64 protein-coding genes, 1 tRNA gene and 1 pseudogene (2 of these 66 only partly in view) are annotated in these 57025 nt (G+C 37.8%); 13 read left to right on the top strand and 53 right to left on the bottom strand.

Annotated features, from left to right (window positions below; translation table 11 throughout):
- From J7E63_RS14295 to J7E63_RS14210, 18 genes are all read right to left on the bottom strand, one after another.
- Positions 1-42, bottom strand: the 5' portion of a protein-coding gene (locus J7E63_RS14295) for an MFS transporter (protein ID WP_214999125.1). It extends 1131 nt beyond the left edge of the window; only the first 42 of its 1173 coding nucleotides appear in the window; it begins with the start codon at positions 40-42; the stop codon falls past the left edge of the window.
- 310 nt (positions 43-352) lie between these two features.
- A complete protein-coding gene (locus tag J7E63_RS14290) occupies positions 353-1357 on the bottom strand; it encodes an aldo/keto reductase (protein ID WP_214999123.1) in 1005 nt (334 codons plus the stop codon).
- A gap of 289 nt (positions 1358-1646) precedes the next feature.
- A complete protein-coding gene (locus J7E63_RS14285) occupies positions 1647-2627 on the bottom strand; it encodes an aldo/keto reductase (RefSeq protein WP_215013349.1) in 981 nt (326 codons plus the stop codon).
- Positions 2628-2846: 219 nt separating this feature from the next.
- Entirely contained in the window at positions 2847-3077 is a 231-nt protein-coding gene (locus tag J7E63_RS14280; RefSeq protein WP_215013347.1) for a hypothetical protein, read from the bottom strand.
- Positions 3078-3221: 144 nt separating this feature from the next.
- A complete protein-coding gene (locus J7E63_RS14275; protein WP_215013345.1) occupies positions 3222-3380 on the bottom strand; it encodes a glycogen/starch/alpha-glucan phosphorylase in 159 nt (52 codons plus the stop codon).
- Complete coding sequence (locus J7E63_RS14270) at positions 3373-3651, bottom strand: hypothetical protein (RefSeq protein ID WP_215013344.1); 279 nt, start codon at positions 3649-3651, stop codon at positions 3373-3375. The genes J7E63_RS14275 and J7E63_RS14270 overlap by 8 nt, the downstream gene beginning before the upstream one ends.
- 27 nt (positions 3652-3678) lie before the next feature.
- Entirely contained in the window at positions 3679-4068 is a 390-nt protein-coding gene (locus J7E63_RS14265; RefSeq protein ID WP_215013342.1) for a hypothetical protein, read from the bottom strand.
- The gene (locus tag J7E63_RS14260) at positions 4065-4280 is read right to left on the bottom strand and encodes a hypothetical protein (protein ID WP_215013340.1); all 216 of its coding nucleotides are present in this window, start codon (positions 4278-4280) and stop codon (positions 4065-4067) included. The genes J7E63_RS14265 and J7E63_RS14260 overlap by 4 nt, the downstream gene beginning before the upstream one ends.
- On the bottom strand, positions 4277-4510 hold the full coding sequence (locus J7E63_RS14255; protein ID WP_215013338.1) for a hypothetical protein: 234 nt from the start codon (positions 4508-4510) through the stop codon (positions 4277-4279). Before J7E63_RS14255 ends, J7E63_RS14260 begins: the two co-directional genes overlap by 4 nt.
- On the bottom strand, positions 4507-4923 hold the full coding sequence (locus J7E63_RS14250) for a hypothetical protein (protein ID WP_215013336.1): 417 nt from the start codon (positions 4921-4923) through the stop codon (positions 4507-4509). The genes J7E63_RS14255 and J7E63_RS14250 overlap by 4 nt, the downstream gene beginning before the upstream one ends.
- Positions 4920-5072: a hypothetical protein gene (locus J7E63_RS14245; RefSeq protein ID WP_215013335.1), complete on the bottom strand. Its 153-nt coding sequence runs from the start codon at positions 5070-5072 to the stop codon at positions 4920-4922. Before J7E63_RS14245 ends, J7E63_RS14250 begins: the two co-directional genes overlap by 4 nt.
- Before the next feature lie 41 nt (positions 5073-5113).
- On the bottom strand, positions 5114-5371 hold the full coding sequence (locus J7E63_RS14240) for a hypothetical protein (RefSeq protein WP_214999105.1): 258 nt from the start codon (positions 5369-5371) through the stop codon (positions 5114-5116).
- Between the two features lie 132 nt (positions 5372-5503).
- Positions 5504-5881: a hypothetical protein gene (locus J7E63_RS14235; RefSeq protein ID WP_215013333.1), complete on the bottom strand. Its 378-nt coding sequence runs from the start codon at positions 5879-5881 to the stop codon at positions 5504-5506.
- A gap of 183 nt (positions 5882-6064) precedes the next feature.
- On the bottom strand, positions 6065-6619 hold the full coding sequence (locus tag J7E63_RS14230) for a hypothetical protein (protein WP_215013331.1): 555 nt from the start codon (positions 6617-6619) through the stop codon (positions 6065-6067).
- Between the two features lie 317 nt (positions 6620-6936).
- Positions 6937-7125 (bottom strand): hypothetical protein, encoded by a 189-nt coding sequence (locus J7E63_RS14225; protein WP_215013329.1) that lies wholly within the window; start codon positions 7123-7125, stop codon positions 6937-6939.
- A 380-nt stretch (positions 7126-7505) separates the two neighbouring features.
- Positions 7506-7679 (bottom strand): hypothetical protein, encoded by a 174-nt coding sequence (locus J7E63_RS14220; protein WP_215013327.1) that lies wholly within the window; start codon positions 7677-7679, stop codon positions 7506-7508.
- Between the two features lie 72 nt (positions 7680-7751).
- Positions 7752-8093: a YolD-like family protein gene (locus tag J7E63_RS14215; RefSeq protein ID WP_215013325.1), complete on the bottom strand. Its 342-nt coding sequence runs from the start codon at positions 8091-8093 to the stop codon at positions 7752-7754.
- 22 nt (positions 8094-8115) lie between these two features.
- Positions 8116-8430 (bottom strand): hypothetical protein, encoded by a 315-nt coding sequence (locus tag J7E63_RS14210; protein ID WP_215013323.1) that lies wholly within the window; start codon positions 8428-8430, stop codon positions 8116-8118.
- A 250-nt stretch (positions 8431-8680) separates the two neighbouring features.
- Between J7E63_RS14210 and J7E63_RS14205 the strand changes: the two genes are divergently transcribed.
- On the top strand, positions 8681-8890 hold the full coding sequence (locus J7E63_RS14205) for a ribbon-helix-helix domain-containing protein (RefSeq protein WP_215013321.1): 210 nt from the start codon (positions 8681-8683) through the stop codon (positions 8888-8890).
- Between the two features lie 1231 nt (positions 8891-10121).
- Here the strand turns inward: J7E63_RS14205 and J7E63_RS29630 are convergent.
- Together J7E63_RS29630 and J7E63_RS14200 are read right to left on the bottom strand one after the other, a co-directional pair.
- A pseudogene (locus tag J7E63_RS29630) lies at positions 10122-10507 on the bottom strand (translocation protein TolB); the annotation flags it as partial.
- A 102-nt stretch (positions 10508-10609) separates the two neighbouring features.
- Positions 10610-11887, bottom strand: coding sequence for a hypothetical protein (locus J7E63_RS14200; RefSeq protein WP_251033535.1), 1278 nt, complete (start codon positions 11885-11887; stop codon positions 10610-10612).
- A 471-nt stretch (positions 11888-12358) separates the two neighbouring features.
- Between J7E63_RS14200 and J7E63_RS14195 the strand changes: the two genes are divergently transcribed.
- Positions 12359-12655 carry a hypothetical protein gene (locus J7E63_RS14195; RefSeq protein WP_215013319.1) on the top strand — a complete coding sequence of 99 codons (297 nt, stop codon included), beginning with the start codon at positions 12359-12361 and terminating at the stop codon, positions 12653-12655.
- Between the two features lie 200 nt (positions 12656-12855).
- Here J7E63_RS14195 and J7E63_RS14190 read toward each other — a convergent pair whose 3' ends face one another.
- Together J7E63_RS14190 and J7E63_RS14185 are read right to left on the bottom strand one after the other, a co-directional pair.
- Positions 12856-13677 (bottom strand): DUF4405 domain-containing protein, encoded by an 822-nt coding sequence (locus J7E63_RS14190; protein WP_215013316.1) that lies wholly within the window; start codon positions 13675-13677, stop codon positions 12856-12858.
- Between the two features lie 186 nt (positions 13678-13863).
- The gene (locus tag J7E63_RS14185) at positions 13864-15297 is read right to left on the bottom strand and encodes an MDR family MFS transporter (protein WP_215013315.1); all 1434 of its coding nucleotides are present in this window, start codon (positions 15295-15297) and stop codon (positions 13864-13866) included.
- Positions 15298-15568: 271 nt separating this feature from the next.
- On the opposite strand from J7E63_RS14185, the gene J7E63_RS14180 reads away from it, so the two are divergent.
- Positions 15569-15820, top strand: coding sequence for a DUF2533 family protein (locus J7E63_RS14180; protein ID WP_215013314.1), 252 nt, complete (start codon positions 15569-15571; stop codon positions 15818-15820).
- A gap of 59 nt (positions 15821-15879) precedes the next feature.
- On the opposite strand, the gene J7E63_RS14175 is transcribed toward J7E63_RS14180, so the two are convergent.
- The 3 genes from J7E63_RS14175 to J7E63_RS14165 all read right to left on the bottom strand — a co-directional run bounded on the left by J7E63_RS14175 (position 15880) and on the right by J7E63_RS14165 (position 17759).
- A complete protein-coding gene (locus J7E63_RS14175; RefSeq protein ID WP_215013313.1) occupies positions 15880-16380 on the bottom strand; it encodes an endolytic transglycosylase MltG in 501 nt (166 codons plus the stop codon).
- Positions 16370-16753, bottom strand: coding sequence for a hypothetical protein (locus J7E63_RS14170; RefSeq protein WP_308160574.1), 384 nt, complete (start codon positions 16751-16753; stop codon positions 16370-16372). Before J7E63_RS14170 ends, J7E63_RS14175 begins: the two co-directional genes overlap by 11 nt.
- A 202-nt stretch (positions 16754-16955) precedes the next feature.
- Positions 16956-17759 carry an RDD family protein gene (locus J7E63_RS14165; protein ID WP_215013312.1) on the bottom strand — a complete coding sequence of 268 codons (804 nt, stop codon included), beginning with the start codon at positions 17757-17759 and terminating at the stop codon, positions 16956-16958.
- A gap of 114 nt (positions 17760-17873) precedes the next feature.
- Here J7E63_RS14165 and J7E63_RS14160 point away from each other — a divergent pair, with 114 nt between their 5' ends.
- Positions 17874-18845 (top strand): stage II sporulation protein M, encoded by a 972-nt coding sequence (locus J7E63_RS14160; RefSeq protein ID WP_215013311.1) that lies wholly within the window; start codon positions 17874-17876, stop codon positions 18843-18845.
- Here J7E63_RS14160 and J7E63_RS14155 read toward each other — a convergent pair.
- The 5 genes from J7E63_RS14155 to J7E63_RS14135 are packed head-to-tail and all read right to left on the bottom strand — an operon-like array spanning position 18826 to position 23764.
- Positions 18826-20184, bottom strand: a complete 1359-nt coding sequence (locus J7E63_RS14155) for a DUF58 domain-containing protein (protein WP_215013310.1) — start codon at positions 20182-20184, stop codon at positions 18826-18828. The two genes, J7E63_RS14160 and J7E63_RS14155, sit on opposite strands and share 20 nt — an antisense overlap.
- Complete coding sequence (locus J7E63_RS14150) at positions 20135-21064, bottom strand: AAA family ATPase (protein ID WP_215013309.1); 930 nt, start codon at positions 21062-21064, stop codon at positions 20135-20137. Before J7E63_RS14150 ends, J7E63_RS14155 begins: the two co-directional genes overlap by 50 nt.
- Positions 21061-22182, bottom strand: a complete 1122-nt coding sequence (locus J7E63_RS14145; RefSeq protein ID WP_215013308.1) for a DUF4350 domain-containing protein — start codon at positions 22180-22182, stop codon at positions 21061-21063. The genes J7E63_RS14150 and J7E63_RS14145 overlap by 4 nt, the downstream gene beginning before the upstream one ends.
- Positions 22179-22820, bottom strand: a complete 642-nt coding sequence (locus tag J7E63_RS14140) for a DUF4129 domain-containing protein (RefSeq protein ID WP_215013307.1) — start codon at positions 22818-22820, stop codon at positions 22179-22181. Before J7E63_RS14140 ends, J7E63_RS14145 begins: the two co-directional genes overlap by 4 nt.
- Positions 22821-22846: 26 nt before the next feature.
- Complete coding sequence (locus J7E63_RS14135; protein ID WP_215013306.1) at positions 22847-23764, bottom strand: hypothetical protein; 918 nt, start codon at positions 23762-23764, stop codon at positions 22847-22849.
- Positions 23765-23998: 234 nt separating this feature from the next.
- Between J7E63_RS14135 and J7E63_RS14130 the strand changes: the two genes are divergently transcribed.
- Complete coding sequence (locus J7E63_RS14130; protein ID WP_215013305.1) at positions 23999-25543, top strand: glycosyltransferase family 2 protein; 1545 nt, start codon at positions 23999-24001, stop codon at positions 25541-25543.
- Positions 25544-25554: 11 nt separating this feature from the next.
- Here J7E63_RS14130 and J7E63_RS14125 read toward each other — a convergent pair whose 3' ends face one another.
- The 3 genes from J7E63_RS14125 to trhO all read right to left on the bottom strand — a co-directional run bounded on the left by J7E63_RS14125 (position 25555) and on the right by trhO (position 28947).
- A complete protein-coding gene (locus tag J7E63_RS14125) occupies positions 25555-25917 on the bottom strand; it encodes a hypothetical protein (RefSeq protein WP_215013304.1) in 363 nt (120 codons plus the stop codon).
- A gap of 131 nt (positions 25918-26048) precedes the next feature.
- Positions 26049-27836 (bottom strand): oligoendopeptidase F, encoded by a 1788-nt coding sequence (gene pepF / locus J7E63_RS14120; protein ID WP_215013303.1) that lies wholly within the window; start codon positions 27834-27836, stop codon positions 26049-26051.
- A gap of 151 nt (positions 27837-27987) precedes the next feature.
- Positions 27988-28947: an oxygen-dependent tRNA uridine(34) hydroxylase TrhO gene (gene trhO / locus J7E63_RS14115; RefSeq protein WP_215013300.1), complete on the bottom strand. Its 960-nt coding sequence runs from the start codon at positions 28945-28947 to the stop codon at positions 27988-27990.
- A 205-nt stretch (positions 28948-29152) separates the two neighbouring features.
- On the opposite strand from trhO, the gene J7E63_RS14110 reads away from it, so the two are divergent.
- Positions 29153-30325 (top strand): glycosyl hydrolase family 18 protein, encoded by a 1173-nt coding sequence (locus J7E63_RS14110; protein WP_215013298.1) that lies wholly within the window; start codon positions 29153-29155, stop codon positions 30323-30325.
- A 231-nt stretch (positions 30326-30556) separates the two neighbouring features.
- A complete protein-coding gene (locus J7E63_RS14105; RefSeq protein WP_215013296.1) occupies positions 30557-30925 on the top strand; it encodes a hypothetical protein in 369 nt (122 codons plus the stop codon).
- 67 nt (positions 30926-30992) lie between these two features.
- On the opposite strand, the gene J7E63_RS14100 is transcribed toward J7E63_RS14105, so the two are convergent.
- From J7E63_RS14100 to J7E63_RS14075, 6 genes are all read right to left on the bottom strand, one after another.
- Positions 30993-31775 carry a dioxygenase family protein gene (locus J7E63_RS14100; RefSeq protein WP_215013294.1) on the bottom strand — a complete coding sequence of 261 codons (783 nt, stop codon included), beginning with the start codon at positions 31773-31775 and terminating at the stop codon, positions 30993-30995.
- A gap of 15 nt (positions 31776-31790) precedes the next feature.
- Positions 31791-32231: a DoxX family protein gene (locus J7E63_RS14095; RefSeq protein ID WP_215013292.1), complete on the bottom strand. Its 441-nt coding sequence runs from the start codon at positions 32229-32231 to the stop codon at positions 31791-31793.
- A gap of 24 nt (positions 32232-32255) precedes the next feature.
- The gene (locus tag J7E63_RS14090) at positions 32256-32909 is read right to left on the bottom strand and encodes an alpha/beta hydrolase (RefSeq protein ID WP_251033534.1); all 654 of its coding nucleotides are present in this window, start codon (positions 32907-32909) and stop codon (positions 32256-32258) included.
- 181 nt (positions 32910-33090) lie between these two features.
- Positions 33091-33876 (bottom strand): alpha/beta fold hydrolase, encoded by a 786-nt coding sequence (locus tag J7E63_RS14085; protein ID WP_215013288.1) that lies wholly within the window; start codon positions 33874-33876, stop codon positions 33091-33093.
- A 151-nt stretch (positions 33877-34027) separates the two neighbouring features.
- On the bottom strand, positions 34028-34276 hold the full coding sequence (locus J7E63_RS14080) for a hypothetical protein (RefSeq protein WP_215013286.1): 249 nt from the start codon (positions 34274-34276) through the stop codon (positions 34028-34030).
- Positions 34277-34405: 129 nt separating this feature from the next.
- On the bottom strand, positions 34406-34687 hold the full coding sequence (locus J7E63_RS14075) for a DUF1292 domain-containing protein (RefSeq protein WP_215013284.1): 282 nt from the start codon (positions 34685-34687) through the stop codon (positions 34406-34408).
- A 147-nt stretch (positions 34688-34834) separates the two neighbouring features.
- Between J7E63_RS14075 and J7E63_RS14070 the strand changes: the two genes are divergently transcribed.
- A complete protein-coding gene (locus J7E63_RS14070; RefSeq protein ID WP_215013282.1) occupies positions 34835-35134 on the top strand; it encodes a hypothetical protein in 300 nt (99 codons plus the stop codon).
- 212 nt (positions 35135-35346) lie between these two features.
- Here J7E63_RS14070 and J7E63_RS14065 read toward each other — a convergent pair whose 3' ends face one another.
- Positions 35347-36258 (bottom strand): LCP family protein, encoded by a 912-nt coding sequence (locus J7E63_RS14065; RefSeq protein ID WP_215013280.1) that lies wholly within the window; start codon positions 36256-36258, stop codon positions 35347-35349.
- 203 nt (positions 36259-36461) lie between these two features.
- On the opposite strand from J7E63_RS14065, the gene J7E63_RS14060 reads away from it, so the two are divergent.
- The 4 genes from J7E63_RS14060 to J7E63_RS14045 all read left to right on the top strand — a co-directional run bounded on the left by J7E63_RS14060 (position 36462) and on the right by J7E63_RS14045 (position 40281).
- Positions 36462-37958, top strand: a complete 1497-nt coding sequence (locus tag J7E63_RS14060; protein ID WP_215013278.1) for a spore germination protein — start codon at positions 36462-36464, stop codon at positions 37956-37958.
- Positions 37959-37983: 25 nt separating this feature from the next.
- A complete protein-coding gene (locus tag J7E63_RS14055; RefSeq protein WP_308161958.1) occupies positions 37984-39063 on the top strand; it encodes a GerAB/ArcD/ProY family transporter in 1080 nt (359 codons plus the stop codon).
- On the top strand, positions 39056-40141 hold the full coding sequence (locus J7E63_RS14050; protein ID WP_215013274.1) for a Ger(x)C family spore germination protein: 1086 nt from the start codon (positions 39056-39058) through the stop codon (positions 40139-40141). Before J7E63_RS14055 ends, J7E63_RS14050 begins: the two co-directional genes overlap by 8 nt.
- Positions 40142-40195: 54 nt before the next feature.
- A tRNA-OTHER gene (locus J7E63_RS14045) sits at positions 40196-40281 on the top strand.
- 64 nt (positions 40282-40345) lie between these two features.
- Here J7E63_RS14045 and J7E63_RS14040 read toward each other — a convergent pair.
- The 10 genes from J7E63_RS14040 to J7E63_RS13995 all read right to left on the bottom strand — a co-directional run bounded on the left by J7E63_RS14040 (position 40346) and on the right by J7E63_RS13995 (position 52887).
- Positions 40346-41719: a nucleoside recognition domain-containing protein gene (locus J7E63_RS14040; RefSeq protein ID WP_215013272.1), complete on the bottom strand. Its 1374-nt coding sequence runs from the start codon at positions 41717-41719 to the stop codon at positions 40346-40348.
- Complete coding sequence (locus J7E63_RS14035; protein ID WP_215013270.1) at positions 41694-42413, bottom strand: FeoB small GTPase domain-containing protein; 720 nt, start codon at positions 42411-42413, stop codon at positions 41694-41696. Before J7E63_RS14035 ends, J7E63_RS14040 begins: the two co-directional genes overlap by 26 nt.
- Positions 42406-42657 carry a FeoA family protein gene (locus J7E63_RS14030; RefSeq protein ID WP_215013263.1) on the bottom strand — a complete coding sequence of 84 codons (252 nt, stop codon included), beginning with the start codon at positions 42655-42657 and terminating at the stop codon, positions 42406-42408. Before J7E63_RS14030 ends, J7E63_RS14035 begins: the two co-directional genes overlap by 8 nt.
- A 173-nt stretch (positions 42658-42830) precedes the next feature.
- Positions 42831-45137 carry an ATP-dependent DNA helicase gene (locus tag J7E63_RS14025; protein ID WP_215013262.1) on the bottom strand — a complete coding sequence of 769 codons (2307 nt, stop codon included), beginning with the start codon at positions 45135-45137 and terminating at the stop codon, positions 42831-42833.
- 163 nt (positions 45138-45300) lie between these two features.
- Entirely contained in the window at positions 45301-46542 is a 1242-nt protein-coding gene (locus tag J7E63_RS14020; protein WP_215013260.1) for a glutamate-5-semialdehyde dehydrogenase, read from the bottom strand.
- Positions 46543-46548: 6 nt separating this feature from the next.
- The gene (proB, locus tag J7E63_RS14015) at positions 46549-47661 is read right to left on the bottom strand and encodes a glutamate 5-kinase (protein WP_088090457.1); all 1113 of its coding nucleotides are present in this window, start codon (positions 47659-47661) and stop codon (positions 46549-46551) included.
- Between the two features lie 348 nt (positions 47662-48009).
- Complete coding sequence (locus tag J7E63_RS14010; RefSeq protein WP_215013252.1) at positions 48010-48615, bottom strand: alpha/beta hydrolase; 606 nt, start codon at positions 48613-48615, stop codon at positions 48010-48012.
- Positions 48616-48810: 195 nt separating this feature from the next.
- Positions 48811-49659, bottom strand: coding sequence for a DUF3307 domain-containing protein (locus J7E63_RS14005; RefSeq protein ID WP_215013250.1), 849 nt, complete (start codon positions 49657-49659; stop codon positions 48811-48813).
- Between the two features lie 26 nt (positions 49660-49685).
- Positions 49686-50483, bottom strand: a complete 798-nt coding sequence (locus tag J7E63_RS14000; protein WP_215013248.1) for a hypothetical protein — start codon at positions 50481-50483, stop codon at positions 49686-49688.
- A gap of 160 nt (positions 50484-50643) precedes the next feature.
- Positions 50644-52887, bottom strand: a complete 2244-nt coding sequence (locus J7E63_RS13995) for an AAA domain-containing protein (RefSeq protein WP_215013246.1) — start codon at positions 52885-52887, stop codon at positions 50644-50646.
- A 107-nt stretch (positions 52888-52994) separates the two neighbouring features.
- Between J7E63_RS13995 and J7E63_RS13990 the strand changes: the two genes are divergently transcribed.
- Positions 52995-53900, top strand: a complete 906-nt coding sequence (locus J7E63_RS13990) for a hypothetical protein (RefSeq protein ID WP_215013245.1) — start codon at positions 52995-52997, stop codon at positions 53898-53900.
- Between the two features lie 61 nt (positions 53901-53961).
- Here the strand turns inward: J7E63_RS13990 and J7E63_RS13985 are convergent, their stop codons facing one another.
- The 3 genes from J7E63_RS13985 to J7E63_RS13975 form a co-directional block, all read right to left on the bottom strand.
- Positions 53962-55317, bottom strand: a complete 1356-nt coding sequence (locus tag J7E63_RS13985) for an aspartate aminotransferase family protein (RefSeq protein ID WP_215013243.1) — start codon at positions 55315-55317, stop codon at positions 53962-53964.
- Between the two features lie 60 nt (positions 55318-55377).
- Positions 55378-56844 (bottom strand): CoA-acylating methylmalonate-semialdehyde dehydrogenase, encoded by a 1467-nt coding sequence (locus J7E63_RS13980; protein WP_215013241.1) that lies wholly within the window; start codon positions 56842-56844, stop codon positions 55378-55380.
- Between the two features lie 158 nt (positions 56845-57002).
- Positions 57003-57025 carry the final stretch of a PucR family transcriptional regulator gene (locus J7E63_RS13975; protein WP_215013542.1) on the bottom strand. Its footprint extends 1606 nt past the window's final position, so the window shows 23 of its 1629 coding nt (coding positions 1607-1629); the start codon falls outside the window, past its right edge — the gene reads right to left on this strand; the stop codon is at positions 57003-57005.

Genomic DNA, 57025 nt, shown 5'->3' with positions numbered 1-57025 from the left:
TATGACCAATATAAGTATAAGCAAGTTATTTGATTTAGTCATAAAACATCTCCCTAATTTTTTTATACCTCTTACTTTATGGTTTAGCTAAACCTCAAAAATTGACAACGAGGTATTAATAGACATCTGTACATAATATAGAATAAAAAAAAGATAACTACAATTGCCAAATAATCAAGTTTCGTGCATTAATAGACAAATCAAAATAAATTGTTCATAAACTTAAAAGAAATTTTTAAACAAAACAGCCATTCCGATATAAAAATTAACCAATGGCAAAAAAACCCCGACCTCCAGCATTATTTAAGGAAGTCAGGGTTATCGCTATTAAAAAGCTATTGCTGAAACAATATTACTTAGAACCCAGAGCACCAACCACAGGATGTGGAACATAAGGCTCTTCTAAATACGCAACTTCTTCATTGGTTAACTTAACCGATAGAGCCCCCACGGAATCTTCAAGATGAGAAATTTTGGTTGCACCAATAATTGGAGCTGTTACTGGTTCTTTCTGCAATAACCAGGCAAGTGCGATTTGGGATCTTGGCACACCATGTTTTTCCGCCAATTCCGCAACTCGTTCCACGACTAAACGGTCATTATTTTCAGTTGCACCGTATTTAGATCTTTGGGTTGCGTCTGTTTCAGAACGAAGAGTGTCTTCCGACCAATCACGGGTTAATCTACCTGAAGCAAGAGGGCTGTAAGGAATTACGCCGATTTTTTCTTCCTTACATAATGGCAGCATCTCCCGTTCCTCCTCACGGTATATGAGGTTAAGGTGATTTTGCATCGATACAAATCTAGTCCAACCATTTTTCTCAGCCACATGGTTCGCCTTCAAAAACTGCCATGCATACATCGCAGAAGCACCGATGTATCTTACCTTGCCAGCCTTCACTAGGTCATGGAGAGCTTCCATCGTTTCTTCGATTGGTGTGTTGTAATCCCAGCGATGAATCTGATACAGATCCACATAATCAGTCCCAAGACGTTTCAGACTCTTATCAATTTCTCTCATAATATGTTTTCGGGATAATCCTATACTGTTCGGGCCTTTGCTGTTTAAGTCTTTGCCCAATGGAAAATAAACCTTAGTTGCTATGACAATTTCATCTCGATTTGCAAAATCTTTAAGGGCACGTCCGAGAAATTCTTCACTCGTTCCATCCGAGTAAGTGTTAGCAGTATCAAAAAAATTGATACCTAACTCAAGAGCTTTTTTAATAACTGTACGACTGTTCTCTTCATCAATTACCCACGGATGCATCCAACGTTCCTTTTCTCCAAAACCCATACAGCCAAGGCAAAGTCTAGATACATCCAATCCTGTATTTCCAAGTTTCGTATATTCCATGTGATAGTCCTCACTTTCCAAAAGATGTAACATATTTAATCTTTGATTTTAAGTATATAAATAAACATTATTTTTACATATCAAATCGATTGACATTAATGATCAAGTTTACATGTACCAATCCATTTCCCAAAATTTGAGGGTCGTTTTGTGAAAAAAAACAACCTCACTTTGGTTACTAAATTAGCAATTATACCCATATTCTGATGGCTCAATTCAAACTCAAAGACATTTAAGTTTTCCAAGGTGATCGCTTTTAAAAACCTATTTTTCAAACACTAAACCAAAATTAATTATGACCTACTATTGAGTGAGGTACATACGGCTCTTCTAGAAAAGCAACTTCTTCAGGCGTTAACTTGAGTGATAGAGCACCTACCGCATCATCAAGCTGAGAAATTTTCGTAGCACCGATAATAGGAGCTGTTACTGGTTCTTTCTGCAGCAACCATGCAAGTGCGACATGAAGGCGAGGAACACCATGTTTCTCTGCGATTGATGCAACTCGGTCTACGACTAATCGATCTAAATCCGCAGATGGTTCATATTTGGATTTTAGAATCTTGTCTGTTTCTGAACGATGAGTCTTTTCCGACCAATCACGTGTCAATCTTCCTGAAGCGAGTGGGCTATATGGAGTCACTCCAATTTTTTCTTCCTTACAAAGAGGCAACATCTCCCTTTCCTCTTCACGGTATATGAGATTGAGATGATTTTGCATAGATACAAATCGGGTCCACCCATTTTTGTCTGCTACATGTAAAGCCTTTTGGAACTGCCATGCGTACATAGCAGAAGTACCTATGTATCTTGCCTTTCCAGCTTTCACCACATCATGCAATGCTTCCATTGTTTCTTCAATAGGTGTATGGTAATCCCAGCGGTGGATGATATAGAGGTCTACATAGTCTGTTCCCAGTCTCTTAAGGCTCTTATCAATTTCACTCAGAATGGCCTTTCGGGAAAGCCCAGCACCATTGGGACCTTGGTGCATTCTTCCCCAAACTTTTGAAGCGAGCACAATTTCATCCCGATTGGCATAATCGTTTAATGCCCGTCCAACAATCTCTTCACTTGTTCCACCTGCATAAATATTGGCTGTATCAAAAAAATTAATGCCATGCTCAAGGGCTTTTTTAATAATAGGACGGCTGCTCTCCTCATTAAGTACCCATTGATGACCTCCTGGCTGTACCTCACCAAAGCTCATACAGCCAAGGCAGAGTCTTGAAACATCCATTCCCGTATTTCCGAGTTTTGTATATTCCATTTACACTCCTACTTTCCAAATATTTTTAATCTTCAACTATAAGTATAAAAATAAATGTGAGACTTACAATTGTTAAATGGTTCTAATTTGTTAATTAATGAACAGATGGAATAAAATTGTTTAATAACTTTAAAGAATTGATGGCGAGTAAGTAGAGTGGCGGACCACACTTATTTGGAACAATAAAACAGCCAGTGTATATAACCTGGCTGTTATCCTTCAATCTCCTAGTAATAAGTGATCCTCGATAAACTGATTAAGTTCTTTTGATTTTATACATCCTTTTCTCCGTTTTTTCTTTACAGCTATAAAGTGAACCTTCATATTATCCATCTTTATTAATTCTTTTAGCGATAAGTCTCCCACAAGTAGCTTAATTGCCGTTTCCTTTACCTCGTCATCTGTAGTTTCGTTAAATAGAAGAAATGCCCAATCGGTTACTTTGTCCATTTCTAAACATCGTCACCCTCCCAAGTTCCCCATATTTTGATTTCTCTATAATCCACTGGCTTTCGGCCCTTATTTCAATTAAGAGCAGTCTCTGATTTAGCTTATAATCATGGCAAAACTTATATTCATTTGGGTATTCATTATCTACGTAAAAGTAAACATCTTCTCAGGCTTATACCAATTAATGTCGGTATCATTTTTAAGGCGAACTTCATCCCAATTAATGCCTTCAATATCGCCACATATTCTTATCATTTCTTCGATAACCAGTTTTTCGATTCGATTAATAAGGCTGTCACTCATTGCTATTCTCCAATTCTATTAATCGTTTATATGTTTTTTCTTGCGATTCTTTATAGCCTTTAATGAAGTGTTCAATGTATTTTTCACGAGCTTGAGGTATTATGAAATCTTCATTTGCGGCTTCCTCTGCCATTTTACGTATTTCTTCATCACTGTCTAGGTAATATTCGGGAACAATTTGTCCTGTCAGTCGTTTGCCTTCATGTTTCTCATACAACTTTTTGCAATCATCGAGAAACTTAATCCGTTTTTTCTCTTCTTCTAAATCCACTTTACCGTTTAGCTCGTCTAATATATCTTAAGCGTCTTTTCCCGTGAGTTTAATAGGTTTGTAATTGTTCGGATAAAACCGTTCCTTCACTTCCTCCAACGTATAACGCTGCGGATCTTCCTCTATATCGGAAGGGAAATCTCTGCTATAAAAATAAGTTTCGTGTAATAGTTTTAATGTACTAATCCTTTCTCCATTGTCCATTGACTCGATTTGATTAACAATGTCCTTGGCTTTAGTTTTTGGAAAATATTCGAGTTCTTCCATTTCTGCCCCTGCTATAAACGGGGATTTGGAAGCGAACATTTCGTCATTATATGCTTGAACTTCATCTTTATCGTCAAATACTTTCCCTTCCACGAAATGATCACCATAATCCGTTACCCAAACTACGATGACTTTTTTAGGTTCTTTCATTCCTCGTCCTCCTCTAACAGCGGTGGTTTAATGATTCTGATAATTATGAACGGTAAATCACTTTCATTTGTTCTTTCCGTGAAAAACTTAAAGAACTCGGCTTGATTCGCAAATTGAGGCAGTGAGCGTACTTCATCGGCTGTAATATCAGCAGTGAAAATAACCTTATCACCTGTTCTTAATTTAAGTCGATAAGTATAAGGTTCGCTCATTTCTTTACCTTTTGTTCTTTCTTCCATTCTTTATAGAATTTATTGAACTCCTTCACGCTGTTACATACTAACCGTGTTTCACGTTTGAACTTGATTTCTTTCGGCGGCTCCGATGGGAACAGAATCTCCTTTGCCCTTTCGACAGCTTGGTCGAGTGCTCGTTGCCTTGCGACTGGATCCTTTATATAAAACGGATGTTTAGTGATGTCTACTTTCCTTTTATCAGTCATTCGTTATCACCTTTTCTAAATGGCGGTAAACAGGCTCTTATTCTTGCTTGTTCCATCAATTCAGCAGATACTTCCGCATCTTTTACCAGGCGGTAAAATTCATCCAATATTTTTTGAATGGTTTTTATGGCTTTTTCATCAGTCTCGGTTTTTAGTAAACTTTCGATATTACGAATAACACTTAGACGAGCTACTAAATAGGTTGTTGAAGACATTCCATTTAACCCTTCGATAAACTTTTTTAATTCACGCTGGTAACGCTGTTCCTCTGGCGGTAATTGAGTTAATTTTACTTGTTCGTAACCTCTACGATAATCGCTTATTTCACTTTCTGTCCTTATATAGCTCCAACGCCAATGTTTGTGTATTTCCCGCATCACCTTTTCAAATATGGAAAATTCTTCGTCCGTCATTTATGATCACGCCTTTGATTAATAATGCTGGCAAAATGCTTGGCGATTTCAGGTCTATTCTTAACCATTTCTTCATACTCTTTGCGAATCTTTTCGTCATTTAACATTTTTGTCGTTTCTTGCAACCATTTTAGTTCTTTATCGTCCATTCTCGTTCTCCAAGTGTTTTCGCAATTTAATATAAAAACCTTCAATTCTGTCCCTGTTCATTACCGTCCTCCTTTTCAATGTCATCCAGTTCAAGTTTCGCAAATAACTTATCTACGTCTGTAACAAAATTCATTCTCTGTTTAATTAACTGGTTGTAATATGAGGTTCGTTTATTGTCTATTTCTATAACATCGGGAAGCGGTAATTTTGTAACGTAGGCGATTACTTCTAAAGGTGTGAAACAGCCACATAAACGGTATGCTATTCTTCTCCGTTCTTTATGAATTTCAATGCTCATTATCGTCCTCCTTTTTGACACACTTACTTAAATACCACCACCAATGTTCTTTCGGTTGCATAGCGTTATCAAAACCCCATATTCTGCTCATCTATCATTTGAAAATAAGTCCTCTGGTACATTACTGTCCTCCTAACCCATATTTAAGATGACACTACCTTCTTTAAGAGCCACTGCTGCACAAACATCTAAGAATTCAAGAGTTCGCTCTTTTTCGGCTTTTGCGTCAAGCTTTTGGACTCCTCCAGCAATGGTGAGCATACCAACAAACGGATCAAGTTTTTCTATTATTGGCTCGCTATAAAACTCAATGTTTTCTATATACTTATTAGCATCCAATAATTGCTCAGCTGTAAATGATATTTCGCCTTTATCTCCGCTGTATTGGCCGTAAGGATTTTCCAACCCCAGCGACTTGTAGAAATGTTCCACATTCGGATTCCAGACCTGAAAACTCTTACTGCCAATCAATCTACCTTCTTTGGTTCGTGCTTCGGTGTAAAAGCCCATTAATCATCGCCCTCGTTTTCTTTAATTATTTGGCCATCGGGACATTTACGAACAATGTCACCCTCTTTATTCTTGGAAACGATATAGGTGCCATGCTTTCGAGCTTCTTCTAGAGCGTATTCAGCAGTCTTGCGAGCGATTTTTGCTATTTCGTCAACAAAGAACGGTTTCTAATTACACTCATTACCCAACCACTGTACTTATCACTGCACCAGTCAATGGATTATCAATCTTGCAGTTGCGGAACAAATAATTGATTAGCACAGGATCCGTGTAGAACTCCTCGACTAGAACTTTCCCTTCCAAAAACAACATAATAAACTCACATTCTATTCGGATTTCCATTCCATCCTTGTCCAATATCCTTATATCATCGGCCCACTCGTACGAATACCCGTCATCATCGTCTTCAACGTTTATATCGTGGAGTTCTCCATCTTCGGACATGCCTTTTTCGTAATAATCGAAGTTACCGTTTCTGTGCTCACCAAGGATTTCCCGCAAGATCTCATAGAATCCCTTGATATTTTCCTTGAATACATCATTTTTAAGGAAGCCTTTGATTGTACCGTCTTCCTGCAATTCCAATTCGAAAATAGACGTATCAATTCGTTTATCTAATGCTTCCTTCCATTCAGCTTCTGTTAATGCTAGATTTTCACGGCTCCATCTTGTTGGCCCTTTGGTTGCCTGAGCACCGAATTTGTTAATGATGCCTAACGTGTAAAATGTCCCCACGATTTGTTTTCCTCCTCAATCTTGTTTTTAAAGGTGGTCATTTAAACCAATCCTCCCAAACTATCGTTAAAAACATCAGTAGGATTATTACGTTATTAAATATTAAATCTCGAAGTACTATTCGGTATTCAATTCCACTAATTTGAGTACTTCTTATGGTTTTCCGATATTTAACGTACATTCACGAGCGTATCGCCTAAAGTCATAACTAAAAAAAAGACTCTTAACCAATCGATAAGAGTATCCAACCGTTCACCTTCCCTCCCGAACAAAGGATGAAGTCATGGGATAGAATGTAAAAGACTTTCACCCATTGGTTAGCTCTTCTTAGTCTTAATTTTGGGGATTTCTTTGGTTAATTCTTCAATGAATTTAAGCTTTTCTACGCTCGTTATATGCTTATATTGAAGGGTTGCTGAAATAGCCGATAACCTCATAAGTTCGATCATATGTTCATGCCTTTGCATCATCATTTTCAATCTTATTTCATCCCATTCTTTATCCATGACTTACCTCCTGAAATTTTTTATAGTGAGAACTACTGCGATCACAGAAATAAAAAATCCACCTGCAACAAGTACACTAGTGATTGTTAATGTTAATATCTTACTCACCTTCACTATTTCTTTTTTCTAAACCATTTTCAAAAATAAACTGTAAGAATGATTGGCAGCCAAAAAACCCCACACACGATCAGCAGAAATGGAATAATGACTTTATAACCACCAATCTGTTTACAAACCTCTAATAACCTTTCAAATTCATGAATAATTTCTTCGGTCCCTTTTTCTATTTCCTCATCAAGTTCTACGATTAGTTCATAACCAAAAGCAAGTCCAAGGATGATATAAGATGCAAATATAACAATTTGAGATGGTATGAGGACTCACCTCTTCAATTCCTTGGTTAATGCTCTGATTCTTCCCTTATCTAGGAGGTTTTCAAGTTTGTTTTGGTACATTTTTATTTCAAGATACGAGTTTGCTTCATTCAGCTGTTTTATGAGTCCTTTATATAACAGTGCTTCTTGAGGCGTAAAAATGACATTGGACTTTTCCATCCTATAAACCTCCATGGAAGGGCCAAAGTTTAGATGAACGTTTTTTTATATGTTCCTAGCTTTTGTATGCAATTAATAGGAATTCATTTCTGTTACACTAGTAATATTAAAAAATGGAGTTTTAAATTTGGATTGCAGTTCATCTTGAAAAGCAATTGTTTTAGCCACTAAATCAATTTGAACGACCTGACATACCTTTTTATTAAAAAATCCACCTTTCCAAGTAGTAACTTGAAGCAAAGTACCTTGCATAAGGCTTTTTTGCAGCAATCGTTCCATTTCTTCAATCTCCATTTCATCCAGGATAGGACGGGGTTGCTTGTTTGCCTCGTTCAGCATTTTCTTTAATTCACGTATGTGTTCAGGCATCATAAAAGAGGCTGTCCATTTTTTTGTTCCTCGATCTCTTATCATCGTTGTTTTGCTCCTCCTTTAACTAATGAATAAATTGGTTTGCATTATTTCTTACAAAAAATAGTTGTTTGATTCGTTCAAGGTTTTTAAAGTACCAATCTCGAATGGCCAATAATACTTCTTCATGCATCGTTATGAAAATCGTTGCCTGATCAACCCTCTTTCCTCGACTATCCAACCATTCATCGCTTCTTCTCTTTAAACATTCCTTATTTCGAACTTCAAATTCTTCTGTGAATTTAAGAAAAAAGAAGTAAATGTAATCTTCATCTTCTTTTTCTCGGTACAGCCCCCAAATATAAAGGCCTCTACTATTCTGGTTTCGATATGCTTTCATAGATGAAATTTTAAAAAAATGGTTTTCAGTCTCGATTTCTTTTGTCCCCCTTTCTATTAAAGTATGTTGCCTTACTTTCATCTTATAGGAACATACATTCCCCAACAATAGCACTAAATAGTGTTATTTTGCGTTTAATAGATTGGAGCACCTGTAATAGCGAATGGAATTTTATTGATACAGAACATACGTTTGTGTTATGATATTAGTAAGAAATTTCAAATAAATAAAGGCCAGAGGGTGATGAATATTGACGGATAATCGGGAAAGGTTTGGGATTTATCTTCCTCCAAAATTGAAGGATCGACTCAGAGATCTGCACGATGAAACAGGCTATTCAATGAATCAATTAAGCCTAATGGCGATTTGTAAGCTAGTATCTGATTTTGAGGAAAATGGGGTCCCTATTTTTGAGGAGTTGCAGAAAATTAAGATCGAAGTCACTAGTCGTTTAGGGTGAGGTAGGCTTGAACCTGGAAGATTGGGAAGCATTCAAATAGGTGAAGCAATAGCAAGTGTGGATTATCATGATTCTTCACATAAATACTACAAATCTCAATAACAGATAAAAAACTTTTAGCTCTTTGAAAAATATTTTGAATTGTGGACTGACATATGCCAACTGAGTACAGTATGAATCACGCACATATTACATGAGAACATTTGGTGCTTTATTGACTATCAAAAAAAGGTTATTAAAGTGTCCATGCCCAGTATGCTGGAATAGACATAATTGCTTGCAAAATGGAAAAAGAATCGGATTATCTGATAAAAGTAGAAGTAGAAAAGAAGGTAAGTCTGATTTTATCATTTACCATTGGAAAGCTTTCGGAGCAAGTCCAAAAGTTCACAGATACTTGTTTGCAAGTTTCTTGTGAACCCTTATTTATTGCATTTGTTATTAACCAAATGATTCTATTAGAGTTGTTGTAACCCTCTTTTAGTTATTGAGGTTTGTTACACAATAAGCACAACATCGTCCCAAGATTGAAATTATCCTAAAATTTGAAAAAGATAAAAGGACGAGCGTATTTGAAATTGAGTAGAAATCAATAGGTCCCATATATCAAAGCAAAACGCAGCAGGCACGCCAATTTTATTTTTTGGCGTGCCCTATTAGGCCAACTAATCTTCTCTTTCCCCCTTTTTTTATCGAAGAACTTTCTCACTATTAAAAGTAAGAATACGAGTTGGAATAGTTACCTTCACATAACACAAAAACTCCTTTAGATAATGTTCAAGTTTATCACAACCAAAAACAAACATCCCCATCTTGGATTCTCGAACTATTTGTAACTATCAGGGCGTTTGTAATTCTTAAACCTTATTTTCTTATCATAATATTCAGCATATTCTTTATGAATTAAAGTAGCAGCCACGTTGGATGTAATAGATGGACTATTTGTTCAACCAATAACCAAGGCTTCCTTCATACAAATTTGCAGCTGTCCTAGAAGCCTCAATTGTGACTGTTTTGCCACTAAAATGTATTAATAATAGTAATATCTCTTTCGAAACCTTTGTAAAGTACCCTATATTCCTCATACAAAATTTTATTTCCACCTTTCACGGAACTATCATATCGGAACAATAAACCTTAGATAATTTAACCTTTTTCTTTAATTTTGTTTTTGTAGGTAAATTTGTGTCGCTGGACAAGTTTCTATTATTCTAAGGAAATTTTCTTCAATTAACATATTGCTATACATAGCCCAGGAAGCTGTAGGAGTGGCTAAGAAACTAACCCACCTTCCAGCATAACCCCAATTAAAATAATCAGCATCAATCGCAAACAAATCAGGCTCTTTTGTTACTTCATTTTATCAGCAACAAGATTGGCAACCACTTGGATTCTATAAAGTGGAATTGGTCCGCAACCAGTAGGACGCAAGCTGAATTGTGAGGCAACAATAAACTCCTTCCCGTTCGGAAACCTTTCAAAATCACTAACGCCTAATGAAACATTTTCAAATCCTTGAGGGCGACTATTCTTTACTTTCGTAACAGCTAATCTACCTCCCGAATTATAGGCTAATTGATTTTTTATCGGTGACCATTTAAAGTCAGATGTTACGACCTAATGTTTGGTTTTTTGGTCATCTACCCTGAACTTTAGTCGGATTAGAAAAGGCCATGATTCCATCCATCTCCCCCCTTTTTAGATGTCAATCGTTATTTTCTAAAAGTCGTTTAATTCCAAGAGATCACCGTTTATTGCGTTAATACCGCAATCACTATCAATCCTGCCACAAAGAACATAAATTTTTTGCTCAAAATCATACACATAAACAGGTTTTAAATCAATCGTGCTTTTGATTCTCTCAAACGCATTTTCTAAATTAATAGTTATGCTTTCCGTCTCTTGGCATTCATTATAAATTTCTAAAAAATCTTCGTTATCCATATAATTTAAAACCTTAAATGAAATTGGATCAATTAACAACATGAGCTTTCGTTGCATTATACTACTTTCCTGATCAATTAACCTAAGTGTTCCTTGTATATAGCCATTGTCACGATGTAAGGTTTTCAAAAGCCATTTCCCAGAATCCCTAGGATAAGCTTGACTCAAAAAGTCTTTAACACTACTGATACATTTCTCTTTCTCACTATCGGTAATCGGGATTAAATCAGAATGAGGTTCGAAGGCAAAGGCTTGTTCAGCTGTAACATTCTCAATCAAGTTCATTTGTCTTCTTTTAAATGATTTTTTATTAGATGTATGCCAATGAAGCCTTTCATCGATTGTATACACTAAGCCTAGATAAATAAAAGGTAATGTTTTTGAAAGGTCATTTGTTATATAAATTTCTTCTAAACAATAAACTGGAACCAACTTCTTCTGTTTCCTTAATGGAAATTCAATTAATTTCAGTTGATTCTTAGCAATCTGTTCCACGTCTTCAAGTTTAAGACAAAATGTCTCTTCTAATTCCTTATCCACAGAAGGAAATGGACCATATTTAGAAAAATAAGCTAATTTACCTTCTGGATTAAATTTGATTTCAATGGTTCCAGATGGGGAAACAGCAACACCATTAATACTGCTTCGAAATAAATATTTATTTTCTTCTTCACTTTGCAGGTGAAATTGATTCCCATGTATTAACCCTGTTTCGTTTTCAATAAATTTTATGATTTCATCTATCTCAATGCTTCTGATTAATCTCCTATTTGCAAAGGTCTCTCCGTCTACAAAAATAACACTTTCAAATTGACGGTTCTGCACGTTCAAATCAATTACTGCCGTCCCATCTGGATTGCAATCTTCATCCTCTTGTTCAGTTATATGAGAAGGGTACCATTCCATAGTTAATGTATAGATTGTTTCATTTAAAACATTTAATTTGCGATAGAAATTGTAGGTATGTAAATAATAGTTATCTAACCCCCATTTGTCCATCGTAAAATCCACTAATTCTTGCACTCTATTGTCCAAATCAATCCTCTTTTCCATATTCTAAGCTTTTAATATCAACTATATTGATACAAGTGTTTCTCATTAAGTTTTAATTCCTTTATTGTCATTCCCGATGATGTTACTACAATGAGATGATTTCATAATACCAAAAAGGTAACAAAATCCATAAAAACAATCATTAAATATTTTATGTTTCAACATTGAGCTGCACAGCTGAATGTAAAATATGATCAAAGTTCACTGATAGTTGCTTTTTTTATGTTGTAATAGAAGTCTAGAACGACATTAAGCTAAAGTCGATGTCTAGGAGTCAACTTAAATAGATCTGGCAATGAATCACCATCTAATCTAATACATCAAAAATTGATCAATCTTGAATGTTACCTCTCCTTTTCAATTTTCACTAAATAGAAAATTATTATTTATTGAATTTCAAAAAATAACCAATTGAATTTAACCTCTTACACTTTTAAACTAAAGCTAAATAACCTTTATATGGAGGTAAAAATGAATAAAGTATTCGCATTTTTGGCTACGCTTGTAATATTAATGATTCTTAACTTCGGTGCAGCATTTCTTTTTCACGCAAACATCATTGATTTAACCTTCCCTATAGGGATCCTTGGAATCCTAATTACAGCACCGAACAATCGAATGTCTGATTTTTTTAACAGCCAAACCTACATGGAAGTTGAAGAAAAACGAGGCAAAAAATTTGGAAGGATTCCAATCTACGCTACTGTTATTTATACTATATTTGCAGTTATTATTACTTTCTTCTATTATAAAAGTTATTTCATATAAGAAGTGTTGCTTTCTTGGGCAGCAACTTTTTGTTTTATTATGCAATTTAGGCCATAACCGTATATTCAAACTCCAGCTTTTTTATCGGCTAATAAGTAAATTTAATTTTATTATTTAAAAAAGGCGATGCCTTCATAAAGCATCGCCCCTGTTTATATTGAAGGAAATAACTAATTTTCACAAATGTACTTTATTAGCAATCATGATACTTGTGGTTTAATATCTCTTGATTTCCGCTTATTCCTTAAGATTCTCTTTTCCAGATAATAAGTAGGAATTATGATTGCTGCCCAAATCGCAAAATAGTTAAGAACAACGAGAAACGGGTTGCTGCTCCCTCCATGTCCATCCTTACCAAGAAATTTCCCTTCACGAAAATCTCCGTCAGGCGATCCTTGAGGTGTTTTTGTTGTATCACCTATGTTCGCATTAGTTGACTGCCCACTTTGTTGCATTTGTTCCTGCTTAAATTCACCAGAATTTGAAGAAGCTGTTGAGGAAAACCATTGAATTCCACCAGCCAAAATGGCGATTGATAGAATCACTGATACAAGAACACCCTTCCTAAGTTTTCCTTCTGTCGACTTAAAAGCCTTTTTGCAAATACCCAATACCCATTGCCAATGTACCCCAATATGAAGACCAACCAATGCAAGTGTTGCATCAGCAGATAAACCGTGGATACCTCGAATCGAGTGACCCTCTTGAACTGCGAAACTTGGAAGAACTACTCTCGAAATTAATATACCAGTTATAATGACAGTAGCCATTGAAATTAATAGCAGTATATTGATCAGATAACTAAATCGAGTTTTTTTAGGGAGTTTAGGGTCCAATATCTTTTTGGTTGTATTTACGACCCAGCGATAGTTCAATCCAATGTGTATAAGAATAGCTACTCCTATTATTAGACCAGCGATTTCATGAAAAGGTAAACCGTTTAATACTCTTGGATTCATTAGCAGCACAAACGTAATAGCCATCATCAAATCCAGTATAATTTTTGTATAATTCTTTTTCATATAATAAATACCTCCAAATTCAACATTAACCTTAACTGGTTCCCATTTTATTTGGATAACCTTAAGAAAACCTTAAGTTCTTAAGGTAGAAAACAATGAAACAACTACGGACCCTTCTAGTAAAACTGTAATTAGTGAAAGTCCCCGTTAACTGAAAAGGGAGCCCCTAGGCTCCCTTTTCGAACATTAATGGATCGAATTCATCGACGCATGTTTGACGACAACGCGGCGGATGAAGAACGCCATAGCAAGACCGATTAGCGTAACGGTCAAGGTGAACAAGAACACGTTCTGTGAGCCGAACGTCATCGCGTTAGCCATCTCAGACTGTTTCGTTGGCGTTGGGGAGTCGTGCAAATACTTATCCATACCGCTTGTAAGGATGATAATGGCAATCGCTGTTCCAATTGCTCCTGCGACCTGCTGAAGCGTGTTCATGACTGCCGTACCATGTGGGTAAAGCTCCGGTGGCAGCTCGTTCAGCCCGTTAGTCTGCGCCGGCATCCAGACCATTGAGATACCGACCATTAATCCGATATGCAACGAGACAATAAATGCAATCGAAGATGCAGACGATATGTCGGAAAGAAACCATATCGATATAGCGACGACGATGAGACCGGGAATAACTAGCCACTTCGGCCCATATTTATCGAACAACCTCCCCATGCGCGGCGACAGGATGCCGTTCAACGCGCTGCCCGGCAACAGCATAAGTCCAGCGGCAAACGGTGACAGGCTCATACCATTTTGAAGAAACATTGGCAGAATAATCATGCTAGACAAGATGATCATCATCGATGACAGTACCAAAAGCAGCCCCACGTTATACATCGGGTACTTGAAGACGCGCAAGTCCATCATAGGTTCGCGCATAACCGTCTGCCGCCGCGTGAACAACACGAGTGCGACTAGCCCGATGATGATTGAAGTGACCACGACCGGGCTGGTCCAGCCTTCGGTGCCTTCTCCTGCCTTGCTGAAGCCGAAGACAACGCCACCGAAGCCGAGCGTTGATAATACAACTGATAATAGATCAATACGAGGTTTCGTCACCTCTGTGACGTTTTCCAAATACTTCAACCCTACCAAAAGCCCTATCACCAAAAATGGCAGTGATAGCCAAAATATATAATGCCATGTTAAGTATTCAATTAGGAGACCAGCTACAGTCGGGCCGGTCGCCGGCGCGAACATGATGACAAGTCCGACAAACCCCATCGCCGCCCCACGTTTCTCAGGTGGATACACGACGAGGATCGTATTGAACATGAGCGGAATCAACAGGCCCATTCCGACCGCCTGTAAAACACGAGCGACCATAAGAATTTCGAAATTGAAAGCGAGCGCCGCAATTAAAGTGCCGGCAATCAAGCTCGTAAGAGAACCAGTAAACAATTGCCTTGTCGTAAACCATTGTAGCAGTAACCCAGTCATCGGCATCAGAATGCCGAGAGTAAGTAAGAACCCTGTTGTCAACCACTGTGCGGTTGCAGCTGAAATTTGGAACACATCCATTAAATTACTAATCGCAATGTTGAGCGCCGTCTCGCTGAACATGCCAACGAAACCGCAGATAAGCAGCGACGCCATAATAGCTCGCGTATTGTATTGTTTCATTTTCGACTCCTCTTCCCTCTACTAAAAATATACACCTAAATCTTTATAAAGATTATTTTAGATTTTAACATTAACATATCCTTAATAAAACTAATTTAGCTCCCTCCGTCTTCGGGTTTCTTCACTCCCACGTATCGATGCTGACTTTCGATGTGAGTCTAATATTTTACCATACTTCTCTCCTGGAGCTTCAACATAAAATCTTATTGAACTGATAAAAATTATCAATTATGGTATGATTGTATAAGTTAATTATTTAAGGAGTGAAATCATGAGTGTACATAAAGATTTAATTAAACACGCGGCAAATCAACATGAAACCTATCAAAAATTCTTAGCGCTCGATCAACAACGCGAACAATATATCGAAGAAGCGATTGAGTTATGTAAGCAAGGTAAACCTTTTTCCACCGATAAAATCAATGCAGTCACCAATAGTATTAATAAAATCAACCTGCGCTTTATTCCAACGAGGCAAAACGTTACGGGTGAAATGGTCCAGGAATTCGTGAAAAAAAACTAATTATAAATAAAGAACGGACAGCATCGTTAGATCCTGTCCGTTCTTTGTTTTATAGATGGTTACTTTTTAAAAATAGTCGCGATGACTTGATCATAGGTCATTTCTGTATCGACTGTGAATGTACCCGGACGCAAATTTTTCTCGACACCTTTTTTCTCTACATCTCTTGAGAATTTAAAATCATCAGGTACGATTTTTGCTTTTTCAAGCATTCTACCGACATCGATGCTGGTCATCCCTTGTGTTACTGAAATAACTGCTCGATAGACGATTTTTTTAGAATTATTATTGGCTGAAGCTGCTGAAGCTGCTGAAGCCGCTTTTTTGGTTGCTTCTATTGTCTTATCATAGTCTGCCTTCGGTTGAACAATATACCCAGCTGTTAAAAGCTTATCTTTCATCTCTGCTTCAGTTGGCTGAGCGACTGTTATCTGCTCGCTTTTGGTCGGTTTGGGAGCTGCTTTTGTGACTGCAGGATCTTCAGTGAAGTAAACAGCACCACAAATGGTCGAAGCTAGAAGAATTCCGGCCGCAAAGCTGCTCACTACATTAAATTTCATTTGCTATTTTGCTCCTTTCATCCTTTGCTGCTAGATAAGGTGCAAGGAATTGGTTAATTTCACTCTCTGAAACTTGTTTTTTCTGAGCAATGGTTTCAATCGAATATTTGCGTTTATATAAATCTAGTACTTCACGCTTAAATATCATTTCTTCTGGAGTCAGTTGAACGCCTGCTTCCTTTGTGACCACTTCTATATCAAGTTCCAAATTGCGAATTTGCTCGTGCACGTTATTGATATCTTTCATAACAGAAACATGAACCATATCAATTTCCTTATGTTTTTGTTTTTCTAAGTTGCGATTCGATATAATTGAAACGATTAGCAACACAGCTGATATCGCAATCAACAGAATTATAGTCCATTCCATCATTTTAGTTTCCTCCTTTTTTACATAGCAATCCACAATTCCCTATTATACATCCTAAATATAAATATTTCGATTAAAACCGACTAAATGAGACACAAGTCGGATGGATTTGACAAATCGAACCTCCTTTTCTATAAAATTACTACACGAAAAAAAGCAATGCAGGTACGAATGCATTACTTTTTTCGTGATTTTATATTCATCCTCACAGTTCAAACTCCCATTCATCCTTTAGAATTAAATAAAGGACAAGAAGGGTGTTTTCGAGATCAGAAGTTTTTTCCCCTGCCGGATCCAGGCCGATTTTCGGAAATAACAGTTCGGCGATTTGTTCCGTTAGTTGTTTTCTTTCAACTAATGGGATTTGCTGAAAACGGCTGGCATATGTACTGACGAGCTTCCAATCCTTTGTTCCCAATGATTTCAGCGTCCATTCATCAATAGTGAGATCTTCCTTGGTAAGCCCTCTGTTGTTGATTTCTTCTTCGAGAGGTGTTTGTTTCTTATTCCGTTTTGCCTTGCGCTCATGAACGACAATCGTCCCAGCGACTAGATCGCCGAGCCGTTTATGTTTGGAATGGAAAAAGATCATAATAATACCTAGAAAATAAGCTGTCGGCAAGGAATCAATGATTCGGATTAGATTCCGGATAAAGCTGGAAAGCAACGTGATGCTATGACCGTTTTCCTGAATGACCCGGATACCCATTAACTTCTTCCCAAGCGTTCTCCCCCCCGAGAAAAACTCAAACGCAAAAAAGTAGCCCCAATTAACGAGAAACAACATGATAATCGTTATTGCAATAGGCAGTGAATTCCCGATCAAAACAAATTCCATTTTTGACATCCCGTCCAGGATGAAAAAAAGGACAATCAAGGACAAAATGTTAAAAGCCATTAATAGTAACTGATCAATGATAAAGGCTGCAGACCTGCTGCCTAAACCAGCGATTTGAAACTGAATCGACACGAATTCGGGTGTTTTTATATCTACATGATCTTCATTCATAAGCTTCCCCCGTCACATGGTTGATTATTTCTATTTCTATTTTTCTACAATATTACTATAATAAGGAGAATAAAGACAAAATTAATACATAGCCCCATTAAAGTAGGTGTCAGGATGAATGTAAAACAATTTGTAAAAATACATCGTGAAGAATGGAAACAGCTCGAACAGTTAATCACAACGATAAGCAAGTACAGAAATAATATAACAGGTGACCGAATCACTCAATACCATCGTCTCTATCAAAAGGCGGCCCAACATCTTTCCTACAGTCAAACTTATTTTCCTAATGATGAAGTCACCCAATATTTGAACGGACTTGTAGCTAAATCACATAATCTATTGTATAAAGACCAGGTATCAAGCATCAAACAAATCCGTCATTTTTTTAGTGAAAAATTTATTGGGCTGTTGTTTGAGCAATGGAAATTTGTCATGTTTGCAATGATCTTATTTATGATTGGTGCTTTGGGGAGCTTTCTTTCAGTCATGAATGACTCTCTGCATATCTATTCCATTCTCCCAGCCGAAATTGCTAAAGGTGTGGACCCGGAACAACTTGGGAAGGGCCATGATGCGGTGGACTCATCGCTCATGTCGGCAAGCATTATGACAAATAATATCAAGGTCGCGATCTTTGCTTTTGCCGGTGGAATTACATTTGGGCTTGTGACCGTTTATTTGATGGTCTACAATGGCATCATCATTGGTGCGCTCGCTGCCCTATTTTGGCATCACAGTAAATCGTATGACTTTTGGGCATTTATTGTTCCCCATGGGATGATTGAGCTTACAGCCATATTTATTGCTGGAGGAGCTGGTCTTTTAATGGGCTATAAGCTGTTTGTCCCAGGGCAATATTCAAGGAGTTTTCAATTAAAACAGCAAGCGATTCGCTCCGTTCAACTTCTGCTTGGAACGATTCCTTTGTTTGTTATTGCTGGCATCATTGAAGGGTTTATCACACCAGCAGATATTTCATTAGAAGCAAAGTATAGTGTTGCTTTCTTAACGGTAATTGGGTTGTTCCTTTATATTGTGATTGGAAAGCTAAAACTTACAAAGGTTATAAAAGATTCTGATTGATAATGTCAATATAATGCGAAACAGCTGTAATCGCCAACTTTTTCTCACGGGCCTCAATCATTTGGAGGCCTTGTTTTTCCCATTTGATTTTTTCTCTTTTCTTAACAAGAATTTGCTGCTGTGCTATACTTTTTCGCATCGCTGCTTGGACCGTATTCGGCTCCTCTTTGACTCTTCTTAAAAGTGTCTGATCTTCTATCCCAATCATTAAAAATAAATGCCGTTGTCTTAGACGTCTTAATAGCATAAGAGCACTTTCCTCATGAAGAAAGGTGCGGACATCACTAAATAATAGGAGCAGACTTCGTTTCTTTTGAACCATTTCTAAATATTGCAGGATGGCAGCATAATTAGACTCAGCTGCATCCACTTTTAATGAATAGATTGCTTGAAGGATGGTCTGTAGATGGGCTATCCCTTTGGCAGGGGGTACAAAGACTTTTATGTCCTTTGAAAAGGCAAGTACCGACACATAATCTCCATTTTGGAGTGCTGCCGCTGTAACGGTTAATGCCGCTTCTAATGCTTTTTCTAAGCGATTCCCCTTGGATAATTCTGCCCCCATCATTCTTCCGCAATCAATTAAGATCGTAATATACTTTCCATGCTCCGGTTCATATTCATTCGTCATTACTTCACGAAGCTTCGCTGTTTGGCGCCAGTTGATTTTACGCGGATCATCCCCGACGACATAATTTCTAATCTTGGAAAATTCGCCAACTCCACTGCGCTGTCTTCGAATCTTTAACCCTTCGTAAACCAAATACTTCTGTGCATTTTCTAAATACTGCTTGGTCTCGGTTAAATCAGGAATGACTTTCACTGAATCCGCTAATTCAACTGTCATTTGCTTTTCCCACAAACCTAACAAACTCGCATATCGAAAATAAAGCTTATTGATTTCGTATTTTCCTCGTATTATCGCACTCGTACTATACGAAATCTCGACCGTTGATTTTTTTGATATTGTTCCAATGATAGGAAACGGCCTTTCGAAGGACTGCGGCAAACCATCGACCATGCGGTATGAAAAAGGATAAGGAGAGTCATTCTGAACCTCAATCTTTATGGTATATGAAATTCCTCTTTCAAACTCTTCCGCCATCAATCGTTGAAAGAATAGTTGCTTCTTTTTGGGTGAAAAAAACAAGTCTGTCAGACTTATGAAAAGCACAATGATATTAGTAGTAATAACAAAACGCCAAGAAATTTCCCAAATCGTACCGAGAACTAATCCTAAAGATAGGATTAGGAAAACAAGCAGTAATCGTTTAGTTGGTAAAATCCCTCTATCTTGGAACAGGAACCGAGCCCACCAGCTCTTCAATGATTTGGTCAACGGTTGCTCCCTCCAATTCTACATGCGGGGATAACTGAATGCGATGGCGCAGGGCCGGTTTGGCGACTATTTTGATATCGTCTGGCGTCACATAATCCCGTCCTGAAAGGTATGCCCATGCTTGTGCTGCCTTTCCTATCGATATTCCTGCTCGGGTACTGGCACCAAATCGGATGGCATCTGCATCACGCGTTTTTCTGACAATTTTCATCATGTAATCTAATACATTCTCACTAACAGTAACTTTTTCGATTTCTTTTCTAATCCTTAAAAAATCTTCCATTTCTAAGATGGGTGAAACAACCTTTTCGTCAAAGCTGTTTTCAATTACTTGTTTTAAGACATTTTTCTCTTCCTCATAGATTGGAAATTCAATTCTCAGTTTAAAAAGGAATCGATCTTGCTGTGCTTCTGGGAGCGGGTAGGTACCTTCAAATTCAATCGGATTTTGAGTGGCGACCACAAAAAACACCTCGGGTAACGGATACGTTTCTCCTTGGATCGTCACCTGTTTTTCTTCCATTGCTTCTAAAAGGGCAGCCTGGGTCTTTGCAGGTGTCCGATTTATTTCATCAGCTAAAAGGATATTTGTAAAAATTGGTCCCTTTAACGTTTGAAAAGTGTTTTCCTTCATATTGTAAATCGTGCTTCCGGTAATATCACTTGGCAATAAGTCAGGTGTAAACTGGATCCGGTTAAAGGAACCTCCTAAAAGATTCGCTAGCGTACGTACCATTTGAGTTTTTCCGGTGCCAGGCACTCCTTCTAGAAGGACATGCCCTCCTGCTAAAATAGCGGATAAAAGGAGTCTTAAATTTAGACTCTGACCTAAAATCCTCTCTTCATATTTTTCCAAAAAGGATGTTAATTCTGTTTTCATTCTTCAACCTCTCTCCTTAATAGCTCAAGCTTTTTCGACCATAATATGTATTCCTGTTTTGTGATTTTTTCTTTTTCGAGGATGTTTACTAACCCTAAAAGAAAAGGTCTAATCTCATTTGCAGGCACTTTAGTCCATTTTCTTTCAAAATAACTCGATAAATCTTTCCATTCCCGATTATATGGAATTTGCCATCGTTCCTGGAGAAGCAGTTTGACATAGTCTGCTTGGATGATTATTGAATCACGATAGCGTTTGCCGCGGAGAAACCAGGCAGCAACAGCTTGGATTCCCTCATCACTAAAACGAACCGACTCTTCCCTTGGGACGAAAATAGGTCCGAAACGCTTTCCCTTCGACCATAACCAGAGAATCATCAATAGTCCCCCTTGCAAAACAAGGAGTAAAAACCACATCGGGTACACATTCAAAAAAGTAGACGCATTTTCTCCACCGTGAATGTATTCATCAAACAGAATCGTGTCCGTGGACCCTTCATTGATCAGATAGAGAAGAAGTCGTAAATGGTCTTTTTTTAATAGATCCCCATTTGTCATCCACCCAGGGGTTATCGCCACAATTAAATGACCATTTCCATATGATTGTTTAACCGCAATGGGACCAGCCTCATCATATATTAATACTTCCTCTTCCTCCTTGGTCTGCAAACGGATGACTGAATCGATTTGAGCACGATAAGAAGTATGACCTTGAGTGTAAACCTTCATTGTTTCTTGTGTGTCAACTGATACTGTTTTTACGTCAAACATCCCTTGTGGATCGTTTTGTAATAACAAGATGGTGTTTCCGGCCTTCATAAAATTGATATAAGCGTTCATTTCTTCCTTTTCAGGAATAAAAGCGGGTTCAGCCATAACTAGTAATTGGTGGTCAGCTGTTGCTTTTAGTAAATCTGGTGATTGACTCCAGATTTCCCCTGCTTTATCTTTTTTTACATATGTATAAAATGCCTTCACACCAGTCGGCGAAGGTGAATCAGTAAGATATGCTGGGAAAACTTGCGGTTTAGGCGAATAGCTAAAATAGCTGAAGACTAGAAATAAACTGAGCAGGATCACCAGCCCGATCCAATTGCGTATTTTGGAAAGAGATTTCATAAAATATTCTCCTCCCCTGTATCGACAAGTACTTTTCTTGCTTCATCATGAAACTGGGAATATTCTTCTTTCTGTACGTTCCGTTCCCCATAGGTCACTTCCTCAAAGAAGTGTGCAAGCTTAAAAAAGAGTTCTGCCTTTTGTGAATCTACTTTCCTTAGTTCATCATAATATTCCCAATTCGTTTTCCAAATTCTAGCCTCCAGCAATCCCTTTTCATGAAAGTAAAGAAGCAGTGCTAAAAACAAATGGCGGGTGGAAAGTGTATATGCTCCTAACGCCTCTTGTTTTTCTGCCTCTTCCAGATGTTTTTGATACGTCCAATTCATTTCCTTCATCGATTGAAGCGGCTTTTGTTTGCGAAGGAGCCGAGTTCGGCGAGTATGACGGATGAGAAAAAAAGTAGATAAAGCTAACAGGATGATGATAACCACTATGATTGAAATAAGAATCGGAACGGAAGCACCGCTTGCTGAATCGATGGCAGGAAATAATTTTTCGAGCTGTGCTGCAATCCATTCTTTTGCTTGATCCCACCAGGTTGCAATGAAACCCTTTGAGTCATTGTAATATACTTGATATTCTTGTGATTTTAAAATATCTTCAAGGTCATCGCGTGCCTTGTTTGCATCTAACATAATCATCACCTAACATAATAGGTTTTTTATTGAACAGTCTTATAGTCTTCTAGCATCTCTTTGATATCATCCGCATCGTGTCGTGTTTTTAAATCAAGATACAGAACCCCATAGCCCACGGAGAAAATCATTGTCGTAACTAAAGTGACAAGGTTTGAAATTAAGGTTAACAACACGCTATTTCCTAAAACCATTCCAAACGTTACTTGGACACCAAAGCTTATACTTGAAATAATAAAATAAAACACGATATAGAGACCCATCAACACCCACGTACGCTTCCTTGACAATCTCCAGCTTCTTCCTAAACCAGGTGAATCCTTATCCAGTACGACAGAGCCAAAATAAAAGCTCCAACGGGTTAATAATAGTCCAATTCCAAGGGCAAACCCCAGAAATAGGACAACTCCTAAAAGGATCCCTAAAACCGGATTCACTGTCGTCGCAACCACACCACCGATGACACCGACGATCGCGAGTGGAATAATGATAATCCCCATGGTTATAAGAAAGAATAAGATACTGCTGCCAATCATCGGCCAAAATCGTGAAAAGGCTTGTTTAATAACGGAACCGACGGTATATTCTTCATTTTTTCGAACATGATTGATAGTAAATAGGATCGCTGCCTCCGCAACAGGTGCCAAAATGGCACTAATCAAGCCAACTACGATTAATCCGATGTCTGCGCTCAAACTGCTGGAATCAAAGGTCCCTGATGCTTCAAAGCTCGTAAGTATTTGCTCAAACCAAGCACCATCGCTTCCAACCTCTCGAAAAAAGCTGGTTCCAGCCATGAGCTGGAGTATCGCTTGAAGCAAGTAAACCGGTCCCATGAAAATCAGTAAAATCATAAAAAAGTCCTTAAAGCGATTTTTTGTTAAATGAAAAGTATGATCGAGTATTTCTCCAAAACCTTTTGGGCTAGAAAACTTTTTATCCACAGGTAATATCCTCCTAGAATCATTATCAATAAGAATTATTTTAACATTATTCAGATATATTTAGTGTAAAAAGTTGTCAAAACGTAAATTATGGACTACTTCCAAAGTAATTTTACGTAGGAGATCTGTTTTTCGAATAATATAGTAATTTTTGTCAAAGAATAAATAATGGTTTTGCTTTTTACATATTAGTAAAAGTAAGAAAAAGAGGGACAGAAAGTTGAGGTATAGAACATGCTATGGAAATGGAAACAAAAGCAGCAAATAATGAATTATAACGCTGAAGGATATTATATCGTTGATCAAAAATTAAACACCCAGCGGAATCCCACATTAGTTTCTGTCATTACCCCCGTTTATAATGCTGAAAAATATCTTAGAAAAACGATTAACTCTGTCCTAAATCAATCCCTTGGCTTGGAAAATTTCGAATATATATTAATCGATGATGGTTCTACCGATTCCTCAAGAGATATTTTATTAGAATACTCTTCAAAATTTGATAACATCATTGTCGTTTTTCTTAAAAGAAATACTGGTACACCTGGCCGTCCGCGTAATATCGGTATTCAATTGGCGAGCTCCAAATATATGACTTTTTTGGATGCGGATGATTGGCTTGAACCCAATGGACTCGAAGTATTATCGACCATTTTAGAGGAAACAAGTGATGATTATGCAGTTGGGAAAACCATTCAAATTCAAGCAAAAGGTAAGACAATTATTATCGGAGAGCATGAATCATGTAAAGAAAGAAGAAGTGAATCACCATTTTCGATCCCACATATCTTTCATCATTTAGGACCCAGGGCACGAATGATAAAAACGAGTGTAATAAAGGACAATCAGATTTTTTTTCCTGAAATGAAATTTGCTGAAGACAAACAATTTTTCATTGACGTTTTAACGCATTGTCAGTCAATTTCCACGACGCAACATCCAATTTATTATTTGAATCGAATCGATAATCAAAACACTCGTTTGTCAAATCAGACCAACATTATCCAAAAGACAAATTGTAATCTTAAAGTGATTAACCATATTATCAACAAGAATTTAGAACTAGAAAAAAAGAAGATGGTTTTAAATCGATTATATGAATTTGATTCAATTACGAGATTTTTCACTACACCTCATTTTCAAAAAACAAGGCTTAAGCGCGTCTATTACTATAAGTTTAATCAAGTGTTAAAAACAACGAAAAAGCTAAATTATGAGTTTTCAGGGGAATTCTTTCACCCAATGAACAAAGTCGTATATAACTTGTACACTGATCGAAAATATAAGCAACTTGAGAACCTTTTTGCGTGGGATAAGAATGAAAAAATGAAGGATGTTATCATTAAAGATAATCTTCCCTATGTTGTTGTCCCCTTTCTAGAAGACCCATACAAATATATAAGAATTCCAATGCATTCGACATTTGAAGAAGAATATATTGATAAGAATAAATATTATCTTAAATTTAAGGTATTTGGTGATCATCTGGATTCACTCACACATGGACTGATTCGTGATACAAACAATGGCCTGCTTGAATCTTCCCTGCCTGTGAACGTTGATAAGAGTGGGAATGGGATATTAGAATTGGATTTAGAGCTACTAAACCATTATCCGTCATCAAATTATGCTATCTTTCTACGTTTCAATGATTATTTAAAAATTAATATCAGAAAACAGATCCAAAGTAAGAACCAATATCAATATAAGAATCGTGATTTTACTTTTTACAATACCACCTACTCGAACGTTGGCTTAAAAATATCTTCCAAAAAATAAAGGGCCAGTGGTTACTGTCCCTTCAAGCCTTTGACAAAATACGCTAGTCCATTGTCAGAAGCTGCTTTGATGAAGGAAGAACTATAATTAAATGATTCATCCGACCCAAGTGTAAAATCACCAGCAGCACTTATTTTGATTGTCGTTTCTTTAATTGGTTCTGGTTTGATTTCTAGTTTAGTTTCTGGTTTTGGTTCCTCTTTTATTTCTTCAGGAGATATTTCCTTAATCTTGGCGGTTTTTGAAGCAGCATTCTTTTCCTTCAAACTACTATTTAAGTAAAAACCACCAGTAATAAGTAATATAACTGCAATGATAATGACCGGTACCAATGATTTCATCTTTCCTCGTTTTTTGTCTTTTCTACTCATCATAGTACCAAATACCCCTTTTATTTACTTAACTTTCCTAATTCTACAAAAAGTTCACCCATAACTCTATAAAAAATAACCCACGTTTGTCTCCATTAGGAAGACAACATGGGTTATTTTGGAGTAGCTTATTTTTACAAGCGTGAGAATTCTTCTACCAATTCACCAAACCGTTTCATTGAATTCTCAATTGGAAATGGAGTGGTTAGGTCGACGCCGGTCTTTTTTAACAGTTCAAGCGGATAATCCGAACTACCGCTCTTTAAGAATTCCAAATAGGAAGTTAGCGTTTCTTGGTCGCCTTCAAGAATCTTAGTCGCCAAATGAATCGCAGATGCAAATCCTGTGGCATACTTGTAAACATAAAAAGGGCGGTAGAAATGAGGGATTCTTGACCATCCAAATTTTACTTCCTCATCAAAGACAACCTCATCCCCGTTGTATTCCCGGAATAGTGTCTCATAGGTTTGATTAAATACTTCCACATTTAAAGGCAGCCCCTTTTCTGCCATTTCATGTGTCTTCATCTCAAACTCAGCAAACATGACTTGTGTGAAAAATGTCCCCTTAAATTGATCGATAAAATGATTAACTAAATGTTTTCGCACATCAGGGTCTTTCTCATTGTTAAGTAAATAGTTAATTAGCAGGACTTCATTGACAGTTGATGCCACTTCTGCAACGAATATACTGTACCGAGCGGTAATTTGCGGCTGGTACTGCGAACTCCACCGGCTGTGGACACCATGCCCACATTCATGGACCAGCGTGAATAAACTGTCCAAATCATCCTGATGATTTAACAGGATATATGGATGGACCCCATAGACACCAAGATTGTAGGCACCTGACCGCTTTCCAGGTGTTTCCCTAACATCAAGATAACGAGCATCTTTAAACTCCTTAAGAATCTGGATATAATCTTCCCCGAGCGGTGCTAAAGCTTTACACATCGTGTCATAGGCTTCATCATATGAAATCACTTGTTTGACTCCACTGACAAGCGGGACACTCATATCATATTGACGTAGTTCGTCGAGATCCAACTTTTCCTTGCGGATGCGTGAATATTGATGAAGTGGACCAATATTTTGTTTGGTTGTTTTAATCAGATTCTCATAGACCTCTTTTGGCACCTTATCCCCAAATAATGCCTTTTCTAATGCAGAAGGATATTGACGGATTTTAGCAGTTGTCACATTATTTTTAATGGCGGCGGATAGGGTGGCGGCAATCGAATTTTTCAAATGCAAGTATGGTTGATAATATGCTTTATAGGCCTCTCTTCGCTTTTCACGATCTTTTTCTTCGATTAATTTTGAATACATGCCCCTTGTTAATTCCACCCGTTCCCCGTTATCACTGGTTACTTCCCCAAACTTAATATCAGCGTTATTCATCATTCCAAAGATATTACCTGGGGCCGAGAGTGCTTCACCTAGTTGGGAGAGAACTGCTTCCTGTTCCTTTGTTAATACATGCTGCTTGTATCGAAACGACTCCCATAAATCCTCTGCAAAGTATTCTAGCTCCTTTTCTGCTGATATGTATGCTTTTAATGATTCTTCATCTAGGCTTAATAAATAAGGCATAAAGAAAGAGGTGGCAGCACTAACCTTAACACTCAGTTGTTTTGCTCTGTCTAAGTGGGACTGTGCCTGGGTATCCCTTGTATTTTCATCTACACTCAACATGGCATAGGCATAAACTTTGTTGAATAGAAAAGATAACTCTTCTCTTTGCTTAAGATATTGATAAAGTGAGTGTCCGTTTTGAATGGTTCCATCATATTGTTTTAGGTTAGCTGCCATCTTTTCAATTAGCAGATAATCTTCTTCCCATTTCTTGATATCCGAATAGATATCAGCTAAGTTCCACTTTTCATGCGCTGGGACTTCTTTTCGATTGGTATAGGTTACCATTTGTCCAATCCGCTCCTCTCAATGTAAAAAATAACAATCAGCTTATATTCTCTATCATAATAAATCTATTCTTAAATTCCTATTCACAAACCTTAAAAAAGAAGAACAAAAAAAGCAGGCCATTAATTTTGACCTACTTCTTAAATAATACTTATAGGGTTAATTCTTTCTCAATCACCGCTAATCTTTCCTTTACCTCATCTTCGCTTAAACCGTGTTGTGCAACATAACGGTTGCGAGGAAGAACCCGGCACTCATGCGAACAGCTTCGTAAGTGTTTATGTTCGTTTTCTTCAGAGCAAAGGATTTTTCGATTACATGCTGGGTTGGCACAATTTACGTAGCGCTCGCAAGGCTCACCCGTGTAATAATCCTTCCCAACAATTACATGCTCTTTTTGATTTACAGGAACACTTATTCGCTCATCGAAAACATAGAGCTGACCATCCCATAAATCCCCTTTAACTTCTGGGTCTTTTCCGTAGGTAACAATTCCGCCCTCTAGTTGCGATACATCCTCAAAGCCTTCTTTCAAAAGCCAGCCTGAGAATTTTTCACAACGAATTCCACCGGTACAATAGGTAAGAATCTTTTTGCCTTCAAACGCTTGCTTATTTTCTCGTATCCATTCAGGCAGGTCACGAAAGTTAAGAATATCCGGTCTTACAGCCCCTCTAAAATGACCTAAATCAAATTCATAATCATTTCGGGCATCGATGACAACCGTATCTTCCTTTTGCATTTCCGCAAAGAATTCTTTTGGTTTCAAATGCTTACCGGTTTGCACATTCGGATCCACATCATCTTCCAAACGCAATGTGACAAGTTCCGGTCTGAATTTTACCTTCATTTTTTTGAAGGCATGCTCGGACGCTTCATCAATTTTAAAAATAGTCCCTGCAAAAAGTGGATGTTCATCCATATATTTCATATACGCGTCAGTTTGTTCAATGGTGCCTGACACCGTTCCATTAATTCCTTCCGCCGCAATGATAATTCGACCTTTGAGACCTAGTTCATTACAGTAGTTAAGATGTTCCTGGGTCACTTCTTCAGGATTCTCTATTGAGACATATTTATAATACAATAACACTCTATAGTCTTGATTCATGGTTACCACCTTACAATTTTATATATATTAAATACTTAGTTTTTAACATTAACCTTATGATTATAGCAAAAACCAACAAATAAATTCAAATTATTTCACTTTCCGAAGGCTGCTGTACCAACATAGGTTGATATTACCAACCGTTCTTCCTCGCTTTTTCTGTTACAATTTTTTATATGAGAAATAATAAGGAGGAACACCATCTATGCATAAACGTCATCTCCTCCTTGGTCTGGTAATTGCGGTGACCTTCATTGGAGGAATACTAACTGGAGTCATTTACACTAAAAATAATGAAAAGCAAGATCGTCCCAATACGCTAATATTAGAAGATGCACCTAAATCGGCCATTAAGCCAAATTCAAAAGAACTCCCTAAATTGAAGAAGGCATCATCAAAGGTGCTGATCGGCTATGTTCAGGATTTTCGTGATCCAAACATGGTTGATTATTCCAAATTAACACATGTCATTTTCTCCTTTGTTCATCCTACTAAGGATGGAGGAATTTTATTTAATGGTGATCCAGCTTTAAAAAACCTTAGAGCTGTTGTTAAAAATGCGAAAAAGCATAACACGAAAGTGATGCTGGCGATTGGTGGATGGTACCATATCAAGGGCGGAGAATCCTACAATTATTTTAAACCGGCGATCTCTGATCCTAAATCTAGAGCAAAGCTAGTTAAAGAGCTTACTAATATCGCAGTCCGTGAAAAGCTGGATGGGATTGATATCGATTTTGAACACCCTCGTTCAACAGAGGATGCACAAAATCTCTCTGCTTTTGCGAAAGAGTTAAGTGCCCAGCTTCATCCAAAAAAGAAAGAGCTATCTATTGCTGTTTATTCAAAGATTCATGCGGTGACGTTAACGGAAGTAGCCTTTATTCAGTATGATCCATCTATGTTCAAAACGGTAGACCATGTTAATATTATGGCGTATGATGGTCAGTATGACGGCAGTTACAATGCCGCAAATTTATCGCCCTATCCCTATACAGAGAAAATCGTAAACTATTGGACAAACCTATTTGAAACTCAGAAACTTTCAAAGGAAAAATTAGTATTGGGCGTCCCGTCTTACGCCACACCGGAAGATCCTAAAATCAAACAGGTATCCTTTGCAGCAATAATTAACAATAATCCTGCCAATGCTGGAAAGGACACTGTTCAGATGAATGGTACGACCTACCATTATAATGGCGGTGTTACGATGATAAAAAAAACACGTCTGGCCCTCGATCACGGCTTTGGCGGCATGATGATGTGGGAAATTGGTCATGATGCACAAGGATCACATAGTCTGACAGGGACAATTTTTACAGAACTTAAAGCATCGGGTAAAGAACCAGTTAAATATTATACTGCAAAAGGATATTAACATGAAAAGGCTGTTCCCACAGGAACGGCCTTTTTTCGGACGTCAATAGCCTCCATACCTTCGACTGAAGCCTCTTTCCCCTTTTTCAAACAACTAGGTGCCTGACACCCATTTTGACACGAAATTGTAATAAATATTGGTATTTGTCGAAGATTTTTCCGAACTTTTTGAAGGAGATTGTCGAAAAAGAGAGAATCAAGTTAAGGAGGTTAAATAAAGGAGGAAATATTTATGAAGAAATTGCTAACAGTTTTATGTGGAATCGTTATTGCATTATCGTTGTTTGTGACTACTGGTAATACGGTAAAAGCTGCAGAGGCATATGAAGATTGCACCTGTCACGATCTTTTACCACTTCAGGGTGCAGAAAGAAATAAGATTGTTGCTACGTTTTTAAGTAGTGAAGAGTTTAAGGCAAAAAAATTGGAACTCCTTAAATCTGGTTTTTCATGGAATGGAGCACATAGTATTGAGGTTGTCTTACCTGCTGAGGGTGTAACATTTGTCGGTGTACCTTTTATTAGTGCTGATGGCATTCCAGCAATGTACGTATTTATAAATGGAAGTTTCGCAGGTGCTGTCCCAGCAGATGCAGAATAAATAATAAAAATCCCAACCTTTTAGTGGTTGGGATTTTTATTGTGTATTAACTTAAATTTTTCAAATCCTATTTATCCCCAAACTGCCAAACACTATGACTGAGGTTTCCATATCGAAAACTGCGATGCAGCAAAGTAGCTTTTTGACTATCGTCAGCTGCTCCCAACGCATAGAAAATCGGAATGAAGTGTTCATTGCCATAGCGAGGTACGGCATATTCAGCATTTGGAGCAAGTGAATCATACTTAAATAAGGAATCCAAATCCCAATTATTCAGATGGGTTGCCAACCAATCATCAAACTCAAGTGCCCATTGATCGACTTCGTTATCTGCCCATTTCACTGCTCTGAGATTATGCACAGTTCCTCCACTCGCAATAATTAAAATATCATTGGCTCTTAATGCAGATAAACTCTTTCCGATTTTATATTGTTCTTCTGGTTTAAGTTTTGGATTGACAGACATCGAAATAACCGGAATATCTGCATTTGGATAAAGTAGACGAAGAACCACCCATGCTCCATGATCCAAGCCACGTTTCGTTTCAACTTCGAATGGTACACCGTTTTCTGTAAACAAATCTTTAATTTCTTGAGAAATCTGCTGATTCCCCTGAGCTGGATATTTGATCCGGTATAATTCCGGGTCAAATCCACCGAAATCATAAATGGTCTCATAGTTGTCGACCTGACTTACTTTTTGCATAGATGATTCCCAATGGGCCGAAAACAAGATTATCGCTTTTGGGTTGGGCAGCGTTTGCCCAAGATGATTTAGAAACTGCGTATATTCATTATTCTCAATCGCTAATAGCGGTGCTCCATGAGCAATAAAAAAAGATGGCAACATATTGCTTCCCCCTATTTAGTTATTATAACTTTTCGATAAAGATTTAGTTTCTTCCTTTTGACTTTTGAAAATAAGTTGATCCAACGCAAACATTTTACTTCCATTAATCGCAATAAACACAGCCATTGCCAATAAAGCTAAATCTAATTCATAACCAGCCATTTGTCCATTCCCTAAAAAGCCTATAGCTAGTTTCACTTTGATTGTTGCACCAATCATTAACAAAGCCAATAAAGCTGAAACGATTCTACTGCCTAAACCTAAAACTAATGCAGCCCCACCAATCATTTCTACTGAAGCAACACCATATGCTAAGGCTCCTGGTAACCCGATACTGTCAAACCAGCCAACGATATTTTCAATTCCGCCTTGGAATTTAACTAACCCATGAACAAAGAACGTAATTCCTAACATAACTCTTAAAATTAATGTACTAGCTTCGAATTTGTTTAACATTTTTCATTTCCCCTTAGTTGTTTTTTAAGATTCTACTTTTTCCAATAACCAGTTCATAAAATCCTTGTGGTTTTCCAATGAAACTGTATGTCCTTCTTGATAAGTTTTAAAGGTGACATCTGCCCCCAACTCATGAAAATACTCATTATTTGCCAAACCCCATTCGAATGGAAGGACCTGATCCAACTTGCCATGGGAAATAAATAACGATAGTTTATCGACTGGCTTTATGTTGTATTCTTCTTTTACAAAAGCAGGAATGTAGCCACTTAATGCAATAATGCCCTTGATTCGATTTCCCAGTGTTAATCCTAGGGTCATCGATAGGATTGCCCCCTGGCTGAAGCCAAGTAAGAACAATTGACTCTCATCAATAGGATATTCGCTGCATGCATAATCAATAAAGGTAGTAAGCTTACTGATTCCTTCATCGAACACTTCTCGATGTGGTTTTCCATATCCTTGAATCGTAAAATACGCAAATCCTGGTGGTTGTGGAAGATGCCCGCGAACACTGAAAATGTAAAAGCGATCTTCTAGTCCGTTAACTAAAGTCAGCATATTCTGCTCATTACTGCCTATTCCGTGCATTAGAAATAAGGCAGGATATGTTTTACTTGGTTCCGTTTGTGCTGGTCGACGAAGTTCATAAAGCATCGGTGAATTCAATTTCCTCATCCCTTCTTATCACGTGTATGTTTATTAAAACGGTTATTGTTTTTAAATATGAACCTTTGTTGTTTATAGGATAACAAGAAATTAACCAGATTGTCAATTATTTTTTCTCTAATATAGAATTATGTTTTTTATTGGTAAACATAAATAAAATAAGGAACCGGATTGGTTCCTCTAATAAGACTTAGATAGTCGATAAATATCCCTGAATCTCTGAAATAAGATCCAAAGGATTTTCATACATACTCATATGTCCCGAATTTTTTATTAATGAATGTTTAATATTGGCTTTGCTAACCGAAAATGTCTTTTCTGAAGGGATAATTTGATCTTGTTCTCCCGCGATTAATAGGACCGGCACTTCAGAAGTTTCTAAAACACGATTGCGGTCTGGCCGGTCCTTCATCGCATGTAGTGCATCAATGGCGCCTTCTGCTGAAGTAGAATAGCCTATCTCCATTGCTGTTCCGACATAATTCTCATCTTGATTTTCCGGCGAAAATAGTTTTGGTACTAAACCGTCGATTAGCGAATAGATTCCCGACTGGTTGACTTTTTCAATATTGGCTTGCCTGCCTTTTTTCGCCTCTTCCGAATCTGGAAAGGCCGTTGAATGTATAAGCGAATACCCGTTTAATTGACCGCCATACTTTTCTGCGAAGGCAAGGGTGATATAGCCGCCTAATGAGTGACCAAACATCGTTACTTCCGATAGGTTTAATTGATCCAAAAGGTTTTTCATTTGATCCACAATATTTTCAATTGTGCTGCTGACTTTTAGAGGATCTGACTGACCATGTCCCGGAAGATCAGGAGCAATTACGCGGCAGTGTGCTGACAACGCAGGAATGACATGCTCCCAATAACTCGAGCTTCCACAAAACCCATGCAGCAGAACAATTGGTTTCCCTTCACCTTTATCTATGTATGCAATCGATGCATCTTGAACAGTAATTTTCTTTGTATCCATTTTGGTTTCAGCCCCAATCTTTTTTATTAAAGAAATTCATTACTAAAATATTCAAGACTTCCTATGAAATATCCTATGAAAATATCCGATTTCAAAAAGAGAGGGCATTTATTCTCCCTCTCTTTCGTTTTTTTTATTAATTTTTAGTTGTTTAGCTAATTTGTTCCTCATTATTATCATTGCTAAGTAAAATTCTTTTATTGGGAATTTGCGTTAAGTTTGATTTTTTCAATAAATAACTTAAGTGTTCAATTGGCATGGAGCCATGACCTTTGCTATCCGCTAGAGTGAATTGTACAGTTACTCCATTATAACTTTTTACAATCATTGATTCTGCTGAATTGAAAAAACCTTTAATCCCTTGAGAAATTTGATATTTCGTACCTTCTTCAATTAACATTACATTACTCCTTTATAGATGTTCTTCATATGTAGTATGCCAAGAAAGTTTTTATAAATACATAATTTTCCCAGTTGAAATCAATGAAAATAAAAAGAGAGATAATTAATCCCTCTTGGATCCGGCATATTACTCTTCCACTCCGTCTTCCTCGTCCATCATTTCATCAAAAGCTGTTGAAACTTTGTCGAACTCTTCATCACTTTCAATGGCGGTAAAATCACCGTCTGCATCTACCTTTAGAAAAAATATATCAATATCTTCATCCGATTCTTGTTTAATATCTGCGGCAAATCCAACTGCAACATAGTCATTTCCTTCAATATTCATTACCCCTAGCACTTCAACTTCTTGTTCCTCATCGTTCTCATCACTGATAGTAAAAATTTCCCCTACTTCAACTTTACTCATCTATACGTTCCCCTTTCATATAAAAAGTATATTCTAAACACAGTATCCCTAAAAAGAAGGAGTTTAATTCGAAAACATGTATTACCACTGTATATTGGACAAAATTCTTATATAATTAGTTCATAATGCATTTTAAGGAGAATTCAAATGAATCAAAAACAGTTAGAAGAAAAGATTATCGAAAACTATCGTGGTGAAGAGAAAATGATGATTCTCGTATTTGCTCAATGGTGCGTAAATCATGATCTTGATCCGGAAGAGTTATATCTGCGAGCCTATCCGAATCAGACCACCAATCCTGTCTTAAAAGAAGCAATTGAGTTAACCGTTTCGAAAGAAGAAGCGGGAGAAGTGGGTGACCAGACTTTGCTTGGTGTGTTAGCGCTGTTTGCCAATGATGATCTTGCTTTTATTGTTACGGAAGAGATAAACAAACTTAAAAAATAAGTTTTGTGTGAGTTTCAAGTTCTTTTGTGCAAATTTGAAAGGTTTTTGTGCAGATTTTCCATTGTTTTGTGCCATTTCTAAGATGTTTTGTGCCGATTTCAAGGTGTTTTGTGCAATTAGATATTTTCTTCCAATAATTGGACCTATTTCACTACTGATATAACAAAAAAAAGCAGACATCCTCCTTAGGTTATGTCTGCTTTTTTGTTTCATTAATAATGGTACTCTCTGTTAACTGGTGAAGGCTTCAGTAAGAAATCCTTTAAAGCCTCTCTATTTGCCTCCATGTTTATTTCAAGAACGGCTCCAGCATGAGGATAGGTTTTATTTACATAGCTATTTTGGATTGGGATCCGTAACCTATCGATATTCTTGATTGGATAAAAGACCAGTTTAGATAATACTGATAATATCTCTCCTTTGTCCATATCTGACTCTACATGATTTAAACTTTCCTCCACAAAATCTGGAAGAGCTGCTAACGACTCAAAATGACTAAACTTATTTTTTAATTGTTCCTTTACCTTGACAATGACTTCCTGTTGTCGTTTCACTCGGCCAAAATCACTCTCGTCATCATGTCTAAACCGGACATATTTTAACAATTCTCTTCCTTTCAGCGCATTTTCTCCAGGCTTCACGTTCATATTGAAATCGTCAATCATCTTTTGACTAACATTCACAGTAATTCCTTCTGGTGCAATCAGGTCAATGAAGTTTGCAAACCCTTCAAAATCAATGGAAATCGAGTGGTCCACTTTAATTCCGAAATTTTGATAAATCGTCTTTTTTAATAATTCATTTCCGCCGAAAAAATAGGCCATGTTGAGCTTGTCGTATCCTTTTGGATACCCGGGTATTTTGACATAACTGTCTCTCATCAAGCTAATTAACTTGATATTACCTTCTTTAGGAGCATATTGGGCAATAATGATTGCATCTGAGAAGGATTTAGGTTCGCCTCTTGAATCACTCCCAATTAAAAGAAAATTCATGATTCCCTTTTTATCTTTATGATTTGTACTATCTTCAATTTTGGATGGTGAAGAGGGTTGAACTTGATCTTGATCACTTAAATTTCCAGCTGAACAGCCTCCTAATAAAATAGAAAATAAAATTATCATGAATATTCTCAAGCTTTTCACCAACTTTCACTAATATTCGATTCAAGATAAAAGTTGCTACCCTGTTAATTTCTCATCTTTTGCTTTTGTTTATTCTTCCTTGCCATTATCTTTCCTTCCATAAACCTTATAATCACAGGATGATTTGCATAAAATTCCCTTTTCTACACATAATGAGAAAAAAATTATTTTGAGGGTGTATCATGAAACCAAATGCAGATCTTCCTTACAAGGAAGCAAACCCACAAAACGATAACGAAGAAGAGTGGCTCCAACGTTTATCAAAATCAAATGACTTTGTTCATGAGCATACTTCCATAAAAGAAGATCATCCTTTTTGGCTTTCGTATTATCGCACACTGATTTCATCTGACATCCTCCATCAGGATGTTTTGCCCTTTTTAAATGAGCAGTTATCATTAGAGGAATTAAAAAGCATCATTCCTGTCCAAGAAATTATTTTTACTAAAGATCCAAAGGAAATCATCCAAAACCTGATGCGGGGATTCTTGGTGATACAAAAGCATGACCAAGATGAAGAATGTCTATTAATTAATATTGCTAATAGTAAATTTCGAGATGTTAGCATATCAATGATGGAATCCTCGGCTGTTGGACCGCAAGTGGGTTTTATTGAAGAATTAGACACCAATATTAATCTTATTCGAAAACGATTACCTGTCCCTGAACTGCTTGTAATCGAAATGAAAGTCGGCGAACTCTCAAAAACCAATGTTGCAGTTATTTATATAGATGGGATTGCTGACCCGGAAAATGTTAACACGGTTGTTCAAAGAATAAACGATGTTCAGTATGATCATATCCAGGACAGTTCTTATCTTTCTTCAATGATTGAGGACAATACGAATTCCTTGTTCCCTCAATCCATATCAACAGAGCGCGTAGATCGGGTAGCTGCAGGGTTAACGGAAGGCAAAATAATCATTGCAGTGGATGGTTCACCAAATCTAGTCCTTGTTCCAGTTACCATAATTGAATCGTTGATTGCGATGGAAGATTATAGTTATTCCTGGATTATTGGAAATTTCTTTCGACTCTTACGCATTGTTGCTTTGTACATTTCTTGTTTTGCTAGTCCATTGTATGTAGCGATCATGACGTATCATTATGAATTGATTCCTGCCCCTTTGCTCGAAACTCTGGTTGGTTCAAGAGTAAATGTTCCCTTTCCTCCTTTTTTAGAGGCTTTAATGTTAGAAATCATGATTGAAATGGTAAAAGAGGCAGGTATTCGATTACCATATAAAATCGGACAATCTCTTGGGGTTGTGGGTGGTATTGTTATCGGACAGGCAGTGGTTGAAGCGGGATTAACTAGTAATGTATTGCTTATTTTAGTAGGGCTCGGTACCTTAGCTTCCTATACGGCGCCGGTTTATAAATTTAGCAACACTGTTCGGTTTATTAAGTTTCCAATAATTTTTCTTTCCCAATGGTTTGGATTGTTTGGGGTGTTTTTAGGATACCAATTTACAATCGTTCATTTATTACGGTTAACGTCTCTCGGACGTCCTTACTTAAGCATGTTCCCAATTCGAACAACATCATTTCAAGATCTTTGGTTCAGACTTCCTTTTTCAAAGCAGAAAGCAAACCCGACCGCCCTTAGACCACAAAAGAAAAGAAAAGCAACTGGGAATCGAGAAAACCCAGAACCAGTGAACGATTTTTATGAATAAATCGTAAAGGGGTATTCATTTGCAAGTGAATAAAAGGCATCAAGTTTCTCCCTATTTAGTTTTCTTTATTATTTACAATTCACAGGTTGGAGTTGGTATTTTAGGATTCCAAAGGACTATTGCTGCGAAAGCAGGTTATGATGCATGGATTGGTGTAATCGCGGCAGGGTGTTTCGTTCAAATGTTCATATGGATTATGTATAAGCTGCTTGAAAAAGCGGATGGTGATATTGTTGATGTCCATTCAAAGGTGTTTGGGAACATTCTCGGAAGTGTTTTGAGCTTTATCATTATGATTTATTATTGGCTGGCAAGCGTCTCAGTCTTACTGGGATTTATTGAGATTATTCAAGTATGGATGTTCCCTACCTTACCTTCATGGATCATTTGTTCATTAATCCTAGGATTAGTTTATTATTGTGTGTCCGGAGGATTTCGGATTGTAGTCGGTGTTTCTTTTTTATCATTTGTTTTTCCACAAATCACCCTAATCGTCCTTTATATTTTTCCATTGAAGGCTGCTCATTTTACCAATTTACTGCCAATCATGAAACATTCTTTTTTGGATATGCTGGATGCAGTCAAAAGTTCTATGTATACATTAGCTGGAACAGAAGCGTTACTCATGTTTTATCCATTTATTAGAGATGCTAAATCTTCAAAAAAATTCGCACACTTAGCTGTCCTGTTTACTACCCTACTTTATACGGTTTCTGCGATTGTTTCATTTACGTTTTATAGTGAAAGTCAGATAAAAGAAACAATTTGGCCAGAATTATCTTTAATAAAAATTATTCGGCTTTCTTATTTGGAGCGCTTTGAGTACTTATATATATCAATGTATCTCATCATTGTTTCAGCATTACTTGCCCTTCTATTATGGTGTTCTACCAGAGGTTTAAAGAGAATTTTTAAAAAGAAGCAAAAGAACTTTTTAATCATTTTAAGCCTACTTAGTGTGGTTATATCTCAATTAATAAACGAACAATTGAAAGAAGCACTGGATAAATACGTAACCCAAATGAATTTATTGTTCTTTTATGGCTACATCCCAATCCTCCTAATAATTTTCACAATACTAAGAAGGAGAAAACAAAATGGCTAATCGAACCTTAATAGGAATATGGGTTACTATTTTCTTATTATCCGGTTGTTCTATGATACCCACCAATATCGTCAATCAAATAAATATGACCCAGGGTGTAGGATATGATTGGGCCGGAAAGAAAATGATAAAAGGAACCATTACCTATCCAATTTATAAGAAGGATCAGCCCTCTACCACTGAAGTCAAAATAAGCTTAGGTGAAACGAGTAAAGAAATTCGGAGCAACATAAGTAATGAGTCACGGTATCCATTAGTCAGCGGTCAATTACGGGTTGCACTTTTTGGAAAATCACTAGCAAAAAAAGGGATTACAGATGTTGTTGACACCCTAAACCGTGACCCTTCCATAGGCAGTATTATTCAAATGGCTGTCGTCGATGGGGATGCCAGTGAACTACTTAAAATAGAGAAATTCAAAACAGAAAATGTTTCGTTGTTTGTACAAGAAATGCTGGATCAATCCATGAAATCAGATAATCTTCCTGAATCAAATTTACAAACATATTTATTTCAATTCAACCAAAATGGACAGGATCCCTACTTGCCATTAATCAAACAGGTAGAAGATAATATTAAAATTATTGGCATTGCGATATTAAAAGATGATCGATATGGCTTTCCTATTTTTATGGAGGATGCATTCACTTTTAAATGTTTAGTTGATAAATATAAGCAGGGCTTACAGCGTTTCACTTTAGAAAATGGTGAAATGGTCGTTCTAGATAATCTTCATTCAAAAGCACACTATCAAGTAAAAATAAAAAAAGGCCGACCGGAATTTACGATTAATCTTAAGATGAAAACAAGGCTTCAAGAATTCACATCTCCAAAGAAAAAAAGGGTAGCATTGGATAAAAAACATATCCAAAAGGAAATTGCCGAGCAATTAGAAGAAGATTCATTAAAACTCATCAAAAAGTTTAAAAAGCATGGCGTGGACCCTTTAGGTCTAGGTGCAAAATATAGAGAGCATGATCGCGATTTTAATGAAAAAAAATGGAAGAGATTCTATCCAACTGCAAAAGTTCATGTACATGTAAAGGTGAATATCAAGCAATCTGGGGTAGTCGATTAATTTATTAAAATGAACCGGATATTTTTAAAGAACATGGTCATCAAAATATAATCAGGGCTTGTAGCTCAATGGATAGAGCAACCTGAGGTCACAATCGTTGACTGCAGTGTTTCTTGTGGGTTCAACTCCCACCAAGCCCCTTTCCTCCTTAATCAAAAAAGGTAAGTCAGTTTAAATACTCACTTACCTTTTTTATTTTTTTAATTACACTAAGCCAAAATATCTAACTGTTTGTGTGATAATGAGTGGAACAAGAATCGCAATAACAGTTGGAATCAAGAAGGCAAGAAATGTCCATTTCTTACTTTTCGTTTCTTTATAAATATTAAGCAAAGTCGTGCCGCATGGATAATGTAGTAGCGAAAATAACATCATATTCAATGCTGTGAGCCACGTCCAACCGTGATCAAGAAAGATTTTCTTCAAATCTACCATACTATCAACTTCGGTTAAAGATCCTGTTGATAAATAACCCATCAATAGGATTGGAAGCACAATTTCGTTTGCTGGTAACCCTAAAATAAACGCCATCATGATGTAACCGTCAAGGCCAAGCATTTTTCCAAATGGGTCCAAAAACTCAACAGCATACATCAAAATGCTGGTATCACCAATGTAAATATTCGCAAACACCCAAGTTAAAATCGCTGCTGGAGCTGCCACTTTAACGGCACGCACTAACACAGACCAGGACTTTGTTAAAGATGAGCGTATCACGGTGTCAAATATCTTCGGTTTACGGTAAGGCGGTAGTTCTAATGTATAATGAGTAGGTACTCCTTTAAGTGCCGTTTTCGACAGAACCCAAGAAACAAAAAAGGTAACCACTATACCAAATAACACAATACCGACAACGACCCCTGTGGTAACAAGTGAAGCAACACCACCTGTAAAATTGGCAGCCATGAATAACGAAGCTAAAACAATTAAAGTTCCCCATCTCCCGTTACATGGAACAAAATTGTTTGTCAGGATAGCAAGCATCCGCTCTCTTGGTGATTCAATAATCCTCGTTGAAATAACTGCTGCCGCATTACAGCCAAATCCCATCGCCATTGTTAATGATTGCTTCCCATGTGCACCTACCCTTTTAAACAGCCGATCCATGTTAAAGGCTACCCTAGGAAGATAACCATAATTTTCTAATAATGAAAATGTTGGAAAAAAGATCGCCATCGGCGGGAGCATAACACTAATCACCCATGTTGTTCCTCGGTATAAACCGAGAACAAGGACACCGTGCAACCAATCTGGTGCATGGAGGAAGGTAAAAAATGATGTAATATACCCCTCTAAGAATCCAAAAAACTCAGCTAACATGGAGGATGGAATATTTGCTCCAGCGATTGTTAAATAAAAGAGAACTCCTAACATAGTAATCATGATGGGAAAACCAAAAATAGGTGATGTAAAAACCGCATCTAGTTTTTCGGTTCGAGTATCCCTTTTTGATTGTGTATAGGTAATTCCTTCATGACATAATTTATGACTGCGATCGTAGAGGTTTTGAACAATGTCATCTCTCAGCTTTGGTGTCGACAGCTCCTGAGCTTCAGCATAAAGCTTTTGAATACTCATTCTCTAAACCACCTCCTGCAACCAATCGGTTGCTAATTTCATTCAGTAATGTTTCGTCTCCATCTAGCAATCTCAAAGAAACCCAACGAGCGGATAATTGATCGCCAACAAATTCACGTACTTTAGGTTCAATTTTTTTAATCTTGGCTTCGATCTCAGCAGGATAGGACACTTGAACTGGGTTGCATTCAATCGCCCCTGTCACAATTCGATCAATGGTATCTAAGAGCATAGGGAATCCCTTTTTGTTCCTGGCAGAAATCTTGATAACAGGAACTCCCAACCGATTGGTCAACAATCGTTCATTAATTTGAATTCCTTGTTCTTCCGCAACATCAATTAAATTGATACAAATGACAACATTTGTTGTCATCTCTAATACCTGCAGCGCTAGATTAAAATTCCGCTCTAATGAAGTCGCATCAAGTACCACAACTGTCACATCTGGTTTTTCAAAAACGATATAATTTCGCGCTACTTCTTCATCCGTTGAATTCGAGAAAAGCGAGTAGGTGCCAGGAAGGTCAATAAGATTAAACGTTTTATCTTTATGCTGAACAGTCCCGTGTGCAAGTGAAACGGTTTTTCCTGCCCAATTCCCTGTATGTTGTCTGAGGCCGGTTAAGGCATTGAACAAGGTACTTTTCCCCGTATTCGGATTTCCAGCTAAGGCAATTCGATATTCATTACCCATTAGATACCAGCTCCCCTTCTATTTTTGAACTTTCCTCTCTTCTGAGGGCAATCGTTGTTTGACTGACACGAAATGCAATCGGATCTCCCAATGGACTTTTACGCATGACCTCAACTAATGCACCTGCCACAAATCCTAAGTCTAATAATCTTCTTCTCATCACACCGTCCAGATTTAAAGAAGTAATTTTAATTAAATTGCCTTTTTCACCATTTACCAGTTTGATAATTTTAGGGTTATCCATCTCTCTTTCCCCTCCTTCAAAGTTTTTACCTTGTGCAACTTTTTATTAATTATATGTATAATTTCCAAAATTGTCACCTATTTTGCAAAAATAAATATTATCTGCGTGTTGGAAACTAGGATTTTATCAAAAATTTAACTAAAAAAGCCCTTATGGATATTTTCCATAAGGGTTTATTTGCCTTTTAATAGAGATGTTTGTGGAGAACCAACTGTATACTGCTGCCATTCCAGCGGCATGAGCATTTGATACTGCCGCTCCAGGAATCGGTCATCAATCAATACGATGGTTCCGTGGTCCTCTTCCGAGCGAATCAACCTTCCCCCTGCTTGCAGCACTTTATTCATGCCAGGATATACATAGGCATAGTCATAACCGGTTTTGTTTTTCTTAATAAAATGATCCTTGATGAGGTTCCGCTCAAAACAAAGTTGCGGCAATCCTACACCTACAACGACAACCCCATTTAAACGATCCCCAATTAAATCGACACCCTCCGAAAAAATACCGCCGAGGACAGCGAAGCCCAGTAATGTTTCTGTTTGATTGGGTTTAAATGCCGCCAAGAAATCTTCCCTTTCAGTTTCGGTCATCCCTGATGCTTGGATGATCGTATTGGTTTCTTGGTCTTGTTGCTTAAACTGGTCATAAACAATAAGTAAATACTGATAGGATGGGAAAAAGATAAAGTAATTCCCAGGCCGGTTTTTAATCAAGGCTTGGATTGCAGATACAATTGAACGCTTTGTCTGTTCCCGGTCTCGGTAACGAGTAGATAATGGATTGATAAAGACGTCGACTTGATCACTTGAAAATGGTGAAGGGATGGATATTGCATAATCATCGTCCTGCCCACCAAGGATTTCTTGATAATAGGATAAAGGAGACAATGTGGCCGAAAAGAATAGTTTTGATCGATAGCCCTTCCCCATTTGTTTAAGAAGCTTTGAAGGATCAATGCAAAAAAGCTTCACGAGTAAATCGTTCTTAATTTTTTCGGCATAAACGACATAATGTTCATCAAGCAACTCGGTAATTTTTAAAAAATTATTTACCACAAAGTATGCTTCCAAAAGAGTTTGGGACGTTTCTGTTTGAAGAACCTGTTCTGCGCTTTCTACAAATTGAATCAGTTGTTCAATTAATTCTTCATCCAAATCATCAATAGTGAATTCATTTTTATCTAGATTTTCTTTTTTGAGGGAAATAAACCAAGCATTTAGCTTGGTTGCAGACTCATATATTGCTTTATTGACACCCTTAAAATCCTTTTTCAATTGGAGAAATAATTCTTTGTTTAAGGTTGCTGAAAACATCTCACGCCCCCGGTCCACCAGATTATGTGCCTCATCGACTAGGAGTGCGGTATGTTTTTTTTGCTCTTCAAACAGACGTTTTAGCGATACCCGCGGGTCGAAAATATAATTGTAGTCACAGATGATACAGTCCACTGTATAGGTAAGGTCAATCGAAAATTCAAATGGACAGACCCTATGTTTCCTTGCATATATTTCAATTACTTCACGGGTCATGCCGGTTTCATTTGTTAGGATATCATGAATCGCGTCATTGATCCGATCATAATAGCCATTTGCAAATTCACAATAATCCTTTTGGCAAATAGTTTCCTCTTTAAAACAAACCTTGTCCTTGGCCGTAATGGTCAGCGTGTTCATACAAAGACCTGAAGAGCGCATTTTTTTAAACGCCTCTTCGGCCGTTGTACGGGTAATCGTTTTAGCCGTAAGGTAGAAAACTCGATTCAGAAGCCCCTCCCCGATTGCCTTTACTGAAGGAAAGAGTGTCGATATCGTCTTGCCGATTCCTGTTGGCGCTTTAGCAAACAGATTTTTTTCATCTAAAATCGTCTTATAAACCACTCCAGCTAATTTCCGCTGTCCCTCGCGATAGGAATCAAATGGGAAGGCTAGCTCTTTACAGCTTCCATTTCGTTTTTCCCGATTCTCATGGAGCAGCTTAGCGTATGGTGCATAGTCTTCTATTACCTGACCAACAAATGCTTCTAGTTCTGAAATCTGACACTTCTTTTTAAAATATGTTTTCACTTCTGTTTCAACGTGGACATAGGTAAGTTGGACAAAGATTTCCTCTAGCGCCTTGTCCTTGGCATACATATAGGCATACATCTGTGCCTGTGCCCAGTGAACAGGATACCCTCCATTTTGTATCTGCTCTGACATCTGTGAAAATGATTTGATTTCGTCGATGATCACTTCATCCCCACGAAACAATAACCCATCACACCTGCCATCAATAAAGAAGGAAAGCTCATCAAATGGGATTTCCGCGTGGAGATACACTTCTTTTTGATCATCTTCTTGATACGTTTTTTGAATCTTTTGATGAATCCTTGTCCCATCTAGAAGCGTCGATTGAGAGTGGAAACGTGAATCAATACTGCCGCTCTTGAAAACATGTTCAACGAGCGTTCTTACCGATATATGAATAGCCTCTGACATTGGCCCACCAACTTACTAGAAAATTAATCATGAGAATATATGTTCGCCATTCAAAGTATACCATATTTTCATAACCATCTGACAGCATCGAACGAAAGACAAGTCAAATAAAAGAACAAGTAAGGACTAACCAGCCTCCTTACTTGTTCTTTTATTGAAATGATTATGACCGAATTTGTCCAGTACCACGGACAATCGCTTTTGTCGTTGTGAGTGCACGTAGCCCCATTGGTCCACGAGCATGAAGCTTTTGTGTGCTGATTCCAATTTCTGCACCATATCCAAACTGCTCACCATCGGTGAACCGAGTCGATGCATTATGGTATAACACCGCTGCATCAACTGCCTGAAAAAACAAACCAACATTTTCAGGATTTTCACTAATAATTGCCTCAGAATGTTTTGTTCCATATTGATCAATATGGTCAATTGCTTCCTTCACATTACTTACCAGTTTTACCGCCAAAATTGGTGCTAAAAATTCTGAGCACCAATCTTCTTCTGTTGCTTGTTTTACAAATGAATAGGCAGAAGTTAATTCTTCATCTCCACGCAACTCCACCCCATGGTCATGAAGCGAACTTAATAATTCAGATGCAAAAGGCCACTTTTTGTGAATAATTACAGTTTCGGCTGCATTACAAACAGATGGACGGTGCAATTTTGCATTAATTGCGATATCTATTGCCATCGTTTCATTTGCTGTTTCATCAATGAAAACATGACAGTTACCTACACCTGTCTCCAAAACTGGAACCGTAGCGTTTTGGATCACTGATTGAATTAACCCCGCTCCGCCGCGTGGTATGAGAACATCAAGGTATTGATTCAATTTAAACATTTCTGAAGCTGTTTCACGGCTCGTGTCCTCCAATAGTTGAACGGCATCGACGGGTATAGCCGTTTCTGCAAGTGCCTTGCGCATTACATGGACAAGTGCCTTATTGGAATGAATGGCGGAAGAGCTCCCTCTTAAAAGAACTGCATTTCCAGCTTTTAAGCAAAGACTTCCCGCATCAACGGTAACATTGGGTCGTGCTTCATACACCATTCCAACCACCCCGAGCGGGACACGGATCATTTCTATTTGTAAACCATTCGGACGGTCCCATGCTTCGATTATTTCACCAATTGGATCCTTCAAATCAATTAACTGACGAACTCCATCCACGATCTTCTCGATTCTTTCTTCTGTTAACATAAGTCGATCCAAAAGGGACGGTGAAAATCCATTTTCTTTTCCCGCTTCAATATCCTTGGCATTTTCAGTAATTAACCATTCTTTTTCAGTTAATAAATGGTCAGCCATCATCAATAACGCATTGTTTTTTTCTTCTGCTGACAGCATTCCCAATTGTTTAGCAGCTTTCTTTAATTTACTGGCTTTTTCTAACAACTCACTCATTCTGTTTCACTCCTTTGGCATTGTGACCCAATTGTCACGATGAATGACTTCTGCTTTTTTATTAATGGAATAATCCTTCGATTGTTCACTTGGCAAGCCTTTTACTTTTAGTAAATTCTTAGAAGAATAATAAATTTGTCCTTTCCCGACAATTTTGCCTTTTTGATTCTGGACAACGACTACATCTAAGGCGTTAAACTCACCAATGACATTCGTGACACCCACTGGAAGTAAACTTTTGCCCTGGAACACAACGGCCTTTTCCGCGCCATCATCAATTTCGATCACACCACCGACCTGAGAGTGGTAAGCAATCCATTGCTTTCTCATTTGCATTTGCGTCTGGAATGGTCCGCCGATATACGTCCCATCTCCTTTACCAGTTAAAATGTCAACCAGTTTTTCCTTTCCAGCACCAGTGCCGACGAAAACACTGACACCAAGGGAAAGAGCTTTTTTTGAAGCTAGTAATTTTGATTTCATTCCACCTGTTCCAACAGAAGAACCGCTTTCTCCGGCAACACCGAGGAGTTTTTCAGATATTTCAGGGATAAAATGATATTTTTTTGCCTCTTTCGATGATTTTGGATTGCCATCATATAAACCATTCACATCTGTTAAAATAATCAATGCATTCGCATGTAAAAACCCACTAACGAGCGCTGAGAGCATATCATTGTCACCAAAAGTCAATTCTTCAATCGCAACCGAATCATTTTCATTAATGATCGGTAAAACACCTTTTTGAAGTAACTCATGAATGGTATTAAAGAGGTTATGAAACCGAACCTGGCTGTAAAAATCTTCACGAGTTAATAGGATTTGGGCTGGCACTATCGCAAACTCTTTAAATAACTGTATATAATTCTGCATCAACAACCCTTGTCCCACAGCTGCGGCCGCTTGTTTCCCAGCAACTGTCTTTGGACGAGATGGATATCCAAGTGAGCCAAATCCTGCTGCAACTGCTCCGGATGAAATAAGGAGAACATCATGCCCTTGCTCTTTCAAAAAGGCAAGTGCCTCTACATGGTCTCGTATTTTCTCTTCAGAAATTGTTCCTGAGGCATTTGTGAGCGAGCTGCTCCCAATCTTTACAACCACCAGCTGTTTTTTCATAGCATTCCGAACCTTTCTTTTTGTAAAATAAAAAAACGACTCTTCTGTCCTAAAAAAAAGGACGGAAAGTCGTTTCCGCGGTACCACCTTTATTGATGCCATGCACCCACTTTGAACCCGTAACGAGGGTGACGGCTTATGTTTGCATAAGCAGCGTGTGAGGGCAGGTTCAGACTTTTTTCCGTGAGAAACCTTTCAGCCAACGGGTTTCACTCTCTATCACGTTCCAAAGATTTACTAATCCCAAACTGTTTTCGATTTATATTTCTTTGATTATCCTTAGAAATTGGATAAATGTCAATAGAATATTTTAAATTATTGAAAAAAGAGCTAAATAGATTAGTTCTGTTAAATGAGTTTTTTATACCATTGCGCTGCTGCCTCAATTTCATCAATGGTTAATTGATGTCCATTATGCTCCCAATGAAGATGGACCTTCGCCTGAGCCTGCTCCAACATCTTTTCGAGTTCACCTGATTCCAATGGTGAACAAATAGGATCATTTGTTCCAGCACCAATAAATACGGATGTTCCTGATAAATCAGGCAAAGAAATCCCTCTTAAAGGAACCATTGGATGATGGAGAATTGCTCCTTTTAAGGCATCTTGATAATGGAACAACAAACTGGCAGCAATATTTGCACCATTTGAATACCCAATCGCAAAGACATTGTTTCGATCAAATTCATATTTTTTAGCTGCATCTTCTAGAAATTCATATAATTCTTTTGTGCGAAAAATAAGATCCTCTTCATCAAAAATACCCTCCGCTAATCTTCGGAAAAAACGCGGCATCCCATTTTCAAGGACATTTCCACGCACACTTAGAAAAGAAGCCTCCTCATCGATTTTCCCTGCTAAAGGAATCAAATCTAATTCTGTTCCGCCTGTCCCATGCAGCAATAAAAAAGTTGGTTTGCTTGCGTCTTTCCCTTTTTGAAAAATATGTTTCATCGTCGTCCGTCCCCTTCCTCAATTAAAAAGTTTCCTTACAGTTATTGTTAGAAACTTGGTCATTTCCTAATCGTCCTAAAATGTTCATCACTTTTTAAAATATCTCGAATACGAGATAATAGTAATGCTAAATGATTTTTCCGTCAACTTTTTTGAATCCTTTCGATAAATAATAAAAAAGCACTCACTCGATGCTTACGTAATTACTACTTTTAACAAAATGCCAAGTGTGATTCCTAGAAACATCGAGGAAAGTGTTCCCAGCAGAAAATATTCTGCCCAGTCCCTGTCATCCATTTGTTTAAATCGGGCAATCGATTTGGCAGTGACAATAAATCCTATTGCTGGATAGGCACTATAAAACGTTAGCAATAAAACTAGTAATCTCTCAATATAGCCGATTAATTTGCCACGCGAAAGTTCATGCTTACTAAAAATAGTATAATTGTATACCTCGGTTAATCCGTTTTTACCCTTATGTACAAACTCTGCTTCATTTCGTTCATTTTTAAAACTATATTTCCCCTCAAAGGTTAAAAGCTGGTTGGGTAAGGTTCCTAGGAGAATTTTGATCATATGCCCGCTTACACTTGTTGCTAAGATGACAATGATGACTATAAATAGCACAGAATCAATAAAATTCAGGTCCGATTGCTTCTGAAAAAAACGTTCAATTTTAAAATCAAAACACAACTCACATACTAAAATAATTACTCCAAGATGCAGTAACTGATCTATAACGAAGAAACCTAACCGCTTCATGTTTTCTTCGTTATTTATTTTTATATTTTCAAGCAGCTTAATCTTTAATAAATCCACCAAAAGATGCGTCAGCACGATAATAATCAAGGGGATTAATAGGTTTGTAAGGACATTCTCAACATTGAACTGGAAAATCCAGAAACTGATTAGGACAAGTGCAGTCATTAAAAAATGGTGAACGATATGCTTTCGTAAATTCTTTCGTTTTTCAATGACCATGTCATCTGTTTGCAAATAAAAATCAGCAATTAAGTGTGCAATAACTAGACAGAAAAATAACATGGTTTCTCCTCTCTCTATGCTGGAATCTAAGAATCAATGAGTGTATTTATTCTTCCCTTCAAATCATTCTGGATGCTTTTGGTTAATTTTTCATTTATCTGTTGTGGATTGTTTGTACATTCAGGGTAGGCCTTTTCCTGTAATGAATGCAGTATACTAATAATTTTTGAAAAAGTATCTAGGATTTCTTCACTATTTCCCTTTTTAAAATGGCTCGATATTGTAGGAGCCGTTCTCCCTAGAAGCTTTCCAATCGCCTTTTGCTGATTTAAAATAAGGTAGAGCGAACATACGAGCTCCTGAATTTCCGTTTGACTCCTAATAAATTTTAGCTGCAAATTTAATAACGTATTCATCAGTGTCTCAAATTCAGTTCTGAACTGGTGATAGGGTAACGAGTAATTCATATCACTTGGGTAAAACTGGTCCAGTTCAAACTTAAATAGCGTTCTGTTCTTTTCTTGTTTTATTAAATCATTTGCATATCTTGCCTGTTTGACTAATGGATGGATCCATTTTTCAAGATCCACTTCCTTTAACTCTTTTTCAATATCACCAAAAGCCAAGCCAAAATAAGGCATATGATTCTTGTATCTCCATACCCTGCTTACAAAAAAAGCAATCGTATAAGCGGTTGAATAACCAGGTCCAACAAAAATAATTTCATCTCCAGCACGATGCTTTATTTGGGTAGGACCAATATTATTTGTCCAACAAGTGATCCGGTCGACTAACTCATCCAAAAATACAGTGAGTTCCTCCCCCATTTTTTCTGATGAGGAATTGCTTACATCCAGAATAAAAATAGATATAGGATAATTCATTTTTTATCCCCTTTAACCAAATTAATTAGATTATATAATCTAATTTTAATTAAATTAGGTTATTATGTCAAACTATAGACAAATTAGTTTATATAGTGAAATTAACATTCTGGTTATTTAAAAGTGGAGGGACTCCCCTCCACTCAAACTTATAATACAACTACTCCCGAGCCTGAAACTGTCCCATAAAATACTCACATACCTTCTCTGAATTGAGTCTGGCTGCAATATAAGGCGGTTGTACTCCTTTTGCCGCCTCCACCGGTAAACCTAACCACAAAAGCTGCTCATCAATCATGATAAATGGAAACGACAGGCTTTCGTGCTGCAATTGATTTGGTTGCAACTCCGTCCAAGGCTCTCCTGAATAGACAGTTAATTTTACAGAATGGCTCCTATTTTTCAGCTTATCCTTCCATTGTGCGGAAAGAAATGTTTGTTCTGGTAAAAAAATAATGATCGATGATCTAGCAGAATCAATGTCTCTGAATACTTTCTCTAACTTAAGTGCATGGATCCATTGCAATCTGGGGTGCTGATCCTTTATCCATTTTCCAATATCTTTTGTCCCGATAGTTTGCTGATTTCTTTCTTGATGTTCTACAAGCTGACGCATTGTTTTACGATTATAGACATGCTTCCGGATAAAGGATTGATTGCAGACATGAATGAACTTTCCCTTCGTTCTTGTGATCGCAACATTGATCAACCGTTCACTATCCTTGCCAGTTAGAAGCATACCAGCCCGTGTTTGTGGCTCACTGTCAACGGTGTCAAAAACCATGACATCACGCTCACTGCCTTGGAATCTGTGTACGGTCGCAGCAATAATATCGGCTGATAAGAGTTCTTGTTCATATAAATCAGCTAGAATCAGCTCCATTAAATTGGCTTGAGCGCGGTATGGTGTGACATAACCAATCGATCTTGACCCAGCCAGGTAGGATTCATGGATTAATTGAAAAGACAATAATACCTGCCACAAATTCAACCGTGAATTTGACCCCTTTTCAGTCATGCAATGTGCCCCAAGATGACTTGTATCAAGAAGTACCGCTGCCATTCCTGGAAAAGGCGCAAGGTCGGCTATTCTTTGTCTACTATTTAGAACACTTTCATGATCCCCCACAAGCGAATGATAAATGGACTGATTCGTAAACGCAGAAATATCCGGGTGCATTCTCCGTTGCTCTTTTAATAAAAATAAGTGCGGATGAAGCATCCCTTCCTTTACCCAATCGACAACGCCTGCCCGGTGGAAGATGTCCTCTTTTAGCCACATCGTGACTAACGGATCTCGAGAGGAGGCAATTGGTGGTAATTGTTTAAAATCGCCACAAATAATGACACGCTTTCCGAGTGAAGCAGCGAATGCCGCCTGAGGAACATAAGCCATGCTTGCCTCATCAAGGATTACAATCTCAAATTCTTTTTCATAGATTGCTGCATCAACCGCTGCCTTAGCCAATGTTGTCCCGACAATAAACGCATCCTTGATAAATTCAAGTTCCTTATGGCGAATCTTTTCGAGGACCCTGGCAATCTTGTTCTCAAGCTCTAGCAATTGATTTGTGTCCCTTTTGCTAAAAGAACGGGCGATATCCTGTTTTAATTTCCGCCTTTCCTCTATTAATGTTTCTTTATCTTCCGCAAGCTGAGGATCCTCTTTCAGAAGGAGTTGACTTGTTGTAACCGCTTCATGATTGGCGAGTTGCTCTCCAGTATTGAAGCCATAGCGGAGAACATCCCCTTCACGGAACCGGTCTTTCTTTTTAATAAAGGTCGATATCTCATTAATTAAAACATCCACCGCTTGGTTGCTGTGTGATAAAATCAACACTTTTTTTTTCTGAAAATACTTATTAGCAGCTACCCGAGCCAAGGTGTAGGTTTTGCCTGTTCCAGGTGGGCCCCATACGAAGGTAACTGGGTTGTATTTGGAACGTAAAACTAACTCATGAACATTGCTTTTACTTTTTTCAACCGGATGCTTAGCAGGCATCGAAGGGTCCATCAACCGTTTCACTCTGATTCGTTTTTGCTTATTTTTTTTCATCTCATCGAGACGTTCAATGAGCTGGTCTAGCAGCTCCCAAGGATCGTGAAAAAGCTGCGCTTCAGGGATTAAATCTCCGAAAGATTGCTCCAAGGAGAGCATCACGCCTTTACCTTCTGAAGAAAGGACTCGTCCACTCAGTTTCATGCTTCCCCATTCAAGTCGAACCTGAGACCCAATCGGTATACGGATAGAAATAGCGGTATCAAAGTAGTATGTATAGGAACCTTCCGTTGAAAGCAACCTGCCATTTGAAACTTGAAATTTATTACTGCCAAATTTTTTTAAATGGAATATTTCATTTTGAAGTGCCTGCTGCCACTCTTTAATAAAATTTATCACTTTCATAAAAATAATCCCTTCTATATGCATATTCCCTACATATCTTAAATAAAAAAGACCATTGCGCTGCTTCCGAATATTATACATTAAATATATATGGAGGGATATTTCTTATGAGTAATTTTGATTTTCTACAAATAAGCCGGAATTTTAAGAGTTATTATCAAACCCTACGGGATGTCCATTATTATCTAACGAATGATTCTGATTTAAGTGAGGAGGAATTGCAAGCCGTTTCTAAGGTATTGAGTAAATTAATTTATGGATTTATTCGTATTAAAGGAACATCTTTTAGAGAAATGGACCGCGAACAGTTCGAACAAGAATTTAATCTTTTTCATCAGGATTTTCTAAAAGTCATCCAAACTAGCGGTGAAAATAATGTGGACTTTGATCAATTCACTGCTCTAATTGATGAAATAATTGGAATCGCTGTTATGAGGACAAATGCACTTGGAAAAATTATAAAAGTAAAACAACAACCTTTAATCGAAGATGACGAAATGATTGAAGTAACTGAGGATGAAGCGGAATTAAGTAATGAAAATGAGGACAATGTTGCCGATGAAGAAGTGGTGGTTGAGGTGATCGAAGTAATGGATGAAATTAAAGAGGAAGTACCTGAAGTTAGAACTCATAGTTCTGAATTAAAAACTTTTAATACTGAATTAAAAGCTTTTAATACTGAATTTAAAAGTTTTAGTCCTGATGTCGAAACACTAAGGACTGAGGTTGAAACTCTAAGTACTGAGGTTAAAACTTTTAGTACTAATCTAGAAAATTTGAGTACTGACGTTGAAGGTGTCCAAGATAAAACTGGAAATGCTAAGAACAAAAAGCCGCAACAGGATATTGAAGTGGTAGTAGCTGATGTAGTTAAGGAGGTTAAAGTGGCGCCTGTGATGCCTAAAAAAGTGAAAAATAATTTTGTGGATGCTGCCCCAGTTGTTAATACCTTTACCGATTATGAAAGTAGTGACGATTTCCGGTTTCGACCTAGAAGGAGAAAAAATAGATAACCTCTGAAAAAAAGAACCCATGAAATTTACATTTGTAAATACATGGGTTCTTTTTTTATTTTTATCTAATTTTCTGAAGTGACTCAGTAAGTGTTTTGATCAGGAAGGTTAAATCTACCTGCTTAATCGTTAATGGCGGTGCCAATGTTAATACATTGTTATATCCTGCTACTGTTGCGCCATTTTTTCCGATGATAATTCCTTCCTGCTTACAATTGGCGATAACCTGATTGACAAGGTCATTCTCCATTGGTTCCTTGGTCCGCTTATCCTTTACTAATTCAATTCCGATCAATAACCCTTTTCCACGGACATCGCCAACATGGGGATGGTCTTGCAAAAGATTCTTCAATTCATTTAAGAGCTGCTCCCCTAAATCACGGGAACGATCAAATAATTTTTCATTTTCCATAATTTCAAGGTTTTTTAAGGCGAGTGCACAAGCAGCTGGATTTCCTCCAAACGTATTGACATGGCGGAAGTAATCATACTCCTCTGTGCCTTTAAATGCTTCGTAAATGTCCTTACGTACAGCTGTAGCGGAAAGGGGAAGATACGCACTGGTAATCCCTTTTGCCATCGTTATGATGTCTGGCTTCACACCATAGTTCATAAACCCGAATGGCTTTCCTGTACGGCCGAAGCCACAAATGACTTCATCGACAATGAGCAGTGCCCCGTGTTTTTCACATACCTCTTTTGCCGCTTTCATATAGCCATCGGGCGGAATGAGGACACCACCTCCGGTAATAATCGGTTCCATAATCATTGCTGCGATTGTTTCACTCAACTCCCATGTCATGGTCCGGTCAACTTCTTTGACGGAAGACAATTCCTTCGGATCTCCAACATTCGTATCATCTCGGTAGGAATCCGGTGGTGAGACATGAATAAAACCTGGTGCAAGCGGTTCGTACTTGTATTTTCTTTGCGCTTGCCCGGTGGCAGCCAAGGCCCCCATAGAATTCCCGTGATACGCTCGATAGCGGGAGACAATTTTGTAACGATTATGTTCACCCTTTTGCTGATGATACTGTCTTACTATTTTAAAGGCTGTTTCGTTTGCCTCAGAGCCGCTGTTTGAGAAAAAGATGACATATTCATCACCTAACATCTGGTTCAGCTTTTCTGCTAGTTTAATTGCTGGAACATGGCTTTGTGAAAGTGGAAAATAGGCCATTTCCTTCAGTTGTTCATAGGCCGCTTCGGCAAGCTCGGTCCTGCCATAACCGACATTCACACACCAAAGACCTGCCATTGCGTCTAAGTAACGTTTCCCGTCGGCATCAGTCACCCATGACCCTTCAGCCTTTGCTGCAACGATTGTGGCTTTAGGGTTATAAGGCTTCATTGAATGCCATACATATTTATCATCCTGTTCCAATAAAGTTTCCTGAGGACGACTTGTTTGAACCATCGTGCTTCCCTCCATTTCAAAATATTGGTGCCTGACACCAAAAGTAATATTGCTACTAACTTAACCGTCAAAACGAGAGGTAATCATTTTTTTGCGCGTATAGAAATTTAAACCGTCTTTCCCGTTTACATGCATGTCACCATAGAAGGAATCCTTCCAGCCCGAAAATGGGAAGAATGCCATTGTTGCCGGTACGCCAACATTAATGCCAAGCATACCTGCTTCTGCTTCTTCACGGAATTGACGGATCGCTTTCGCATTGTTCGTATAGATGGTTGCGCCGTTGCCATACCTGGACTTTCGAATATATTCCAACCCTTCGTCTAAATCATTGGCACGTAGGAGACTTAATACTGGGGCAAAGAGTTCCTCCTTAGCAATTGTCATTTCAGGTGTGACGTGATCAAAAATAGTAGGTCCCAAGAAATTTCCTTCTGGGAGCTCATCCATTTCTCTGCGTCCATCCCTTATTAAATCAGCGCCTTCCGCAAGCCCTTTTTCAATATAGCCAAGTACTTTTTCACGGTGTTCCCTCCGGATAATCGGTGTTAATAACACTTCATCATCCATTCCGTTACCAATGATTAGTTCATCTGCCTTTTTCTTTAATGCGGCTACAAACGGCTCATTATCACCGACAACAACTACTGCACTGCAGGCCATACAACGTTGTCCCGCACTTCCAAACGTAGAAGTTATCACATGTTGGACAGCCTTATCCATATCTGCATCAGGCATGACAATATGATGATTTTTAGCTCCAGATAGGGCTTGAACTCTCTTTCCTTCTGCAGCAGCTCGCTGATAAACATACTTTGCAACAGGTTGGGAGCCAACAAATGAAATGGCCGCAATGTCCTTATGCTCGAGTAAGCCATTGACAACATCATGAGCACCGTGGACCACATTTAACACGCCTTTTGGTGCACCAGCTTCCATGAACAACTCTGCTAATCTATTAGCTAATATTGGTGTGCGTTCTGATGGCTTTAGCACAAAAGTATTACCACAAGTGATTGCTAGCGGGAACATCCATAGCGGGACCATCATCGGGAAGTTAAAGGGTGTAATCCCGCCGACAATCCCTACAGGGTATCGGAACATTTCGGAATCAATATCTTCAGCAATACCTGATAACGTTTCTCCCATCATTAACGTTGGAGCACCTGATGCAAATTCAACACACTCAATCCCGCGCTGGACCTCACCGTAAGCTTCTTTGTATGCCTTTCCATTTTCTAACACAATTAATCTTGCTAATTCTTTATGGTTTTCAGTTAACAGATGGTGGTATTTAAAAAGAATTCTGGCTCTCTTTGGAACCGGGACATTTTTCCACTCCTTAAAAGCAGCCTTAGCCGCTGCTACTGCTAGATTTACATCCTCTTTCGTTGACACAGGTACCTTTGTTAACAGCTCATTCGTAGCAGGATTGGGTACATCTAGTGTTTGGACGCTGTTCGAGTTCACCCATTCACCGTTAATGAAATTCTTTAAAATGGCCGTATCTTTTTTTGTTACACTCATATATATAACCTCCTAATTTTTTTATAAATAGTGTTTTTGAATTTTCTACCTTGATAGCCTTATAATCTCATTATCTCGTATCTAAACCATGCTTTCATTAGACAAAATGTTAATTGAGACCAACCAATTCTTTGACGATTTGAATAGTAATTGGACATTTATTCTGTTTTTCTGAAACTGG

The sequence above is a fragment of the Bacillus sp. ISL-75 genome (genome assembly GCF_018613095.1).
The sequence above is the reverse complement of the archived record's forward strand: the minus strand, read 5'-3'. Positions and strand labels throughout refer to the sequence as shown.

What these genes read in the sequence shown, in the direction of transcription:
- J7E63_RS14290 (WP_214999123.1), bottom strand. Translation starts at nt 1,357, where the DNA reads ATGGAATATACGAAACTTGGAAATACAGGATTGGATGTATCTAGACTT.
- J7E63_RS14285 (WP_215013349.1), bottom strand. Translation starts at nt 2,627, where the DNA reads ATGGAATATACAAAACTCGGAAATACGGGAATGGATGTTTCAAGACTC.
- J7E63_RS14280 (WP_215013347.1), bottom strand. Translation starts at nt 3,077, where the DNA reads ATGGACAAAGTAACCGATTGGGCATTTCTTCTATTTAACGAAACTACA.
- J7E63_RS14275 (WP_215013345.1), bottom strand. Translation starts at nt 3,380, where the DNA reads ATGAGTGACAGCCTTATTAATCGAATCGAAAAACTGGTTATCGAAGAA.
- J7E63_RS14265 (WP_215013342.1), bottom strand. Translation starts at nt 4,068, where the DNA reads ATGAAAGAACCTAAAAAAGTCATCGTAGTTTGGGTAACGGATTATGGT.
- J7E63_RS14260 (WP_215013340.1), bottom strand. Translation starts at nt 4,280, where the DNA reads ATGAGCGAACCTTATACTTATCGACTTAAATTAAGAACAGGTGATAAG.
- J7E63_RS14255 (WP_215013338.1), bottom strand. Translation starts at nt 4,510, where the DNA reads ATGACTGATAAAAGGAAAGTAGACATCACTAAACATCCGTTTTATATA.
- J7E63_RS14250 (WP_215013336.1), bottom strand. Translation starts at nt 4,923, where the DNA reads ATGACGGACGAAGAATTTTCCATATTTGAAAAGGTGATGCGGGAAATA.
- J7E63_RS14245 (WP_215013335.1), bottom strand. Translation starts at nt 5,072, where the DNA reads ATGGACGATAAAGAACTAAAATGGTTGCAAGAAACGACAAAAATGTTA.
- J7E63_RS14240 (WP_214999105.1), bottom strand. Translation starts at nt 5,371, where the DNA reads ATGAGCATTGAAATTCATAAAGAACGGAGAAGAATAGCATACCGTTTA.
- J7E63_RS14235 (WP_215013333.1), bottom strand. Translation starts at nt 5,881, where the DNA reads ATGGGCTTTTACACCGAAGCACGAACCAAAGAAGGTAGATTGATTGGC.
- J7E63_RS14225 (WP_215013329.1), bottom strand. Translation starts at nt 7,125, where the DNA reads ATGGATAAAGAATGGGATGAAATAAGATTGAAAATGATGATGCAAAGG.
- J7E63_RS14220 (WP_215013327.1), bottom strand. Translation starts at nt 7,679, where the DNA reads ATGGAAAAGTCCAATGTCATTTTTACGCCTCAAGAAGCACTGTTATAT.
- J7E63_RS14215 (WP_215013325.1), bottom strand. Translation starts at nt 8,093, where the DNA reads ATGATAAGAGATCGAGGAACAAAAAAATGGACAGCCTCTTTTATGATG.
- J7E63_RS14210 (WP_215013323.1), bottom strand. Translation starts at nt 8,430, where the DNA reads ATGAAAGCATATCGAAACCAGAATAGTAGAGGCCTTTATATTTGGGGG.
- J7E63_RS14200 (WP_251033535.1), bottom strand. Translation starts at nt 11,887, where the DNA reads ATGGAAAAGAGGATTGATTTGGACAATAGAGTGCAAGAATTAGTGGAT.
- J7E63_RS14195 (WP_215013319.1), top strand. Translation starts at nt 12,359, where the DNA reads ATGAATAAAGTATTCGCATTTTTGGCTACGCTTGTAATATTAATGATT.
- J7E63_RS14190 (WP_215013316.1), bottom strand. Translation starts at nt 13,677, where the DNA reads ATGAAAAAGAATTATACAAAAATTATACTGGATTTGATGATGGCTATT.
- J7E63_RS14185 (WP_215013315.1), bottom strand. Translation starts at nt 15,297, where the DNA reads ATGAAACAATACAATACGCGAGCTATTATGGCGTCGCTGCTTATCTGC.
- J7E63_RS14180 (WP_215013314.1), top strand. Translation starts at nt 15,569, where the DNA reads ATGAGTGTACATAAAGATTTAATTAAACACGCGGCAAATCAACATGAA.
- J7E63_RS14175 (WP_215013313.1), bottom strand. Translation starts at nt 16,380, where the DNA reads ATGAAATTTAATGTAGTGAGCAGCTTTGCGGCCGGAATTCTTCTAGCT.
- J7E63_RS14170 (WP_308160574.1), bottom strand. Translation starts at nt 16,753, where the DNA reads ATGATGGAATGGACTATAATTCTGTTGATTGCGATATCAGCTGTGTTG.
- J7E63_RS14165 (WP_215013312.1), bottom strand. Translation starts at nt 17,759, where the DNA reads ATGAATGAAGATCATGTAGATATAAAAACACCCGAATTCGTGTCGATT.
- J7E63_RS14160 (WP_215013311.1), top strand. Translation starts at nt 17,874, where the DNA reads ATGAATGTAAAACAATTTGTAAAAATACATCGTGAAGAATGGAAACAG.
- J7E63_RS14150 (WP_215013309.1), bottom strand. Translation starts at nt 21,064, where the DNA reads ATGAAAACAGAATTAACATCCTTTTTGGAAAAATATGAAGAGAGGATT.
- J7E63_RS14145 (WP_215013308.1), bottom strand. Translation starts at nt 22,182, where the DNA reads ATGAAATCTCTTTCCAAAATACGCAATTGGATCGGGCTGGTGATCCTG.
- J7E63_RS14140 (WP_215013307.1), bottom strand. Translation starts at nt 22,820, where the DNA reads ATGTTAGATGCAAACAAGGCACGCGATGACCTTGAAGATATTTTAAAA.
- J7E63_RS14130 (WP_215013305.1), top strand. Translation starts at nt 23,999, where the DNA reads ATGCTATGGAAATGGAAACAAAAGCAGCAAATAATGAATTATAACGCT.
- J7E63_RS14125 (WP_215013304.1), bottom strand. Translation starts at nt 25,917, where the DNA reads ATGATGAGTAGAAAAGACAAAAAACGAGGAAAGATGAAATCATTGGTA.
- pepF (WP_215013303.1), bottom strand. Translation starts at nt 27,836, where the DNA reads ATGGTAACCTATACCAATCGAAAAGAAGTCCCAGCGCATGAAAAGTGG.
- trhO (WP_215013300.1), bottom strand. Translation starts at nt 28,947, where the DNA reads ATGAATCAAGACTATAGAGTGTTATTGTATTATAAATATGTCTCAATA.
- J7E63_RS14110 (WP_215013298.1), top strand. Translation starts at nt 29,153, where the DNA reads ATGCATAAACGTCATCTCCTCCTTGGTCTGGTAATTGCGGTGACCTTC.
- J7E63_RS14105 (WP_215013296.1), top strand. Translation starts at nt 30,557, where the DNA reads ATGAAGAAATTGCTAACAGTTTTATGTGGAATCGTTATTGCATTATCG.
- J7E63_RS14100 (WP_215013294.1), bottom strand. Translation starts at nt 31,775, where the DNA reads ATGTTGCCATCTTTTTTTATTGCTCATGGAGCACCGCTATTAGCGATT.
- J7E63_RS14095 (WP_215013292.1), bottom strand. Translation starts at nt 32,231, where the DNA reads ATGTTAAACAAATTCGAAGCTAGTACATTAATTTTAAGAGTTATGTTA.
- J7E63_RS14090 (WP_251033534.1), bottom strand. Translation starts at nt 32,909, where the DNA reads ATGAGGAAATTGAATTCACCGATGCTTTATGAACTTCGTCGACCAGCA.
- J7E63_RS14085 (WP_215013288.1), bottom strand. Translation starts at nt 33,876, where the DNA reads ATGGATACAAAGAAAATTACTGTTCAAGATGCATCGATTGCATACATA.
- J7E63_RS14080 (WP_215013286.1), bottom strand. Translation starts at nt 34,276, where the DNA reads ATGTTAATTGAAGAAGGTACGAAATATCAAATTTCTCAAGGGATTAAA.
- J7E63_RS14075 (WP_215013284.1), bottom strand. Translation starts at nt 34,687, where the DNA reads ATGAGTAAAGTTGAAGTAGGGGAAATTTTTACTATCAGTGATGAGAAC.
- J7E63_RS14070 (WP_215013282.1), top strand. Translation starts at nt 34,835, where the DNA reads ATGAATCAAAAACAGTTAGAAGAAAAGATTATCGAAAACTATCGTGGT.
- J7E63_RS14065 (WP_215013280.1), bottom strand. Translation starts at nt 36,258, where the DNA reads ATGATAATTTTATTTTCTATTTTATTAGGAGGCTGTTCAGCTGGAAAT.
- J7E63_RS14060 (WP_215013278.1), top strand. Translation starts at nt 36,462, where the DNA reads ATGAAACCAAATGCAGATCTTCCTTACAAGGAAGCAAACCCACAAAAC.
- J7E63_RS14050 (WP_215013274.1), top strand. Translation starts at nt 39,056, where the DNA reads ATGGCTAATCGAACCTTAATAGGAATATGGGTTACTATTTTCTTATTA.
- J7E63_RS14040 (WP_215013272.1), bottom strand. Translation starts at nt 41,719, where the DNA reads ATGAGTATTCAAAAGCTTTATGCTGAAGCTCAGGAGCTGTCGACACCA.
- J7E63_RS14035 (WP_215013270.1), bottom strand. Translation starts at nt 42,413, where the DNA reads ATGGGTAATGAATATCGAATTGCCTTAGCTGGAAATCCGAATACGGGG.
- J7E63_RS14030 (WP_215013263.1), bottom strand. Translation starts at nt 42,657, where the DNA reads ATGGATAACCCTAAAATTATCAAACTGGTAAATGGTGAAAAAGGCAAT.
- J7E63_RS14025 (WP_215013262.1), bottom strand. Translation starts at nt 45,137, where the DNA reads ATGTCAGAGGCTATTCATATATCGGTAAGAACGCTCGTTGAACATGTT.
- J7E63_RS14020 (WP_215013260.1), bottom strand. Translation starts at nt 46,542, where the DNA reads ATGAGTGAGTTGTTAGAAAAAGCCAGTAAATTAAAGAAAGCTGCTAAA.
- proB (WP_088090457.1), bottom strand. Translation starts at nt 47,661, where the DNA reads ATGAAAAAACAGCTGGTGGTTGTAAAGATTGGGAGCAGCTCGCTCACA.
- J7E63_RS14010 (WP_215013252.1), bottom strand. Translation starts at nt 48,615, where the DNA reads ATGAAACATATTTTTCAAAAAGGGAAAGACGCAAGCAAACCAACTTTT.
- J7E63_RS14005 (WP_215013250.1), bottom strand. Translation starts at nt 49,659, where the DNA reads ATGTTATTTTTCTGTCTAGTTATTGCACACTTAATTGCTGATTTTTAT.
- J7E63_RS14000 (WP_215013248.1), bottom strand. Translation starts at nt 50,483, where the DNA reads ATGAATTATCCTATATCTATTTTTATTCTGGATGTAAGCAATTCCTCA.
- J7E63_RS13995 (WP_215013246.1), bottom strand. Translation starts at nt 52,887, where the DNA reads ATGAAAGTGATAAATTTTATTAAAGAGTGGCAGCAGGCACTTCAAAAT.
- J7E63_RS13990 (WP_215013245.1), top strand. Translation starts at nt 52,995, where the DNA reads ATGAGTAATTTTGATTTTCTACAAATAAGCCGGAATTTTAAGAGTTAT.
- J7E63_RS13985 (WP_215013243.1), bottom strand. Translation starts at nt 55,317, where the DNA reads ATGGTTCAAACAAGTCGTCCTCAGGAAACTTTATTGGAACAGGATGAT.
- J7E63_RS13980 (WP_215013241.1), bottom strand. Translation starts at nt 56,844, where the DNA reads ATGAGTGTAACAAAAAAAGATACGGCCATTTTAAAGAATTTCATTAAC.